Here is a 53813-nt window from a genome sequence, read left to right as displayed (position 1 = left end):
GCCGCTCGCCCGCTTCGTCAGCTACGCCAGCCGTGGCGTGCCGCCGCACATCATGGGCATCGGCCCGGTCGAGGCGATTCCCGCCGCGCTGAAGTACGCCGGCCTGAAGCAGGACGACATCGACTGGTTCGAGTTGAACGAAGCCTTTGCGGCGCAGTCGCTGGCGGTGATGAACACCCTGGGTCTGGACCCGGCCAAGGTCAACCCCATGGGCGGCGCCATCGCGCTGGGCCACCCGCTGGGCGCGACCGGCGCCATCCGCTCGGCCACCGTGGTGCACGCGCTCAAGCGGCACAACAAGAAGTACGGCATGGTGACGATGTGCGTGGGCATGGGGCAGGGCGCAGCGGGAGTCTTCGAACGGGTCTGACGACCCACCCCCGCGCCGCTGCGCGTCACCCCCTGAAAGGGGGCGGCACAGGCGGCCCGGCAAAGCCGGTTCCGCGGTGCCCCTGGAAGGAGACATTTCGCCATGACAGTACATGTGTTCGATCAGGCCATTGCGCTGACCTCCACGGGTGACGGGCTCTACACCGGCGCCACCTCGCCGGCCTACGCCAACATGGTCGGCCCGTTCGGTGGCATCACGGCCGCCACGGCACTCAACGCCGTGATGTTGCACCCGGCGCTGCTGGGCGAGCCGCTGTCACTGACGGTGAACTTCTGTGCGGCGCTGGCCGATGGGCCGTTCACCGTGTCGGCACAGCCGGTGCGCACCAACCGCTCGACCCAGCACTGGGTGGTGTCGATCACGCAGGCCGGTTCGTCCGGTGAGGACGAGACCGTGGTCACCGCTTCGGTGGTCACCGCCGCGCGGCGCACGACCTGGAGCGTGGACGACGAGCCCATGCCCGCCGTGCGCAGGCCAGACGAGGTCAAGCCTTACACCGTGCCTTCGCCGGTGGAGTGGATCAAGCGCTACGAGATGCGGCCCATCGAGGGTGCGATCCCGCGCACCTGGGACGGCAGCGGCAGCGACAGCCGCTCGCGCCTGTGGATGCGCGAGGCCGTGCCGCGCCCGCTGGATCTGTGTGGCCTGGCCGCTCTGGCCGACGTGTTCTTTCCGCGCATCTGGCTGCGCCGCGCGACCCATGTGCCCGCCGGCACGGTGTCGATGACGGTGTACTTCCATGCCGGCTCGGCCCAGCTGGCCGAGGTCGGCCACGGCTGGGTGCTGGGCCAGGCGCGCGCCCAGGCCTTCCGCAACGGCTTCTTCGACCAGACGGCGCTGCTCTGGAGCGAGGCCGGGCACCTGCTGTGCTCCAGCCACCAGGTCGTGTACTACAAGGAATAGGGCTACGGCCTACCTAGGAACAGGTAGAGACCGGTGTACCCCTTGGGCGCACTCACCACGCTCAGGTACAGCGGACCCATGCCGGTGTCCGCGCCGATGAACAGGCTGGTGCCGTAACGCAGACCGTGGATGCTGATGTCGCGCCGGCTGGCCCAGGCATTGCCTGCCTCCAGCGACCCGCCCGCGAACAGCGCGCGCGCCACACCCACATTCCAGGGCAGGCGCTGGTAATACGTGACCCGCCCGAACAGCAGGTAGTTGCCCGCGACCTGGCCCACGCGGTAGCCCGAAAGCTGCTGGAAGCCGCCCAGCGAGAACTCGTCGATGGCCCCCACTGGCACCCGCGTGGCGCGGGCGAAGCGGGCGCCGATATTCAGCGTGTGCACGCCCCAGGAGTGCACCGTGCTGCCATTCATCTCCAGCCGGTTGAACGAGGCGTCGTCGCCCCCGGTGCTCAGGCGACGCCGTCCCACGCCCAGCTCGCTCTGGAAGCGGTAGCCCGAGGACGGGAAGTTGGCGAAGTCCAGCTGGTCCGAGATCAGCGCGGCGCGCACGCCGACGTCGCGCCACTTCTGCGTGGCAATGACTTCGCTCTCGTCGATCTCGCGGGAGACCAGCTCGGGCGTGGCCTTGTGCAGGCCCAGCTGCAGGCCCACGCGCAGATCACCGTAGCGCCCCAGCAGGCCGATCGGCCAGCCGTAGTCGGCACCCAGCTTCAGGCCCTGCCGTGTGCCGGTGCCCAGAGCCTGGCCGTCGGTGCCGTAGACCTCCAGCCGCTTGAGGCTGGCGTCCACATAGCCCGCGACGAAGCTGTCGTTGGCCCGTCCCAGCGGTTGGTACAGCTCCGAGAAGGCCGCCAGCGAAGCGCCGATCTGGAGCCGGTTGCGCCACTCGGCGCCGCTGTCGTTGAACCAGTGGCGGTTGTGGCCGATCAGCAGATTGAAGTCACCACGGCCGTCGAAATCGGTGCGCAGGTCCAGGCCCAGGCGCAGGTAGTTGGGGCCCCAGTCGTTCTCGCGCAGACCGATCACCAGGGTTTCGTCGGTGTTGTCGCGCACCCGCTCCAGCCGGTAGTCGACGCGGTCGTAGTCGCCGGTGGCCGAGAGTTTCTGCAGGTCGGTCTCGATCTGCTGCACGTTCACCCGCTGCCCGGGCGTGGTGTCCAGCGCCAGCGCCAGTGGTTCGACCCGGCTTTCGGGCACGCCCTCGAAGCGCACCGCCTTGATCTGGCCCATGCGCTCGGCGTAGGCCTGCGCGTTCATGCCGCGGCTGGCCTGCCACTGTGCGTAGCCGGCCGCGTCGGTTGAAAAGCGCTTGAGCGCCTCGGACACGCTGCGTGCGTGGTCCAGGCCGATCTTCACCAGCTCGGGGGCCTTCTCGAAATCGGCTGAGGTGAGCTTGCCCAGCGACGGCTGGATCAGCAGGTCGTTGGGCGTGAGCGTGGCGATGCTGGCCTGCACGTTCTGTTCGGTCAGGATGTTGACCATCTGCGTGGTGATGCCCAGCAGGCTGCCCAGGGTCTCGCGGCCGGCCAGCGGCGTGCCGATGTTGACCGCAATGATCACGTCCGCACCCATGCGGCGCGCCACGTCCACCGGCAGGTTGTTCACCAGCCCGCCGTCGCCCAGGATCTGCCCCTCCAGGTCCAGCGGCGCGAACACGCCCGGCACCGACATGCTGGCGCGCATGGCCGCGGCCAGGTCGCCGTGGTCCAGCACCACCGCTTTGCCGGTCTCCATGTCGGTGGCGACAGCGCGGAACGGCGTCGGCAGTCCGTCGAAGGTGGCGAGCAGCCGGGTCGAGAGCGTGTAGCGGCGCAGCAGCAGCTCCAGCGAGCGCGTCGACACGGCGCCCGTGGGCAGCCGGAACTCGCCGTCGCGGAAGCCGATCTCCAGCACCGGCGAGAGCTCGAAGTCTTCCTCCTTGCGGCGCTGCGAGAGCAACTGGCGCGGCACGCGGCGCTCGAACACGTCGCCCCAGTCGACCTTGAGCAGCTCGGCTTCCAGCTCGTCGGCGCCCATGCCGGCCGCGTAGAGGCCGCCGATGATCGCGCCCATCGAGGTGCCGACGATCATGTCCACCGGCACCTTCATTTCTTCGAGCACCTTGAGCACGCCCACGTGCGTCAGGCCACGCGCGCCGCCGCCCGAGAGCACCAGGGCGACCTTGGGCTTCTGGGCTGCGACCGGTGGCGATGCGGGCACCGGCGCCTGTGCATTCACGGTGGTGGTCGACAGCAGCAGCCACAGTGCGACCAGCAGGGCGCGCAGCCAGGGGGACGGGGACGGTTGGTGCATCGGAACGCTCACGGACGGCAGGATGCGACCGAGTGTAGGAGCGCGGCGCCGGCGTGTCGCGGATTGGGCAGGACACCCCACGCCGCACGGCGCTTTCGTGTTACCTTGCCCCGACTTTTTGACCCCTCTGAACGAGCACACCACCATGTCCGACATCCTCGTCCACACCGAAGCCGGCATCACCACGCTGACCTTCAACCGTCCCGACAAGAAGAACTCGATCACCGCCGCCATGTACGGCGCGCTGGCCGACGCGATCGCGGCCGCGGCCGCCGACCCGGCCGTGCGCGTGGTGGTGTTCCAGGGCAACGAGACCACCTTCAGTGCCGGCAACGACATCGGCGACTTTCTGAACAACCCGCCCGCCACCGAAGACTCGCCGGTGTTTCGCTTCCTGCGCGGCATCGCGCAGTTTCCCAAGCCGCTGCTGGCCGCGGTCTGCGGCCCGGCGGTGGGCATCGGCACCACGCTGCTGTTCCACTGCGACCTGGTCTACGCGGGCGACAACGCCGCGTTTTCCATGCCCTTCGTGAACCTGGGCCTGTGTCCCGAGGCCGCGTCAAGCCTGCTGGTGCCGCAGATGCTGGGCTACCACCGCGCGGCCGAGGCGCTGCTGCTGGGCGAACCTTTCATGGCCGAGGCCGCGCTGGAGGTGGGTCTGGTCAACCGCGTGCTGCCGCCGAGCGAAGTGACCGGCTACGCGCAGTCGGTCGCCCGCAAGCTCGCCGCCAAGCCGCTGGCCTCGCTGGTGGAGACCAAGCGCCTGATGAAGAAGGGCAACGCTGCCCTGGTGATGGCCACCATGGCGGAAGAGGGTGCGAGCTTCGGTCGCATGCTTGGCGAGCCGGCGGCCAAGGAAGCCTTCGGCGCCTTCATGGAACGCCGCAAGCCGGACTTCTCGAAGCTTTGATCAGCGCCCCTGGGGGGGGCGCGACCCGCGCAGCGGCGGGTCGTGGGGTTTCAGTTCAGGCGTGCCACCCAGTAGATCGCGCCTTCGGGGCCGTAGCGCTCCGAGTGCGGCACGCCGTATTCCAGCTCGAAAAGATCGCCTGGCACCAGGTGCCGGGTCTCGCCGGCCACGGTGAGCCACATCTCGCCCTGCACCACCTTGGCCTTCACCGCGAACGGATGCGTGTGTTCTTCCAGCACCGTGTCCGGTGCCCACACCCGCTCCAGCACCTCGTCGAAGCCCTCGGCCAGAGCGACGCTTTTGAAAGTTTCAAAGGTATTGGGCATGGCGGACTCCTGTGCATGCAAAAAGGCATTGCACCATGGGAGGGTAGGCCTTGCCCGGGTGTGGGCTTGTGCGCCCCCAGGGGCTCAGAGGAAGTCGTCGCGCAGCGTCAGCAGCAGCTTTTTGCCGGTCGAGTCGCTGGGCGCACGGCGCAGGCCCTGGGCCAGCAGGTCCTGGTAGCCCGGCTTCTCGCGCAGCGCCAGTTCGTCGGGCGCCACGAAGGCCATGCCCCAGTCGGAGAAGCCGCGCTCGCGGATCGGGCCGTCCCAGATCTTGCGCACTTGCTGGTGCCTCGGGTCGCCCGCAATGCGCTCGTAGAGCGCCTGCACCGCCGCCTGCTCGCCCTCGAGCAGCTGCATGAACTCGCGCCGGTGGTAGATCATCATGCCGGTGATGCCCTGCGATGTGTTGTGGGCGCGGGCCTTGTCGAGCAGCTGCGCGAGTTCCTCGGGCGGCAGGTCGTGCGAGGCCAGGCTGGTGTAGATGATTTCGTAGAGCGCCATGGCAGATCCGGGAGGTTGGGTCCATCCTAGCCCTGTGGCTTTCGGGCGAACGCCAGAACTGGCGGGCCAATACAGCGCTTTTCCGCGAGCAGGCCCCTGTGTAGCATGCACGGCCTGTCCCTTTGCGAAAGCCCCTGATGTCCTACATGCTCCTGATCCACGAACCCGTTGGCCAGCGCGCCACCCGCACCGAGGCCGAGGGCCGCGCCGCCTACGCCGCCATGGTCGCATTTGGCGAGCGGCTGGCGGCGCAGGGCCAGTTGAAGGCCGTGGAGTCGCTGGCGGGGCTGGACGGGGCGGTGCGTGTGAGCCACGCGGGCGGCCGGTCGCAGACCCTGGACGGACCCTTCGCCGAGGCCAAGGAAATGATCGGCGGTTTCTTCCTGTTGCAGAACGTGACCCGCGAGCAGGCCATCGCGCTGGCCCACGAATGCCCGGCCGCGCAATGGTGCACGGTGGAGGTGCGGTCGCTGGCGCCCTGTTTCGACGAGAGCCGGGCCTGATCCGGGTTTTCCCGTAGATCGGGCCTGTCGAAATCGAGCAGGCTGCTTCGTCGTGGTGTTGTCGCCACCAAGGAGTCCTGCCATGTCCACCCTGCATTTCGACATCCACGTCGCCGCGCCGCGCGAACGCGTCTGGCGCACCATGCTCTACACGCCCACCTACGAGCGCTGGACCGCCGTCTTCTGCGAAGGCTCGCGCTACGAGGGCAGCTGGGAAGCCGGCACCACCATCCGCTTCTGTGCACCCAACGGCGACGGCATGGTCGCCGAGATCGCCGAGCACCGGCCGGCCGAGTTCGTCTCCATTCACCACCTCGGCATGATCAACGACGGGGTGGAAGACACCACCAGCGAGGCGGCGCGCGCCTTGACGCACTGCTTCGAGAACTACAGCTTCTCCGACGAGGGCGGCGGCACCCGCCTGCGCGTCGATGTCGACGTGTTCGGCACCTACGAGGACTGGATGAACCAGACCTGGCCCAAGGCGCTGCAGGCGCTCAAGGACATCTGTGAACACCCCCGCTGAGGAGACATCCATGACCACCACCGCCACCGTGCCCATGTGCGCCGTCGTGCACTTCGAGATGCCTTACAGGGACCACGAGCGCGCCGCGCGCTTCTACGCCGCCGCCTTCGGCTGGACCCACCAGTTCCTCGGCCCCGAGATGGGCGACTACATGCTGGTCAACACCGCGCCGGCCGGTGCCCGCCCGCCCATGCCGCCCGAGGCCGCGCTGGGCTCGATCAATGGCGGCCTGTTCCCCTTCAACGCCGACTGGCCGATGCAGCACCCTTCGGTGGTGATCGGCGTGCCCGACATCCGCGCCGCGATGCAGCGCGTGCGCGACGCGGGCGGCGAAGTGATCGGCGAACCGATGGCGATCCCGGGCGTGGGCGAGTACGTGGTGTTCCGCGACACCGAAGGCAACCACAACAGCATGATGCAACCCGACATGCAACCCCCCGCCTGCAAGACCTGACCACCGGAGAACCACCATGCGATTCATGATCATTGTCAAAAGCTGCCCCGAATTCGAAGCCGAGGTCACACCCGAGGCCCCCGAAGAACTCATGGCCGAGATGGCCGCCTACCACGAGGAACTGGCGCGTGCGGGCGTGCTGCTCGACGGCAGCGGCCTGCACCCCAGCCGCACCGGCTGGCGCATCCATTACGACGAAGCCGGCGGACGCAAGGTCGTCGACGGCCCGTTCGCCGAGGCCAAGGAGCTGATCGCCGGCTACACCCTGATCCAGGTGCGCTCGCGCGAAGAGGCCATGGAATGGAGCCGCCGCTTTCCGAACCCCGCCGGCAAGGGCAAACCCGCCGTGATCGAGCTGCGCCAGCTGATCGAGCTCGACGAGTTTCCACCCAGCGCCGCGCTCGACCAGATGAAAGCCATCGACGGCATCGCACAACAACCCTGAAGGAGAACCCATGTTTCGCCAGATCTTTGTCAACCTGCCCATCCAGGACATGGCCCGTTCGCAGGCCTTCTTCAAGGCCCTGGGCCTCACGTTCAACCCGCGCTTCACCAACGAGCAGGGCGCCTGCCTGGAGATCGGGGAGAACTTCTACGCCATGCTGCTGGTCAAGCCCTTCTTCCAGGGCTTCACCAAGAAGCCCATCAGCGACGCCCACGAGAGCACCGAGGTGCTGATCGCGCTGTCGGTCGACAGCCGCGCCGAGGCCGAGGAAGTGGTGCGCAAGGCCGTGGCCGCGGGCGCCACCACACCCAACGAAGCCAAGGACTACGGCTTCATGTACCAGCACGGATTCGCCGACCTCGATGGCCACCAGTGGGAGGTGTTCTGGATGGACGAAGCGGCCGCGCCCGCGCAGATGTGACGACCAGGGTGTAGAAACGGCGCGTGCACTCCGCTGTCCACGACACCATCGCCACCGTCTGGCGCCTCGAATCCGCCCGCATCGTTGCCGCCGTGGCGCGGCGCGTGCGCGACGTGGGCGTGGCCGAAGAACTGGCGCAGGACGCCCTGGTGGCGGCGCTGGAGCGCTGGCCGCTGGACGGGCTGCCCGACAGGCCTGCGGCCTGGCTGATGACCACGGCGCTCCACCGCGCGCTCGACCACCTGCGCCACCGCCAGATGGCCGACGCCCGGCATGGCGACATCGCCAGCGACCTCGAAGCGATGGAGGCCCACGTGGTGCCCGACTTCAGCGACAGCCTCGACCGCCAGCGCGAAGAAGCCGTGCTGGGCGACGACCTGCTGCGGCTGATCTTCACCGCCTGTCATCCGGTGCTGCCCCCCGAGTCGCGCGTGGCGCTCACGCTCAAGCTGCTGGGTGGCCTGACCACCGGCGAGATCGCCCGCGCCTACCTGGTGCCCGAGGCCACGCTCGCCCAGCGCCTGGTGCGTGCCAAGCGCACGCTGGCCGATGCCCAGGTGCCCTTCGAGCTGCCGCCGCCAGAGCAGCTGGGCGAGCGCCTGGCCTCGGTGCTTGAAGTGGTCTACCTGGTTTTCAACGAGGGGTACACGGCCACCAGCGGCCGCGACTGGATGCGCCCCACGTTGTGCGACGAGGCGCTGCGCCTGGGCCGCATGCTGGCCGAACTCGCGCCGCAGGAGGCCGAGGTGCACGGCCTGCTGGCGCTGATGGAGATCCAGGCCTCGCGCACCGCGGCGCGCACCGACCGCGACGGCCACCCCATCCTGCTGGCTGAGCAGGACCGGTTGCGCTGGGACCGGCTGCTGATCCGCCGCGGCCTGGCCGCGCTCGACCGTGCGCAGGCGCTGGGCCAGTCCTCCGGTCGCTACCGCCTGCAGGCCCAGATCGCCGCCTGCCACGCGCGCGCGGCGCGCGCCGACGACACCGACTGGCCGCAGATCGCCGCGCTCTACGCCGAGCTGATGCGCGTTGCGCCCTCGCCCGTGGTGGAGCTCAACCGCGCGGTCGCGGTGGGCATGGCCGAGGGGCCGGCCGCGGGTCTCGCCATCGTCGAGACCCTGCTGCAGGACAAGGCGCTGGCGCGCTACCACTGGCTGCCTGCGGTGCAGGGCGATCTGCTGGACAAGCTGGGGAGGCGCGACGAGGCGAGGGCGGCGTTCCTGCAAGCGGCGGCATCCGCCGGCAACCAGCGCGAGCAGGCCTTGCTGCGCGCACGCGCCGAGGCTCAGCGGTAGCCGATCAGCCGCCCGGCGGTGATTACCGCCAGCCACAGCAGGACCGACAACGCGCCGTGCACACGCCAGCGCGGGCGGGGCGCCGTGCCGGGTGCGGCGCCCAGGCGTCGCCACTGCGGATCGACCCGCAGCCACAGCGCATTCAGCACGGCCGCGCCCAGCAGCACCAACTTGATGCCGAACAGCGGCTCCACCACATAGTCGAGCGGGCGCGTCGCGAACAGCAAGGCGCCGGTGGCAAGCGCCAGCAGCAGACCGGTGATCGCCGTGGGCACCAGGGCCGCGGTGAGGGGCGCCAGCGGCACCGCCCGGAACGCGCCGATCAGCCGCAGGTCCAGCGGCACGATGGCCCCGAACAGCAGCGCGATGCCCACCACGTGCCCGGTGTTCACCAGCGGGTAGAGCCAGACCGAGGCACGCAGCAACTCCGACAGCCCAGTGGCCTGCAGCGCGGCGGCCAGGGACTCCAGCGGCATCAGTTGCGGTCGGGGTAGAGGTCGTAGGTCTTGCCGTCGATCACCAGGCGCTCGGCCTTGAAGACCTTCTTTTTCGGGTCGCTGTGCTTGTGGCCTGAGACGGTGAGCTTCACGCCCTTGGCCAGCATCGCGTCCTTGAGTCCGGCGCGCTCGTTGCGCCAGGGCTGGCCGACCTCGACGATCCAGTTCGCCCCATCCACTGTCAGCGTCAGCTCGCCGTGCGGGTTGCCCAGCTTGGCCGCGACGATGGTGCCCGTGAGTTCGGAGTTCACGTCTTCCGCCCAGACCCAGCCGTGGTGGGCGGCGGCGGGCAGGGCCAGGGCGAGGAGCAGGGAGGAGGCCATCAGCGGCATGAAGACACGGCGCGGGACGGGTGCATTGTTCAGAGACATGAAAGACCTCGCTGAATGGAAGGGCTGACCGCCGCGAATGGATCAGTGTGCGACGGTCTTCGGGGCAATGCAATGCATGACCCTGTGCAGTTGCCGGGCACAACGTCGCAATTTCATCGGCTTCGTCCAGCGTTTCTCAACCCCTGCGGGTGTCCAGCAGAATGCGTCAGGCGATTGATCCCAAAAACACTGCGGAGGTTTCATGCGACTTTGTTTGACAAACTTGATGGAGGGTGTTCGGCGCACTGCGGGTGCCAGTCCGGTCGGGGTGCTGGGTCCACACCAAGTTCAGTGGGACTGGGTGACGTTCAGAGGCGTCGTGCTCTCCCTCTGTCTTTTTTCCGGAGCCGTCACTGTTGTTGCAGCTGCACCAAAAGACGGCAGCCCACTGCAGACCACTGTCCGGACGGAGCGGTACCCCAGGCCACCCTATTCGGGCGCCACTTACTACATCTACGAGAGGGCTGGCGCCGCCATCTGCACCAAACTCGAGGTGTGCAACAAGTTTGGCGACTGCCATGCCAGCTATCACCAGGGCAGCTACAAGACTGCCGAGGACCAGAGGGGTGAGCCTTACGGCGCGTCGCCCGCAGCGCCTATTGCTGTTGCCAAGCTGAACAAGCACATTTGCCTGGTTCGCTACAGGCTCAACGGGGTTTGACTGCTTGATCTGGTGGAACGCGACCGCCGCTCCGTTTCTGGTTTGACAGGTCGTGGCCGAACCCCCCGGCGTCACACGCCCTTCACATCCCCTCCCGATGATCCGCCGGTCGGGCGCCTGTTGAAGGCGCACCGCTGCACCACCGATCATTCGTTCATCCCACCGGAGGGAATCCCCATGTCGTTCTTGCCCCGTCTCCTGGGTCTGGCCCTGCTCGGCCTGACCGCCTCGATGGCCTCGGCCCAGTCGCCTTCCGCTGCCCATCGCCACGCGTCCCATGGCAGCGCCGAGCGTCCTTCGCATGTGCAGCTGGGCCCGCGGCCTTTCTTCCTGGTCGACGACATGGCCGACGGCCCGCTCAAGCGCGATCTGCAGCGCTGCGCGAAACGCGGTGACTTCACGCCGCGCGACTTCTCCATCGGGCACCGCGGCGCCGCCATGCAATTTCCCGAGCACACGGTGGAGTCGTACACGGCGGCCGCGCGCATGGGCGCCGGCATCGTCGAATGCGATGTCACCTTCACCAAGGACAAGGAGCTCGTCTGCCGCCATGCGCAGAACGACCTGCATACGACGACCAACATCCTGGTCACGCCGCTGGCCGCCAAGTGCACGCAGCCTTTCGTGCCCGCCGTGCTCGACGCCGATGGCAAGGTGGTGACACCGGCCAAGGCCGAGTGCCGCACCAGCGACATCACGCTGGCCGAGTTCAAGACCCTGCGCGGCAAGATGGACGCCTTCAACCCGGCGGCGCGCACGCCCGAGCAGTACCTGGGCGGCACCGCCAACTGGCGCACCGACCTGTATTCGGGTCCCACCAGCGGCACGCTGATGACCCACGCCGAATCGATCGAGCTGTTCAAGAGGCTCGGCGTGAAGATGACCCCTGAGCTCAAGAGCCCGAGCGTGGCGATGCCGTTCGACGGTTTCACCCAGCAGGCCTACGCGCAGAAGATGATCGACGAGTACAAGGCCGCGAAGGTGCCGCCGCGCGACGTGTTCCCGCAGTCCTTCAACATTGACGACGTGCTGTACTGGGTGAACAACGAGGCCGCGTTCGGCAAGCAGGCCGTGTATCTGGACGATGCCAACGCGGTGGCCGATCTGCCCGACCTCAAGACGCTGGCGGGCTACAAGTCCCAGGGCATCCACTTCTGGGCGCCGCCCACGTTCGCGCTGCTGGCGGCGGACAACGGAAAGATCGTGCCCTCGCAGGCTGCGAAGGACGCCAAGGCCGCCGGCCTGGGCCTGATCACCTGGACGCTGGAGCGCTCGGGCATCCTGGCCGACGGCAACAACGGCTGGTACTACCAGACCTTCGACAGCGCGGTGAAGACCGAGGGCGACATGCTGCAGGCCCTGCATGTGCTGGCCAAGGACGTGGGCGTGGTCGGCGTGTTCTCCGACTGGCCTGCCACCACCACGTTCTATGCCAACTGCATGAACGTGCGCTGACCCTCGCAGCTGTCGGCCAGGCGACTGGCGTTCGGGAAACCGGCCTTGTGGGGGTGTGTGCTTTCAGGGACGATGCTCGGCAACGGGCCAGGACCCGGCTGCCCACCCCAGGAGACACCGATGAACGCCAGAGCCACCTTCAAGCGCATGGAAGAAAGCACCCGCGAAGACTGGGCCTGCATCCTTCCAGAGGCCATGGCGATGGCGAAGTCGCTGCCCGACCGTGTGCTCGACCACCTGAGGCTGCTGGACGGTGACCACGGCGGTTTTCCGGTCGACCGGCTGACGCACAGCCTGCAGACCGCCACGCTCGCGCTGCGGGACGGGCGCGACGAGGAGTACGTGGTGTGCGCCCTGCTGCATGACATCGGCGACACGCTGGGCTCGTTCAACCATCCGGACATCGCCGCCGCCATCCTCAAGCCCTTTGTGAGCGAAGAGAACCTGTGGATGGTGCAGCACCACGGCATCTTCCAGGGCTACAACTTCTTCCACCACATCGGCCTGGACCGGAACATGCGCGACATGTTCAGGGACCACCCGCACTACCAGCGTGCGGCCGAGTTTGTCGAGCGCTACGACAACCCGGCCTTCGACCCGGCCAACGAAACCCTGCCGCTGAGCCACTTCGAGCCGATGCTGCGGCGGTTGATGGCGGTGCCGAAGAATTCGGTCTACAAGGCGGCGCTGCCGGTGGAGAAGGCGGGCGCCTGAGCGGCGGCGCCTCAGGGCACGAAGGTCAGGAACAGGAAGGCTGCGAACACCACCAGGTGGATCGCGCCCTGCATCAGGTTGGTGCGTCCCGAGCCCAGGGTGATGGCGCCGACGATGAAGGTCAGCGCCAGCAAGGCCATGTCCTTGGTCGCCACGCCCAGGGTCAGGGGCAGCTCCAGCCAGACGGCCGCCATCACCACGACCGGAATGGTCAGGCCGATGGAGGCCAGCGCCGAACCGATGGCCAGGTTCATGCTGGTCTGCAGGCGGTCGGCGCGGGCGGCGCGGATAGCGGCCCAGGTCTCGGGCGCGAGCACGATGATGGCAATCAGCGTGCCGACGACGGCCGTCGGCGCGTGCCACTCCTTGACCAGGGTCTCCAGCGCCGGTGAGAGCAGCTTGGCCAGACCGACCACGCTGACCAGTGCCACCAGCAGCAGGGCGAAGCTGATCAGCGCCTCGCGCGTGCCGGGCGGCGGTGCATGCACCGACTCGTCTTCGGCGCCGACCGCGGGCAGGAAGTAGTCGCGGTGGCGCACGGTCTGGATGAAGACAAAGACCAGCCACAGCACCAGCGATCCGGCCGCCACGAACAGCAGCTGCGACGCGGTGTAGCTGCCGCCGGGGGCGCTGGTGGTCAGCGAGGGCAGCACCAGCACCAGGGTCGACATCACCACCAGCGCGGCCAGGCCCGAGCCCGTGCCCTCGATGCGGAACAGCTGTTCGCGGTGCCGCAGGCCGCCCAGCAGCAGGCAGATGCCGACCACGCCGTTGCAGATGATCATGACCGCCGAGTAGATGGTGTCGCGCGGTACGGTGGCCGCGTTGGCGCCGCCGGCCAGCATCATCGAGAGCACCAGGGCCACCTCGATCACGGTGACGGCCAGCGCCAGCACCAGGGTGCCGAAGGGTTCACCCACTTTGTGGGCGATCACCTCGGCATGGTGCACGGCGCTGATCACGGCCAGCACGAGCGCCGGGATGCAGGCCAGCAGCAGCACGTTGCCCACGGGCAGGGCGAGGCCGGCGCCCAGCACGGCGGCGGCCAACAGGGGGAAGAGCACAAATCGGTCCATCGACCGATTGTGCGGGGCTCAGCGGTAGCGCGCGACCGTCAGGCCTTCCATGCTGATCTCGGGCGTACGGCCGGCGATCAGGTCGGCCATCACGCGGCCGGTGCCGGTGGCCATGGTCCAGCCCAGCGTGCCGTGGCCGGTGGACAGCAGCAGGTTGTCGTACTGGCAGCCGCCGACGATGGGTGTGCCGTCAGGTGTCATCGGGCGCAGGCCGGTCCAGAACTCGGCCTTGGCCACGTCGCCGCCCTTGGGGAACAGGTCGGTGACAACGAACTCCAGCGTCTTGCGCCGGCTCTGATTGAGCTCCAGATCAAAGCCCGAGAGCTGGGCCGTGCCGCCGACCCGGATGCGGTCGCCCAGGCGCGTGACGGCGACCTTGTGGGTCTCGTCCATGATGGTCGACTCGGGCGCCTTGTGGGCGTTGGTGATGGGCACGGTGATCGAGAAGCCCTTGACCGGATAGACCGGGATGTCGATGCCCAGTGGCGCAAGCATCGCGGTGGAGTAGCTGCCCAGCGCGAGCACGTAGCGGTCGGCGGTCTTGAGGCCCTCGCTGGTGCGCACGCCGGTGATCTTGTTGCCGTTGCGTTCCAGTGCGTCGATGCTGACGCCGAAGCGGAATTTCACGCCCAGGGCCTTGGCCTTCTCGGCCAGCGCATTGGTGAACTTGAAGCAGTCACCCGTCTCGTCGCCGGGCAGGCGCAGCGCGCCGACAAACTTCTCCTGCACATCGGCCAGCGCGGGCTCGTACTTCAGATAGCCGGCGCGGTCGAGCACCTGGTATGGCACGCCGTATTCCTTGAGGATTTCGATGTCCTTGCCGGTGCCGTCGAGCTGCTTCTGGGTGCGGAACAGCTGCAGCGTGCCCTGCTCACGGTGGTCATATTCGATGCCGATGTCGGCGCGCAATTCCTTCAGGCAGTCGCGGCTGTACTCGGCCAGCCGCACCATCCGGCCCTTGTTGACCTGGTAGCGCGCCTCGGTGCAGTTGCGCAGCATGGACGCGCCCCAGCGCCACATGGCCGGGTCGAGCATGGGCTTGATGACCAGCGGGCTGTGGTGCATCAGCAGCCACTTGATGGCCTTGACGGGCACGCCCGGGCCGGCCCAGGGAGCGGAGTAGCCGGGCGAGACCTCGCCGGCGTTGGCGTAGCTGGTCTCCAGCGCCGGGCCGGGCTGGCGCTCGATCACCTCGACCTCGTGGCCGTCGCGCGCCAGGTAGTACGCGATGGTGGTGCCGATGACACCGCTGCCCAGAACCAATACCCGCATGTTGTTCTCCGACGTGGCCCGCCGCGCGATGGCGCTGCTGGTGGCCCGATGCGCTGTGTTTTGCAAGCACCGTGCCATCGGAAGGAAGATGCAAGTGCTTGATCTGCAAGGAGAACCAGACCGAGCCGGCGTCATGTGTATCGATTTCGGTACGATCTTGCGATGTGATCGGACTGAAATCAATACAATGGATCGAAAGCGATACACATCATGCGCATCGACGTCCACTTCACCGACCGTGTCGGCATCGCCCAGGAAATCCTCGCCGCGCTCGCCAGCCGCGCGCTCAACGTGTCGGCGGTCGAAGTCGAGCCGCCGCACATCTATATAGAAGCGCCCACGCTGGGTGCCGACGATCTGGCCGCGCTGCGCGAACCGCTGCTGCGGGTGGCGGGCGTGCTCTCGGTGGCGGAGCTGGAGATGCTGCCGGGCGCGCGCCGGCGCCTGTACCTGGACGCACTCATGACATCGCTCACCGACCCGGTGCTCGCGGTCGACGGGCGCGGCATCGTGGTGCTGGCGAACGCGGCCGCGGTGGCGGTCTGTGGCATGCCCGAGGCCGAGCTGGCAGGGCGTTCACTCCGGGAGCTGACCGGCGATGCCGCCCTCGTGGATGCCTTGGTGGCACAGGGCGCCCGGCTGCCGGTGAGCGAGGTGCAGGTGGGGGGGCAGCGCTTCCTGATGGAAACCGTGGCGCTGCACGACGCGGGCGGCAACGTGGCCGGCGCGGTGCTGACGCTGCACGCGCCGCAGCGCCTGGGCGAGCGCATCAGCGCGCTGCAGAACCACGGCGCCGGTGGCTTTGAGGCCATCCTGGGTCAGTCGCCCGCGATCCGTGCGCTCAAGCAGCGCGCCATGCGCATGGCGCAGGTGGACGCGCCGTTGCTGATCCGCGGCGAGACCGGCACCGGCAAGGAGCTGGTGGCACAGGCCTGCCATGCGGGCAGCCCGCGGCGCGACCAGCCCTTTTTCGCGCTCAACTGCGCGGCCCTGCCAGAGAGCCTGGCCGAGAGCGAGCTGTTCGGCTACGCCAGCGGCGCCTTCACCGGTGCGCTGCGCGGCGGGCGGCCGGGCCTCCTGGAGCTGACCGACGGTGGCACGCTGTTCCTCGACGAGGTGGGCGAGATGTCCCCCTACCTGCAGGCCAAGCTGCTGCGTTTCCTGAACGACGGAAGTTTCCGGCGCGTGGGCGGCGAGCGCGACCTCAGGGTCAATGTGCGCATCATCAGCGCCACACACCGCGCGCTGGAAGACATGGTCGCCAGCGGCGCGTTCCGCCAGGACCTGCTGTTCCGGCTGGACGTGTTGCAGCTGAACCTGCCGCCGCTGCGCGAGCGCACCGAGGACATCCTGCCGCTGGCGCAGGTCTTCCTCGAACGCGCCTGCGCGCAGATCGGCCGGCCCAAGGCGCGGCTCAGCCGCGCCGCCGGCGAGGCGCTGCTGGCCAACCCCTGGCATGGCAATGTGCGGCAGCTGCAGAACGTGGTGTTCCGCGCGGTCACGCTGAGCGACGCGGCGGTGATCGATGTGCCGGCGCTGGAGCTGGCCGGGGCCGATGTGAGTGCGGTGTCGACGGCCGCCGCGCAGGAGGAGGTGACGACGCTGGAAGAAGCGGTGGCCGGTTTCGAGCGCGAGCTGCTGCAGCGCCTGCTGCCCGACCACCCGAGCACGCGCAAGCTGGCCGAACGCCTGGGCACCTCGCACTCGGCCATCGCCGCCCGGCTGCGGCGTTATGGTCTCAAGGCCCCCTGATCAGGCGAAAAAAAGCCCCGGCGGTCAGCCGGGGCAAGCGAGGAGTTCTCGTGGAACAACAATCGGTCAGGCGCCTTGCTGGATGCCCGCGAGGATCCAGCCGCCGTTGCCCTGGCGCGGCTTGGTCAGGTGCCAGATCTCGTCGACCGGGCTGGTCACGCCGTCTTCGCGCAACTCGCCGGTGAAGCGCACGCTCACCACATACAGAGCGTCTTCTTCGGCCACTTCCAGCACCTGGGCATTGAGGCTCAGCACATCGGTGTGCTGGGTGGCGCCGTTGCGGTCGCGAATGTCCATCTGCAGCTCGGCGAACATTTCCGGCGAGGTGAACTGGCGGATGTCGTCCAGGTTGCCGGTGTCGTTGGCCGCCTGCAGGCGGATGTAGTTGACCTTGGCGTTGCGCTCGAAGGCTGCAACGTCGAAGTCGGCAGGGATGCGCGGCTGCGCGCCTTGCAGGTTGGCGCCGATCATCGAGCCACCGGCCGCTGCGCCACCGGTCTGCACCGGGCTGGCGGGCATGCGGAAGGCGTTGTTCGCGCCACCGGCGCCTGCGCCGGCACCGGCGTAGGCCAGGCCGCTGGAGCCACCTTGTGCCGCAGCGCGCTTGCGCATGATGAAGCCGATCACGGCCAGCGCCACCATCACCAGCAAAGCGATCATGAGCATGTTGGCGAACTCTTCACCGAAGCCCAGGTGCGAGGCCAGCGCGGCCAGACCCAGACCCGCGGCCAGACCCGCGACCGGGCCCATCCAGCTGCGCTTGGGGGCGGCAGCGGCGCCAGCAGCGGCACCGGCTGCAGGTGCGGCGTTCGGCGTGGCATCGGGCGCCTTGGCGGGCGGCGTGGCCTGGCGCTGCATGCCCAGCGACTTGCCGCCGCCGATGCGCTTGGCTTCGGCGTCCATCGCCACCGTGGTGAGGCCGAGCGTCAGCACGACGGCCAGCAGGGAAAGTAGATTTTTCATGGAGGTCTCCTGAAAGGAATGAAAGCCTCGCGAGCATAGGCCTGTCTTCATTCAAATAAAAGTAGATATTATGTGACTGATCTTCCTGTTTTAATGAAGTGTGCGCTGCTGCACAGACCGGGGGTGAGGCGCTGCCTAAGCTGGATGCCCAGCAGCAGGCGGGTGCATCCCGCGCCCGCCGATGGCCTTGCTGGCGACACCAAAGGCACCTCCATGAACTACCAAGAGCAAGACACCTACGGCATGTACAAACACCGCACCGACAGTGGCCCGGGCCCCGGTCTGATGGGAGCGAACACCCTCGATGGCAACGACGTCTTCAACCTTCACGACGAAGACCTGGGCGACATCAAGGAAATCATGCTTGACATGAGCAACGGCCGCGTGGCGTACGCCGTGCTGTCGCACGGCGGCTTCCTCGGCATGGGCGACAAGCTGTTCGCCGTGCCCTGGAGCGCGCTGAAGCTGGACACTGTCAACAAACGCTTTGTGCTGGACGTTGACAAGGACCGGCTTGAAAGCGCACCCGGCTTCGACAAGGACCAGTGGCCCGACATGGCCGATGCGGCCTGGAGCAAGGAAATCCACGACTACTACGGCGTGACGCCGTATTCGGACGGCCGCCTCTGAAGCCGTCCTGCCCCTGAGAAGAAGGGCTGCATCCCGAGGGAGCAGCCCTTTTGCCTGCCCGCCCGGCGCGGTGCCGCAACCATGCCGGTCCGTCGCAGCTCAGGCGGCGCGGGCCAGGAACGCGAGCAGGTCGCCGGTGAGGCGGTTCTTGTCGGTCGCAAACAGGCCGTGAGGGGCGCCGCCGTATTCGATGACGGTGCTCTGTGAAATGCCCTGTGCGGCAACCCGGCTGGAGGCCGCGATCGGCACGGTCTGGTCCTCGGTGCCGTGAATGAGCAGGGTGGGCACGGTGAAGGCCGCAAGGTCGTCCCGGAAGTCGGTGGACGAGAACGAGCGCATGCACTCGATGGTGGCCTTCAGGCTGGCCTGCAGGGCGATGCCGCGCGCCCACTCCAGCAGTTCGGCGCTGACCGGCCGTTCTGCCGAGGCGTCGCCAAAGAAGGTCTTGAAGAAACCGGTGAAGAACTGCGCACGGTCGGTGTGCAGGGCCAGGGCGGTCTTGTCGAACGCGGCCTGTTCGGTGCCGGCCGGGTTGTCCGCGGTTTTCAGGCGGAAGGGCAGGATGGACGAGATCAGCACGCACCGGGCCACCGATTGGCCGCCATGGCGCGCCATGTAGCGCGCCACCTCGCCGCCGCCCATCGAGAAGCCGACCAGGGTCGCGTCCTGGGCATCGGTCTGCTGGATCACGGCGGCCAGATCGTCGGCCAGGGCGTCGTAGCCGTAGCCGTTCCAGGGCTGGGAGGAGCGGCCAAAGCCGCGCCGGTCGTAGGCGATCACGCGGTGTCCCGTGCTGGCAAGCGCCATGGCCTGATCGTCCCAGCTGTCGGCCGACAAGGGCCAGCCGTGGATCAGGATCACCGGTGGGCCCTCGCCCCAGTCCTTGACGTAGAGACGGGTCTTGTCGTCGGTCGTGACAGTGTTCATGGCGTGGCCTTTCAGGGGCGGTCAAAGCGGCAGTGTGGCCAGGCGCGCTGCGCTCTGTCTGTCTGGTGGCGAACGGTCCTGGCGGGTGTGGGCTGCCGCACCGACTCACCGGCCCCCTGGGTGGGAGATTGCGACACCGAAGGCGCCATCCCGCTGCCTGCCCACACCGAGGACATCGCCATGACCAAGCCACTTTCCCGCGCGCCGTTGCCTGCGCCCCCCGCCAAGACGCTGGCCGCCGCCCAGACCGACTTCACCGCCGAAGGCTCGCCACCGCCGGGCAAGGTGGCGACCGAGCGGCCGGCCTCCAACGGGGGGCCTGTCGAGGCGGTGGATGCACCGCGCCAGGGCGTGAAGCAGCAGGCCATGGCGCAGGCACTGGCGCCGCCGCTGGACCGCCTCACCACCAACCAGGGGCTCTTGCTGAGCGACAACCACAACTCGCTCAAGGCCGGCGCGCGCGGTCCCACGCTGCTGGAAGACTTCATCCTGCGCGAGAAGATCACCCACTTCGACCACGAGCGCATCCCCGAGCGCGCGGTGCACGCGCACGGTGCGGGCGCCCACGGCTTCTTTCAGGTGTACGAGAGCGAAGCCGCAATCACCCGGGCCGGCTTCCTGTGCGACCCGTCGGTGCAGACGCCCGTGTTCGTGCGCTTCTCCACCGTGGCCGGCTCGCGCGGCTCGGCCGACACGGTGCGCGACGCGCGCGGCTTCGCGGTGAAGTTCTACACGCCCGAAGGCAACTTCGACCTGGTGGGCAACAACATCCCGGTGTTCTTCATCCAGGACGCGATCAAGTTCCCCGACCTGGTCCACGCCGTCAAGCCCGAGCCCGACAGCGAAATGCCGCAGGCGGCCAGCGCGCACGACACCTTCTGGGACTTCGTCACGCTCATGCCCGAGACCACGCACATGCTGATGTGGGTGATGTCGGACCGCGGCATTCCGCGCAGCCTGCGCATGATGGAAGGCTTCGGCGTGCACACCTTCCGCTTCGTGAACGCGCACGGCGAATCCAGCTTCGTCAAGTTCCACTGGAAACCCAGGCTCGGCGTGCATGCGCTGACCTGGGACGAGGCGCAGACGCTGGCCGGGCAGGACGCCGACTTCCACCGCCGCGACCTCTGGGAAGCCATCGCCAGCGGCCAGTTCCCCGAGTGGGAACTGGGCGTGCAGGTGGTGCCCGAGGCCGATGAACACCGCTTCGCTTTCGACCTGCTTGACCCCACCAAGCTGATCCCCGAAGAGCTGGTGCCGGTGCGCCGCATCGGCCGCCTGGTGCTCAACCGCAACCCGGACAACTTCTTTGCCGAGACCGAGCAGGTGGCCTTTCACCCGGGCCACCTGGTGCCGGGCATCGACTTCTCCAACGACCCGCTGCTGCAGGGCCGGCTGTTCTCATACACCGACACCCAGCTCTCGCGCTTGGGCGGTGCCAACTTCCACGAGCTGCCGATCAACAAGGGCGTGTGCCCGATGCACAACTTCCAGCGCGACGGCATGCACCGCCAGTCCATCGCCAGCGGGCGCGTGGCCTACGAGCCCAACACGCTCGCCAACGGCGAGGAATTCCGTGTCGATGGCCGCAGCTTCGACCCGGTGGGGCCGTCCGGCTTCACCAGCCTTCCCGAAGCGCTGGAGCCACCCAAGGTGAGGGCGCGCAGTGCCTCGTTTGACGAGCACTATGCGCAGGCCCGGCTGTTCTGGATCAGCCAGTCGGCCCCCGAGAAAGACCATCTGGTCGCAGCGTTCCAGTTCGAGCTCTCCAAGCTGCAGACCCCCGCGATCCGCCAGCGCATGGTGGACACGCTGGCGCATGTGGATGCGGACCTGGCGCAACGCGTCGCCGCCCCGCTGGGCACGAAGCCGCCCGACAAGGCCGCGGCCACCGCCTGGCCGGGCTTCCGCGAAGGACCAGTGATCGCCGGGCTCGCGCCGTCACCGTCGCTCAGCATGGCCGTGGGCAAGAGCGCCGGCATCGCCACACGCAAGGTCGCGATCCTGGTGGCCGACGGCGTGAACAGCGCCGCGGTGCGGGCCGTGCAGCAGGCGCTGGCGGCGGAGGGCGCAATGTCCAAACTGGTCGGACCGACGTTGTGCCCCGTGCGCTGCGCTGGCGGCGAGCCCCTGGCCGTGGACGCCACGCTGGACAACGCGCCCTCGGTGCTGTTCGATGCGCTCTACCTGGCGCCCACGGAGGCGGGGGCCGAGGGCCTGGCCGGCGACGCGCGGGCGCTGCGTGCGGTGGAGCAGGCCTGCCGCCACGGCAAGACCGTGGCCGCGTCGGGATCGGGCGCGCTGCTGATCGCCGCGGTCGGCGTGGACCCGAAGCGGCCGGGCGTGCTGGTGAACCCCTCGGACGACGCCCCGGCCGCCTTCACGGCAGCCATGGTCACGGCCATGAGTCAACACCGCCACTGGGGCCTCGAGGCGCCCACGAGCCGTGCGAAGCGCCATGAATGACACGATCGCCACCCGATCCGCGCTGACCGTTGCGTGTGCCTCCGCGCTGCTGTTGCTGGGCGCCTGCGTCGAGCCGGCGCGCTTCAGCGTGGCCGAAGGCTCGGGCAACAACCCGGCGCTGCCCGCGCCCAGCCGCGCGCTGATCCCGACCGTGAACATTGCGCCGGCGCGGGGTTGGTCCGATGGCGCCATGCCCACCCCGGCGCCGGGCCTGCGGGTGCAGGCCTTTGCCCGCGACCTGGACCATCCGCGCTGGCTGCTGGTGCTGCCCAATGGCGATGTGCTGGTGGCTGAAAGCAACGCGCCACCCAAGGCGGACCCGCCCACGGGCATCAAGGCGTGGGTGATGGGGCTGCTGATGAAGCGCGCGGGCGCGGCCGTGCCCAGCGCCAACCGCATCACCCTGTTGCGCGACACCGATGCCGACGGCGTGGCCGATGTGCGTTCGATGTTGCTCAGTGGTTTGAACTCGCCCTTCGGCATGGGGCTGGTGGGAGAGCGCCTGTTCGTGGCCAACGCCGACGCGGTGCTGGTCTTTCCCTACCGCCAGGGCGACACCACCCTCGGCGCCGCCGGCACCAAGCTGCTGGACCTGCCCGGCGGGCCGATCAACCACCACTGGACCAAGAGCCTGCTCGCCAGTCCGGACGGCCAGCGGCTCTACGTGGGCGTCGGTTCCAACAGCAACATCGGCGAAAACGGCATGGCGGCCGAGGAGGGCCGCGCCGCGGTCTGGGAGGTGGACATCCGCACCGGCGCGCACCGCGTCTTTGCCTCGGGCCTGCGCAACCCGGTCGGCCTGGCCTGGGACGCCAGCGGCCGCACGCTGTGGGCGGTGGTGAACGAGCGGGACGAGCTCGGCAGCGACCTTGTGCCCGATTACCTCACTTCGGTGCGCGACGGCGCCTTCTATGGCTGGCCCTACAGCTACTACGGCCAGCGGGTGGACACCCGCGTCAAACCGCCCGCGCCGGAGCTGGTGGCCAAAGCGGTTGTTCCCGACTTTGCGCTTGGCGCCCACGTCGCGCCCCTGGGTCTGGCGTCCGCCGTGGGCAGCCGCCTGCCCGTGCCGTTCACCAACGGTATGTTCATCGGCCAGCACGGCTCGTGGAACCGCCGCCCGCACAGTGGCTACAAGGTGGTCTTCGTGCCCTTCAGCGGCGGCCAGCCCTCGGGTCCAGCGCGCGACGTGCTGGGCGGCTTTCTCAGCGCCAATGGCGAGGCCTTTGGCCGGCCGGTGGGCGTGGCGCTGGACAAGCAGGGCGCGCTGCTGGTGGCCGATGATGTGGGCAACGTGGTCTGGCGGGTGAGCGCCCTGCCTTGACGCCAAGGTGCTTACAAATACACCACCGATGCCACGACCACGATCACGGCGATGCAGACCAGGTTGAGCACCATGCCGCAGCGCATCATCGTGGCCTGTGGAATTTGGCCGGTTGCGTAGACGATGGCATTGGGTGGCGTGGCCACCGGCAGCATGAAGGCGCATGAGGCCGACACCGCGATGGCCGCGGCGAGCAGCGGCGCCGGCAGGCCCAGTGCCTGCGCCACACCCAGGAAGATCGGCACCATCAGCGCGGCGCTGGCAGTGTTGCTGACCAGCTCGGTGAGAAAGACCACGAAGCTCACCACCCCGAGCAGCAGCCACAGGGCAGAGGCGCCGTGCATGGCCACCACCAGTCCGTCGGCCAGGTAGCGGCTGGCGCCGCTGGCCTGCATGACCTGGCTGAGCGCCAGGCCACCCCCGAACAGAAGCAGCACGCCCCAGTGCGTCTGGTGCTCGATCGCCTCCCAATCCATCACCCGCGTGGCCACCAGTGCCACCAGGGCGGCCATGGCGATCCAGCTGTCCATGTCGGATCCGATGCCCAGCGCACGGCCCAGCGGCTCGGCGGCCATCCAGCCGGCGGCGGTCAGCGCGAATATGACGAGCGTCGCCCGCCGCCCCGGGGTCCATTCGAAGGGCGCGCGGGCGAGGTCCAGCCGGCCGTGCAGGCGCGGGCGCAGCATCAGGTACAGCACACCGGCCATCAGCGGCAGCAACAGCAGGACCAGGGGCACGCCGAAGCGCATCCACTCGATAAAGCCGATGCCCGCCTGCGCGGCGGCGATGGCGTTGGGCGGGCTGCCCACCAGGGTGCCGATGCCACCGATGCTCGCGCTGTAGGCCACGCCCAGCAGCACGAACGCGCGCTCGCGTGGGCCCGCTTCGTCCGTGCCGTCCTGCGTGTGCAGCAGGCCCAGCGCCATCGGCAGCACCATGGCCGCGGTGGCGGTGTTGCTGATCCACATGGACAGCAGGGCGGTCAGGCCGAACAGCAGGGCCACCGCCCGCGCCCGGCGCCCGCCGGCCAGGCGCAGCACGGCGAGCGCGAGCGCGTGGTCCAGCCCCTGTCTCTGCAGCGCTGCGGCCAGCGCAAAGCCACCCAGGAACAGGAAGATGATCGGGTGGGCAAACGATGCCAGGGCCTCCCGCAGGCTCATCAGGCCCGCTGCCGTTGCCAGCACTGGCACCAGCAGCGCGGTCACGCTCAGGTGCAGCGCCTGCGTCATCCACAGCCCGCCGATCAGGGTGAACAGGGCCAACCCCGCGCGCAGGGTATCCGGCGCCTCGACCGCCTGGTGAACCACTGCGGCCAGCGCCCCGCAGGCCAGCACACGCAGCAGGGTGCCGGCTGCGCTCAGGCCCATGGCATCTCCTGCACGGCCACGGCGCGTGACGGGCGGCGCGCCTGCCCGGTGGTGGCAAAGGGGAGGGTGTTCATGGGGGCTCCTTGCAGTGGACCGCGCGGGGCGGGTGGCCGACGCGACCGGTCGAGGATAACGAACAGCGTGCGCGGCTGATATTTATGCAAAGCATTTGCTTGCTAAAAATATGAAGCGCTGATAAGGTCGTCGCCCATGAGCGATGCCCTGCCTCCCATCCCGCCAGCCGACGAGCCGCGACGCGCCCGCGGCCGCCCCCGCAAGACCGCCGACGAACGCGACGACGGCAACCGCCGCCAGGACCTGCTGCGCGCCGCCGCCCGCCTGTTCCGGCAGCAGGGGTTTGCCGCCACCAGCACGCGCGACATCGCCACCGCCGCCGGCATGCGTTCGGGCTCGCCCTTCTACCACTTCGAGAACAAGGAAGCGCTGCTCGCGGCCGTGATGCTTGAAGGCATGCAGCGCGCCAGCAGCCAGCAGGCCGATGCGATGCAGGCCGCGGCCCGCCACGGCCAGGCCTTGAGTGCGCGCGACTGCCTGCGGGTGCTGGTGCGCAACCACCTGGAGGTGCTGCTGGGCGCGGAAAGCGACTTCATTCCCGTGATGCTGTACGAATGGCGCTCGCTGTCAGAGCCGCAGCGCCAGGCGGTCAACGAGCTGCGGCGGGAGTACGAAGCCGTCTGGGTGCCGGTGCTGCAGGCGCTGCACGACCGCGGCGAACTCAGCGGTGACACCAGCCTGGCGCGCCTGATGCTCTTCGGCGCGCTGAACTGGGCCGTGCAGTGGTTCGAGCCGGGGCGCCGGTCTTCGCTCGACGACCTGACCGAAGCCGCGCTGCAACTCTTTCTGAAGGAGGCCGTATGAGTTCAGGCTACCGGTCGGTGTTTCGAGACGGCCTGTTCGCCGGTCGCGTGGTGATGGTGACCGGCGGCGGATCGGGCATCGGTCGCTGCACCGCGCACGAGCTGGCGCGTCTGGGAGCCATGGTGGTGCTGGTGGGGCGCAACCCCGAGAAGCTGCAGGCCACGGCCATCGAGATCGCTGAAGACGGCGGGCGCGCCAGCTTCCACGTCTGCGACATCCGCAACGAAGACGGCGTCAAGGCCATGGTGGCGGACGCGGTGCAGGCCCACGGCCGCATCGACGGCCTGGTCAACAACGCGGGCGGCCAGTACATCACGCCGCTGGAGAAGATCAGCGCCAAGGGCTGGCAGGCGGTGATCGACACCAACCTCACTGGCGGTTTTCTGGTCGCGCGCGAGTGCTATGTGCAGAGCATGGCGGCGCACGGCGGGGCCATCGTCAACATCGTGGCCGACATGTGGGGCTCCATGCCCGGCATGGGCCACAGCGGCGCGGCGCGCATGGGCATGGTCAGCTTCACCGAAACCGCCGCGATGGAGTGGGCGAAAAGCGGGGTGCGCGTGAACGCGGTCGCGCCGGGCTACATCGCCTCCAGCGGCATGGACCACTACCCGCCCGAGGCCGGGCCCATGCTGCGCGAGATGCGCCAGACCGTGCCGCTGGGCCGCTTCGGTAACGAGGCCGAGACCTCGGCCGCCATCGTCTTCCTACTCTCGCCCGCCGCCAGCTTCATCAGCGGCACGGTGCTGCGGGTGGACGGCGCGCGGCCGCAGGTGCGCATGGGCTGGGGCCAGGTGGCTGCGCCCGACGACGTGCAGCAACGCGACGCGCTGAAACCCTTCGACGGTTTCCACCGCGCGGTCGTGCCCAAGGTGTTCCAGTCATGAGCTTTGAAACCCTGTTCAACCCGCACAGCGGGCAGGCCGCACAGCGACGAGACGCCATGCTGGCGCGCATCGCCCAGCTGCGCGCGCTGGAGGACCGCGCCGCGCAAGCCTCGGCGAAATCGGCGCCGGTGTTCCACAAGCGCGGCCAGCTGCTGCCGCGCGAGCGCGTGGGCCTGCTGCTGGACGCGGGCGCACCTTTCCTGCCGCTGTGTTCGCTGGCCGGTTTTCTGCAGGACACGAAGGACCCGGACAAGTCCGTGCCCGGCGGCGGCATGCTGGCCGGCATCGGCTTCATAGGGGGTGTGCGCTGCATGGTGGTGGCCAGCGATTCGGGCATCGAAGCCGGCGCCATCCAGCCGCGCGGGCTGGAGAAGATCCTGCGCGTGCAGGAGATCGCGCTGGAGAACAAGCTGCCCTTCGTGCACCTGGTCGAGAGCGCGGGCGCCAACCTGATGAAGTACCAGGTCGAAGGCTTCGTGCTCGGCGGTGGTCTGTTCCGCAACCTCGCTCGCCTCTCGGCTGCGGGCCTGCCGGTCATCACCGTGCAGCACGGCTCGGGCACGGCGGGTGGTGCCTACATGCCCGGTCTGTCGGACGTGGTGATCATGGTGCGGGGCCGTTCGCGCGCCTTTCTCGCAGGGCCGCCGCTGCTCAGGGCCGCGACCGGCGAGATCGCCACCGAAGAGGAACTGGGTGGCGCCGAGATGCACACCGGCATCTCGGGCCTGGGCGAACACCTGGCCGAAGACGACCGCGAGGCCCTGGGCCTGGCGCGCGACATCGTGGCGCGCACCGGCTGGCAGGCGCCTCAGCGACCAGCCGCACCCGCGCCGCGTTTTGACGCCGACGAGTTACTCGCCCTCATGCCCGCGCACCACCGGGAGCCCGTGGACATGCGCGAAGTGATGCTGCGCATCACCGATGCCTCCGACATCCTCGAATTCAAGTCGCTCTACGGCGCTGCCACGGTCTGCGCGCAGGCGCACATCGGCGGCCACGCGGTCGGCCTCATCAGCAACAACGGCCCCATCGACGTGGCCGGCGCCAACAAGGCCACGCACTTCATCCAGTGGATGTGCCAGCTCGGCCACCCCATCGTCTACCTGCAGAACACCACCGGCTACATGGTGGGCAAGGACAGCGAGCAGGCCGGGATGATCAAGCACGGCAGCAAGATGATCCAGGCCGTGACCAATGCCACCGTGCCGCAGATCACCATCCAGTGCGGCGCCAGCTTCGGCGCTGGCAACTACGGCATGTGCGGCCGCGGCTACGCGCCGCGGTTCCTGTTCAGCTGGCCCAACGCGCGCACGGCGGTCATGGGCGGCGAGCAGGCCGCCAAGACCATGCAGATCGTGGCCGAGGCCGGCCTGGCACGCAAAGGCATCGCCACCGACACGCCCGAGGTGCAGGCGCAGATGCAGGCGCAGACCGACGCCATCGTGCAGAAGTTCGAGTCGCAGGCCGACGCGTTCTACACGAGCGGTCTGGTGCTGGACGACGGCGTGATCGATCCGCGCGACACCCGCGCCGTGCTGAGCTTCTGCCTGGACACCGTGGCCGAGGCGGCGCAGCGCCAGCCTCGCCCCATGCAGTTCGGCGTCGCGCGCATGTGACCCACACCAGACCACAAGACAGGAGACACCCCATGCAGTTCACCCACGAACACCGTGAAATCCAGAAGACCCTCAAGCGCTTCATCGACGAGCAGATCAACCCGCACGTGGACGAGTGGGAGGCGGCCGAGATCTTCCCCGCGCACGAGGTCTTCAAGCAGATGGGACAGCTGGGCCTGCTGGGCCTGACCAAGCCCGAGGCCTACGGCGGCATGGGGCTGGACTATTCGTACAGCGTGGCCATGGCCGAGGCGCTGGGCCACATCCACTGCGGCGGTGTGCCCATGGCGATCGGTGTGCAGACCGACATGTGCACGCCCGCGCTGGCGCGTTTCGGTAGCGACGAACTGCGTGCGCAGTTCCTGGCGCCCGCCATCGCGGGCGACGCGGTGGGCTGCATCGGCGTGAGCGAGCCCGGCGCGGGCAGCGACGTCTCGGCCATCAAGACCGTGGCGCGCAAGGACGGCGACGACTACGTCATCAGCGGCCAGAAGATGTGGATCACCAACAGCCTGCAGGCCGACTGGATGTGCATGCTGGTCAACACCAGCGACGGCCCGGCGCACAAGAACAAGAGCCTGGTGATGGTGCCGCTGCGCGAGAACGGCAAAACCATCAAGGGCTTCGAGGTCGGCCAGAAGATTAAGAAGATCGGCATGAACAGCAGCGACACCGGCCTGCTGTTCTTCGACGAGGTGCGCGTGCCGCAGCGCTACCGCATCGGCGCCGAAGGTTCAGGCTTCATCTACCAGATGCAGCAGTTCCAGGAAGAGCGCCTGTGGGCAGCGGCCAGCTGTCTGCAGAGCCTGACCAACTGCATCCAGTGGACGGTGGACTACGCGCAGGAGCGCAAGCTGTTCGGCAGCACGCTCGCGGACCAGCAGTGGGTGCAGTTCAAGCTGGCTGAACTCAAGACGGAGGTCGAGAGCCTGCGTGCGCTGACCTACCAGGCCTGCGAGCACTATGTGGCGGGCGAAGACGTGACCGAGTGGGCGACCATGGCCAAGCTCAAGGCCGGTCGCCTGAACCGTCTGGTGCCCGACACCTGCCTGCAGTTCTGGGGTGGCATGGGCTTCACCTGGGACAACAAGGTCTCGCGCATGTACCGCGACGGCCGGCTGGCGTCGATCGGCGGCGGGGCCGACGAGGTGATGCTTGGCATCCTGACCAAGATGATGGGCATCGCCAAGCGCCCGGCGCACTGAGGGGCAGGGCATGAGCAGCTTTCTGGTGGTGCGGCAGGGCGACAGCGAGCGCTGGACGCTCAACGACCCGGCCACGCGCAACGCGCTGTCGGACGCGATGGTGGTCGCCCTGTTCGAGTCCTGCCTGCGGGCCAAAGCCGACGACCATCTGCGCACGGTGGTACTCACCGGCGCGGCCGGCGCCTTCTGCGCGGGCGGCAGCCTGGGCCATTTCGCGAGCGCCATTGGCCAGCCGCTGACCGATGGTGCGCACGACCCGCTGATCACCGCCAACCGCGCCTTCGGCGACGTGCTGTACGCGCTGACCGAATTGCCCCAGCTGCTGGTGGTGGCGGTGGACGGGCCGGCCATGGGCGGTGGCTTCGGCCTGGCCTGTTGCGGCGATGTGGTGCTGGCCACGCAACGCTCGGTGTTCGCCACGCCCGAGGTCACGCTGGGCCTGCCGCCGGCGCAGATCGCGCCCTTCGTGTGGCGGCGCCTGGGCGACCGCGCCGCTCGCGACTGCCTGCTCTCGGGCCGGCACTTCAGCGCCAGCGAAGCGCGCGATCTCGGGCTGGTGAACGACGTGGTGGCCGTCGGCGAGATGGAAATCGCGCTGGCCGACACGCTGGCGCGGCACCGCGCGTCGGCCCCCGGCGCCACTGCGGCCACCAAGCAGCTGCTGCGCCGTCTGCACGGCCCGCTGCCCGACCTGCGCGACGAAGCCGCCATCGCCTTTGCGTCGGCCTTGCGCGGACCGGAGGCCGCGGCTGGTCTCAGGGCCTTCGCGCGCAAGCAGCCCGCACCGTGGGTGGAGGGCGGTGTATGAAGCGGCTGCTCATCGCCAACCGCGGCGAGATCGCGCGCCGCATCATCCGCACCGCGCGGCGCTTGGGGCTGTCGACGGTGGCCGTCCACTCTGACGCCGACCGCGGTGCCCTGCATGTGCGCGAGGCCGACTCCGCCGTGGCCCTGGGCGGCACCGCCTCGGCCGACAGCTACCTGCGCATTCACAAGCTGATCGACGCCGCGCACGCCAGCGGCGCCGACGCGGTGCACCCGGGCTACGGCTTCCTGAGTGAGAACGCCGACTTCGCGCAGGCCGTGATCGACGCCGGCCTCACCTGGGTCGGCCCGCCGCCAGCGGCCATCCACGCGCTGGGCAGCAAGTCCGCGGCCAAGGCGGTGGCGCTGCGGCAGGGTGTGCCGGTGCTGCCCGGCTACTTCGGCGCCGACCAGTCCGAGGCCACCTTTGCTGCCGAGGCGTTGCGCATCGGCTACCCCGTCATGGTCAAGGCCGTGGCCGGCGGGGGCGGGCGCGGCATGCGCCTCGTGCACAGCGCCGAGCAACTGCCCGCCGCGCTGCAGAGCGCACGTTCCGAGGCACTGGCGGGTTTCGGCAACGGCGACCTGCTGATCGAGCGCGCCTTGCTCAACCCGCGCCACGTCGAGGTGCAGGTGTTCGCCGACGCGCACGGGCACTGCATCCACCTGGGCGAACGCGACTGCTCGGTGCAGCGGCGCCACCAGAAGATCATCGAAGAATCGCCCAGCCCTGCCGTCTCGCCCGAACTGCGGGCGGAACTGGGGCGCTGCGCGGTCGCACTGGCGCAGGGTGCGGGCTACGTGGGCGCGGGCACGGTGGAGTTTCTGCTCGACGGCGACCAGTTCTTCTTGATGGAGATGAACACACGCTTGCAGGTCGAGCATCCGGTGACTGAGATGTTGACTGGCTTGGACCTGGTCGAGTGGCAACTCAGAGTCGCCCGCGGCGAACCCCTGCCGCTGACGCAAGACCAGGTGCAGCTCCGCGGCCACGCCATCGAGGTCCGCCTCTGCGCCGAAGACGAACACTTCACCCCCCACGCCGGCACGGTGCAGCGCTTTGCCGAACCGCCGCTCCCCGAAGGCCTGCGTTTCGATCACGCGCTCGAAAGCGGAACCGAGGTCACTCCGCACTACGACGCCATGCTCGGCAAGCTGATCGCCCACGCGCCGACCCGCCGCGAGGCCATCGCCAGGCTCGCGCACGCGCTGGACGACACGGTGTTGCTCGGCCTGCCCAGCAACCGCGCCTTTCTCGCGGCCTGCCTGCGCCACCCGGTGTTCGCCGATGGTGGGGCGACCATTCCCTTCCTGGCCGACCATGGCCAGAGCATCCGCGAGGCGCTGGACCCGCCGCACGAAGCGAAGCTGGCCGCCGCACTGGCTGCCGTCTGGCTGGGCCGGGGTGCCACGGCGCTGCCCAGCCCCTTCGCGCGCCCGCTGCGGTTGAAGGTGGGCCAGATCATGCTGGACCTCAGCGTCCGGGAACTGGGCCATGGCGCGCTGCAGGTGCAGGCCGGTGAACGCCTGCATGCGGCGCACATCGGCACGAACACCATCGCAGTGGACGGCCTGGCTCGGGCCGCCGAGGTGGTGCGGCAGGCCGACGGCCAGTGCCATGTGCGCTGGGGCGCCCACGATCTGTGGCTGCAGGACCTGAGCCTCACGGCGGCCCTGAGCGCGGGCCAAGGCCCTGCCGCGCGCGAGCTGCGGGCCCCGTTCAACGGCAAGCTGGTGTCCCTGGCGGTGCAGCCCGGCCAGCGCGTCGCGCGCGGGCAGGTGCTGCTGACCATCGAGAGCATGAAGATCGAACACCAGATCAGCGCACCGCGCGATGCGACCGTGTCCGGCGTGACCGTGGTGGCGGGGCAGCAGCTGGTGCCAGGACAAGTGCTGGCCATCTTCGCGGAGGAAGCCGCATGAGCACCGCCACCGCCACCGATTTCGACGCCGCTGATCTGCAGGCGCTCACCGACACCGTGCGCCGCTTCGCCCTGGAACGCGTGCGCCCCCACCTCGACACCTGGGAGGCCGCTGGCGAGATCCCGCGCGGGCTCTACCGCGAGGCCGCCGATCTCGGCCTGCTCGGCCTGGGCTACCCCGAGCACCTGGGCGGCACGCCCGCGCCCTGGCGCGCGCGCAACGCGCTGTCGCAGACCCTGGCACGCCACGGCACCAGCGGCGGCCTCATGGCCAGCCTGTTCTCGCTCAACATCGGCCTGCCGCCGGTGCTGGCGCACGGCTCGCCCGAACTGCAGGCCGAGGTGGTGCCGCCCGTGCTGCGCGGCGAGCGCATCGCGGCCCTGGGCATCACCGAACCCGGCGGCGGCTCGGACGTGGCCGCGCTGCGCACCACCGCGCGGCGCGAGGGTGACGAGTACGTGATCGACGGCGAGAAGGTCTTCATCACCTCCGGCCTGCGTTGCGACTGGCTCACGCTCGCCGTCCGCACCGACGCCAGCAACAAGGGCGCCAGCGGCATCAGCATGGTCGTGGTGCCCATGGACAGGCCCGGCATCACGCGCAGCGCGCTGCAGAAGATGGGCTGGCACTGCTCGGACACCGCCCATCTGCGCTTCGACGGCGTTCGTGTGCCGGTGCGCTACCGCCTGGGCGAAGAGGGCTCGGGGTTTCGCATGATCATGGGCAACTTCAATGGCGAGCGCCTTGCCATGAGCGCGATGGCACTCGGTTTTGCGCAGGCCTGCTACGACGAGGCGCTCGACTGGGCGCGCCAGCGACAGACCTTCGGCACGCCGCTGATCGAACGCCAGGTGATCCGCCACAAGCTCATGGACATGCGCATGCGCATCGAAAGCACCCAGGCCTGGGTGGACGCCGTCACCGCGCGGGCCGACGCTGGCGACCAGGGCGCCGACTGGGTCAGCCACGTGTGCCTGCTCAAGAACCACGCCACGCAGGCCATGCAGTTCTGCGCCGATGTGGCTGTGCAGATCCTTGGCGGCATGGGCTTCATGCGCGGCACCGCCAGCGAACGCATCTACCGCGAGGTCAAGGTGATGATGATCGGCGGCGGCGCCGAAGAGATCATGAAAGAGCTCGCCGCACGACAATCCGGACTATGAGCAAAACCCCACCACCGCTGCCCGCCGAGTTCGAGCCCGAGTTCATTGCCGGCCTCAAGGCCATCTTCGAAGAGAAGATCGTGTTCAACCAGGTGCTGGGCCTGAAGATCACCAGCCTGCTGCCCGAGCGCGTGACCGCGCGCATCGACATGCGGCACGAGCTGATCGGCCACTACAGCCACAACCGCGTGCACGGCGGCGTCATCAGCGCCGGGCTCGACGCCATGGGCGGCCTGGCCTGCATGGCCGCCATCGGCGCGCGCCACATGGACGAAACCCCCGAGCAGCGCCTGCACCGCTTCGGCAAGCTCGGCACCATCGACCTGCGCATCGACTACCTGCGCCCCGGCATCGGCGAACACTTCGAACTCAGCGCCGAGGTGCTGCGCCTGGGCTCGCGCGTCGCGTCCACGCGCATGGAGTTCCGCGGTGCGGACGGCAAGCTGCTGTCCTGCGGCTCGGGCGCGTACATCGTCTCCTGAAGCGATGGCACTAAGGGGCCGCCGCACCGGCCGCCCGACCGGCCTGTTCCGGCGCTGGGCGCTGCGGCTCTGGGCCTCGCCCACCACGCTCATCGGTCTGGCGCTCGGCCTGCTGCTGGTGCCTTGCGGCGCGCGCATGCGCATCGTGGATGGCGTGATCGAGATCGCCGCCCTGCGCCACGCGCCGCGCCGCCGCTGGCCCTTTGCGGCCATCACCTTCGGCCACGTCATCGTCGGCACGCATGCGCAGGAACTGCAGCGCCTGCGCGCACACGAGCGGGTGCATGTGCGCCAGTGCGAACGCTGGGGGCCGCTGTTCCTGCCGGCCTACCTGCTGGCCGGGGCGTGGCAGCGGATGCGCGGGCGGGATGCCTATTGGGACAACCCGTTTGAGGTGGAGGCGCGGCGGCTGGGTGGGCAAGAGGTGTGACCGGATGCTTGCGGGCGACGTGGTTTACTTGCAGATTCTTCGCAAGATCCGTTTTTTGCTATGGCCATTGAAATCACCAAGGAAGCCTGCATCGAGTCACTCCGCGTCAAGCTGTTGGCATTTGCTGAGCTCTATTCCCAGGATGATCCATCAGGAACGTTTTCTGCAGCAATCAGAGCCCACGCCGAGTTGGCGTCGACGAGCACCAGCCTGACTTTTCTGCGGCGTTTTTCCGCAGAAGCCGACGTTGTTCTTCGAGAAACGCTGGAGGCGGAGGCATTGGTAAAGTTCGCCGAGGAACTGAGCAAACGAGGTGTCAACGATTTGCACATTCCCAAGCTTCCCACGGTCCGCCGCCTTCGCTCTATTCTGAAGAGTGGAGTTGTCAAGAATGAAGAGCAGCTTTCTCTCGTTCGCTCTGCGCTTGACCACAACTCCTATGGGCAGTTGGAGCCAGAGGAACTTGTCCGCCTGGGACAACTGTTTGACGAGTATTCGTGCAAGTGATTGAAGCACTCGTCATCGCAATTCGAACCCCAGTCAGCTTCCAGGTTCGGCCGTCTCACTCATAACGACGGCGCACAATCCCCGAATGCCCTCCGACGCCTTGATCCGCATCGTGGCCCTCTGCGTGGTGCTCGCCAGCGCCGAGACCTTGCACGGCATCGTGCGCACGGTGTGGGTGGTGCCGCGCATCGGCAAGGATCTCGCCATCCGCCTGAGTGCGCTGACCGGCTCGCTGCTCGCGCTGGGCATCTGCTGGCTGCTGGTGCCACCCATCGGGTTGACCGGGGCGGCGCAGCATCTGGCCCTGGGGGTGGTGCTGGTGGCGTTCATGGCCGCTTTCGACATCGGCATCGGCATGCTGTTGATGCGTAAGCCCTGGCGCAAGGTGGCGCCGGACTTTGATCCGCGCACCGGCAACTACCTGTCATTCGGGCTGGCGTTTCTGCTGGTCGTGCCCTGGCTGGTCTGGTCGTTCTCACGCGGATAATTCCCGCGCCCGCATGTGGCGGGTGAGTACATCAGGGGGAAACATGTTCAAGAAAAGCATCCGCGCGCGTGCGCGGTTTTCGCTGCTGTCTGCGGCCATGGTGTTGGCTGCGGCTAGCGCTCAGGCCGCCGACGATTCAGCCAGCGCCTGGTATGTCGGCACGTTTTCGGGTTCGGTCGTCGACTCGGGTTCAACCACCCGGATCACGCTCGACTGTCGCAGCCCGCTCGCGTGCGCAGTGGAAATGACGACCATGTCCGAAAGCGCCGCTCCGGCCAGTCATCGTCCCGACACGGGGGCGCCCAGGCCGATGTCGGCGCAGCTTCCCAACGGCGAACTGCAAGGTGTGAGGGCGGCGGTCAAGGACGAGCCTGGTTTGCTGGCCCATCCCCGGTTCGGGCAGATGCTCACCCGGCTGCAGCCGCTGATCAAGGGCGCTGACAAGCTGACCGCCTGTGTCGATCTGACAGTCGACGCCACCGAATCGATGGGCGTGTGCTCTCTTTCCTCGGACGCCGCGGCCAAACAGTCGCTGGTCATGGTGCTGGCGACCATGAATGGCTCCTGCGGCAACCTGCCTTTCTGCGCTTACTACCTCATCCCCTTGACCCGGCAGGGCAGCGGCGGCTGAGCCTGCTTTCTCTGAGGGCCATGCCCGCGGGTCAGCGCTCGTTCGCCCCCTTGCCCGCCAGGATGTGCGGTCGTGCCTTCTCGATGCGGGCCACGCGCGTGGCCGAGGTCTTGGCCGAGCTGAGAAGGATCGCGTAGCTGCGCTGGCGGCCCGGGGTGAGCCGGTGGAAGGCCTCGGCCAGTTCGGGGTCCGCGTCCATCGCGTCGACCAGCTCGTCGGGCAGTTCCAGCGCCAGCGCGACCTTCGGCGGGCGGATGCCCGCATCGGCATAGGCCATGGCTTCGAGCAGGTAAGCGCGGATGGCGGCGGCGCGCTGCTCGACCTGCTCGGTGGCGGTGAACCGGATCGAGTCGGGGTGCTGCGTGTTGGGCCCCTGCCGTTCCAGCAGACCTTCGGGGTCCTTCATCAGCGCGGCGTTGAAGAAGTTGAGCCGGAAGTCGCCCTGCAGCGCGCCGATGAGCGCGATGTTGCGTCCGGCGTGCATGTAGCAGGGGTGTCCCCATTTCACCGTCTCGACCAGACCCGCCGAGCGGCAGATGGCGCGCAGACCGGTCAGGCCGGCGTGCCAATGGTTGGCCGAGCAGGCGGGGGTGTCGAAGCGCTCGCAGCGGCCGCAACCCTTGGAAAAGAAGTCTTCGATGTCCGTGATCATTGGTCCGTCCTTACCCACCTCCAGGCACCTGCCACCAGCCCTGCAAACCCGGTGTACGCGGCCACAAACACCCACCAGGGCAGGTCCCAGTACAGCAGCCGAGAGAGCCAGTGCTCGATGAAGCTTTCGCCATAAATGTCCTGCCCGGCCAGCCGCCGCAGGTCCTGTTCCCACACCGTCAGCGGGCACAGCCGCCCCAGCCAGGCCTGGGCGGCAATGAAGAGCATCAGGCCCAGATGTGTGAGCCGCAGGCCGCGGTGGCGCACCCAGCGCCAGCCGCGCGCGCCACCCACGAGCACCAGCGGCAGCAGGCCCACCACGAAGAGCACGATGCCCACATGCAGCGCCAGCAGGGCGTCGGCGAGCAGGGCGGCGGTGGTCGGTGTCATGCCACCCGTCCGCGCCGGTGGTGCGAAGGGCTCACGCCGTCACTTGCGCGCGCTCACCAGCAGCACGAGGCCGCCCGCCACGATGGCGGCCACGCCGGCCCACACGGGGATGTTGACCCGGTTTTCTTCCTTGACCTTGAGTTCCAGTGGTCCCAGTTTGGCGGCGGTGCTTTCCGTCGTGTACGAGAAGCCGCCGTACACCAGGGCGGCGATCCCGGCGACGATGACGATCAATGCAGCGATGCGTGCGATTCCCATGGTGCTGGCTCCTGAAGAAGGGGGCGTGTGGACTGGTGGCGCCATTGGACCCGGTCCACCAATTCGCGTTCGTAGGATAGGTCCTATGCCCGCCGTAGGCCAGAGTCGCGGACGCCAGAAAACCGCCATCGCACCGGGCGTGGCGGCTTGTGCAGGTGCTGTCAGCGCTGCCCGTCGTGCACCGCGATCTGATCCGCCGTGAGACCACCCAGGCGCGAATGGATGCGCCCGCCGTCTGCCATCGCCAGGCCGAACACGATTTCGTCGGGCCGCGGCCCGTCCTGGATGCCCACCTCCATGGTGTTGAAGTGGCTGCGCACGTAGGCCGCGTGGATGTGGTGCAGCGGCATCATCAGCCGGTAGCCGGCGCTGGCCACGGCCTTGGCGGCGGGCACGATGGCCTTGGGTTCGCCCAGCACCGCGCGCATGGCCCAGCCACCCGCTTCGTGCCACACCGCCCCGTGTTCGAGTTCGCCGTTCACGCCCACGATGGCGGCCTTGCCGTAGGCCTGCACATGGTCGCGTCCGAGCACCTGCACCAGTTCCTCGGCCAGTTCGCGTCCGAGCGTGCGCAGCTCGGCCATGAAGGGCAGCAGGTCGGGTTCGTAGCGCCCCGCGTAGGGGTTGCGCACCACGGCCAGCGCGGCGGCCATGCGCAGCGGCACCGCGGGTGGCGGCCCTCCTTCGTGGAAGACGGTTTCGACGAGCAGCTGGCGTTTGCGAACCTGTATCAGTGACATGGCGGTATGGGCTGGTGAGGGGTTGAGAGATGGGCGTGCCCGGCTCAGGTGGCGCGGGCACGAGGTTGCGGTTTCGCGCGGAGCAGGCGTTCCTGCTCGGCCGAGGCGTTGTAGGTGGCCATCTCATCGATGAGCCAGGCCTTGAAGATTTCCAGCACCGGGTTGTCGGCCTTGCGTTCGGGGATTGACAGGTAGTACGCGCGGTCGCTGGGGCAGAAGTGCTGCACCGGGATCACCAGGCGGCCCGAGGTCAGGTCGTCGCCGATGTCGTACTCGGGCACCAGGGCCACGCCCAGTCCGACCGCCGCAGCCTGCAGCGACATGAAAAACAGCTCATAGCGCGGACCGGCCAGCTCGTTGCCCGGCACGTAGCCGATGGACTCGAACCACTGGCGCCAGGCGTAGGGCCGCGTGCTCTGCTGCAGCAGCGGCAGCTCCGCCAGCTGCTGCGGTGTGAGCTTCTTGCGCGGGGCGATCAGGGCCGGGCTGCACACCGGCACCAGGGTCTCGTCCATCAGGTGGGTGGTGACCGCGCCGGGCCAGTGGCCGTCGCCCGCGTAAATGGCCGCGTCCATGGTGGTGTCGTCGAACAGGAAGGGGCGTGTGCGGCTGGAGAGGTTGAGCGTGATGTCGGGGTGGAGCTCGGCGAAGCCGGCCAGCCGAGGCAGCAGCCAGCGGGTGCCGAAGGTGGGCACCACAGCGAGTTCCAGCCGGCCGCCGCGCCCGCCGCGGGTCATGAGGTTGAGTGTGTCGAGCTCGATCTGTTCAAGGTGCCGCGACACCTGGCGGTGGTAGGTGACACCGGCCTCGGTCAGCAGCACACCGCGGCGCGAGCGCCGGAACAGGCTCACGCCCAGGAACTGCTCCAGACCGGCGATCTGGCGGCAGATGGCGCTTTGCGTGAGGGACAGCTCTTCGGCCGCCTCGGTGAAGCTCGCGTGGCGTGCCGCGGCCTCGAAGGCGCTCAGCGCAGCGGTACTCGGAATCTTGCGTCGAGAGGTCATGACTGGCTTTCGAAGTGCGTTTTATGCACTACTGATTGCAAACAAATCGTTTGATACGTCTGATTCTGGCCCGTACATTTCGGAAAAGTCAAACACGAAGTTCGTTTATTGCACTTCATAACAAGGCGCCCGCCGAGACGGGGGAGCCGACGGAGACCCGCACCATGCACCGACCCCTTGCCTTGCCGAGCCTTGCGCTCGCCACCCTGACCCTGGTGGCGGGCTGTGCCACCACCGCGCAACCGCCGCGGCTGGGCGTGGCCTCGCCCGCTCCGCTGCAGCAGTGCAGCGAACTCATCGGCGCGTTCAGCTTCGCTGGCGCACGTTTCACCGCTGCCACGTTGGAGCCGGTGGGCCGCCTGGTGAACGCTGGCCAGACGGTGGGCGAGCACTGCCGGGTGACCGGTCGGATGAACGAGCGTGTGAGCCCGGTCGACGGCCAGACCTACGCCATCGGCTTCGAGATGCGCCTGCCCCGGGACTGGAACGGGCGCTTCCTCTACCAGGGCAACGGCGGCACGGACGGCAATGTCGTCACCGCAGACGGCGGCAACTCGCTGGGCAGCGGCGGCCTGTTGCGCAACGCCTTGCAGCGGGGCTTCGCGGTGATCAGCTCTGACGGTGGGCACAGCAGCGCCCAGAACCCGCTGTTCGGCCTGGACCCGCAGGCGCGCCGCGACTACGGCTACAACGCCATCGGCACGCTCACGCCCATGGCCAAGGCGCTGATCCAGCGCGCCTACGGCAAGGCGCCCGACCGCTCCTACATCGGCGGCACGTCCAACGGCGGCCGCCAGGCGCTGGTGGCGGCCACGCGGTACGCGGACCAGTTCGACGGCGTGCTGGCGCAGTCGCCCGGCATCCACCTGCCGCGGGCCTCGGTGGCCAACCTCTCCAACGTGAAGCGCTGGGACACCGTGGTCATCACCCGCGAGGTCAACGGCCAGCCCGACTACGAGTCGGCCCTGCCCCCGGCGGAGCGCGAGCTCGTGGCGCGCGCCGTGCTGGCGCGCTGCGACGCACTCGACGGCCTGAGCGACGGACTGGTGAACGACGTGGAGGCCTGCCGGACCGCGTTTGACCCGGCGCGCGACCTGCCCACCTGCAGCGGCGCGCGCGATGGCAGCTGCCTGAGCGCGGCGCAGAAAGCGGTGCTCGCAGCGGTCCACGCACCGGCGCGCAACGGTGCGGGCGCGGTGGTCTACAGCGGCTTCCCCTTCGACCCGGGCATCCGCCACCCCGGCTGGGCCGAGTGGAAGTTCCGCAGCTCGGTGCGCACGGCTCGCAACCCGGTGTCGGTGGGCTTCATCTTTTCTTCACCGCCGGTGGCCGACCTGGCCATGGCCACCGACACCCGCAAGAGCGCCGCCTTCGCACTGGCCTTCGACATCGACCGCGACGGCAGCAAGATCTTCGCCACCAGCGGTGTCTACACCGACAAGGCGCTGGACTTCATGGGCACGCTGGAGGCGCCCGAGTTCGATCGCCTGCGCCAGCGCGGCGGCAAGGTGCTGGTGTTCCACGGCACGGCCGACCCAATCTTCTCCAGCGACCACACCCAGGCCTGGTACCGCGCGCTGGACGCGCACCAGCAGGGCCGCGCTGCGGAGTTCGCCCGCCTGTTCCTGGTGCCGGGCCAGGGCCATTCGCGCGGTGGTCCGGCCACCGAGCAGTACGACGGCCTGGACGCGCTGGTCGACTGGGTGGAGCACGGCCGTGCGCCCGAACGCATCGTGGCCGGCGCACGCGGCGCGGGCAACCCGGGCGGCGCCAACCCCGACGTCCCGGCTGGCTGGTCACCCAGCCGCACCCGCCCGCTGTGCCCCTGGCCGCTGCTGGCGCGCTACACCGGCGGCGACCCCGAATCCGCCGCCAGCTTCGCCTGCCAGCGCTGACCTTTCTTCTACGAGCCCTTGTCCATGTCCACCACCCCATTTCTCTGGGACGACCCCTTCCTGCTCGAACAGCAGCTCGACGCCGACGAGCGCGCCATTCGCGACGCCGCCGCGGCGTATGCGCAATCCGAGCTCGCACCGCGCGTGCTGACGGCGTTTCGCGAAGGCCGCACCGACCCGGCCCTGTTCCGCGAGATGGGCGCCCTCGGCCTGCTCGGATCCACGCTGCCGACCACCCACGGCGGCGCTGGTCTGAATTACGTCTGCTACGGCCTGATCGCCCGCGAGATCGAGCGCATCGACTCGGGCTACCGCACCATGCTCAGCGTGCAGTCCAGCCTGGTGATGCTGCCCATCCATGCGTTCGGCAGCGAGGAACAGCGCCAGCGTTACCTGCCGCGTCTGGCCACGGGCGAGCTGATCGGCTGCTTCGGTCTGACCGAGCCGGACAGCGGCTCCGACCCGGCCAGTCTGTCCACCCGCGCCACCCGTGTGCCCGGCGGCTTCAGCCTGAGCGGCGCCAAGATGTGGATCACCAACAGCCCGATCGCCGATGTGTTCGTGGTCTGGGCCCAGCTGGCCGACGAGGAGAGCGGGCGCGACCAGATTCGCGGTTTCATTCTGGAAAAGGGCTGGAAGGGCCTGACCGCGCCCGAGATTCCGGGCAAGGTCGGCATGCGGGCATCGGTCACCGGCCAGATCGTGATGGATGCGGTGTTCGTGCCGGCCGAGAACCTGCTGCCCGGCGTGAAGGGGCTCAAGGGCCCGTTCACCTGCCTGGACAGCGCGCGCTACGGCATCGCCTGGGGCGCGTTCGGTGCGGCCGAAGACTGCTGGCACCGCGCGCGCCGCTACGTGCTGGACCGAAAGCAGTTCGGCCGGCCGCTGGCTGCCAACCAGCTGGTGCAGAAGAAGCTGGCCGACATGCAGACCGAGATCGCGCTGGGCCTGCAGGGCTGCCTGCGGTTCGGACGCATGAAGGACGCGGGCACCGCCTCGGTGGAATTGACCAGCATGCTCAAGCGCAACAGCTGTGGCAAGGCGCTGGACATCGCCCGCGTGGCGCGTGACATGCTGGGCGGCAACGGCATCAGCGACGAGTTCGGCGTGGCCCGCCACCTGGTGAACCTGGAGGTGGTCAACACCTACGAGGGCACGCACGACATCCACGCGCTGATCCTCGGTCGCGCACAAACCGGCCTGCAGGCGTTTGCATCATGAACCACGAATCCACCCCACAAGGCGGCGCGCTCTCGCACCTCAAGGTGCTCGACCTATCGCGCGTGCTCGCAGGTCCCTGGGCCAGCCAGATGCTGGCCGACATGGGCGCCGAGGTGATCAAGATCGAACACCCTGAGCGTGGCGACGACACGCGCGGCTGGGGCCCGCCCTACCTGAAGGACCCGCAGGGCCAGCCGCTGGAGTCGGCGTACTTCCTCTGCGCCAACCGCAACAAGCAGTCGGTGGCGCTGGACATGGCCACGCCCGAAGGCCAGCGACAGATCCGCGAGCTGGCGCTGCGCGCCGACGTGCTGATCGAGAACTTCAAGGTCGGCGGGCTGGCGCGTTACGGCCTGGACTACGCCAGCCTGAGCGCGCTCAACCCGCGCCTGATCTACTGCTCCATCACCGGTTTCGGCCAGACCGGCCCCTACGCCCAGCGCCCCGGCTACGACTTCATGGTGCAGGGCATGGGCGGGCTGATGAGCCTGACCGGTGTGCCCGATGGCGAGGACGGCGCCGGCCCGATGAAGGTGGGTGTGGCGCTGACCGACGTGCTCACCGGCCTGCACGCGGTGTCCGGCATCCTGGCGGCGGTGGCCTGGCGCGAGCGCTCGGGCGAGGGCCAGCACATCGATCTCGCGCTGCTGGATGTGCAGGTGGCGTGCCTGGCCAACCAGGCGCAGAACTACCTCATCACGGGGCAGTCGCCGCGCCGGCTGGGCAACGCCCATCCGAGCATCGTGCCGTACCAGTCTTTCCCCACCGCCGACGGCGAGATGATCCTGGCCGTCGGCAACGACAGCCAGTTCGCCTCGTTCTGCCAGGTGGCCGGACGTGCCGAGTGGTCGACCGACCCGCGCTTTGCCACCAACGCCGCCCGCGTGGCGCACCGCGCCGAACTGGTGCCGCTGCTGCGCCAGGTGACGGTGCAGCGCAGCACCGCGCAGTGGATCGCCGCGCTGGAAACCGCCAACGTGCCCTGCGGCCCGATCAACACGCTGGAGCAGGTGTTTGCCGATCCGCATGTGCAGGCGCGGGGCCTGCGCGTCGAGCTGCCGCACCCCGTGGCCGGCACCACGCCGGGCGTGGCCAGCCCGCTGCGTTTCTCCAAAACCCCGGTGCAGTACCGACGGGCAGCACCGGCGCTGGGCGCGGACACGGCGGCCGTGCTGACCGATCTGCAGGCCGCCAGATCCCCCGATCATCCGGAGTGAGGGTGCCCAGCACCTGAATCCTTGTGTCTCATCGTTCCTTGTCCAGAAAGAACCCATATGAAACTTCTGTCGTTTGAATACCAGGGCCGCGCCTCCTGGGGCGCCGTCGTCGGCGAACACGTGGCCGATCTCGGCCGCGCCTACCCGCAATACCCCACGCTGCAGGCCTACATCGCGGCCGGCCGCACCCTCCAGGCGGGTGCCGATGCCGCCAGCGTGCCGGCCGACATTCCCTTGTCGGCGATCCGCTTCCTGCCGGTGATTCCGCAGCCGGAAAAGATCGTCTGCGCGATCCGCAACTACCACGACCACCACCGCGAGGTCGTGGCCGCCGGGTTGGACCGCGAGCTCTCGGCACACCCGCCCATCTTCCTGCGCGTCTGGCGTTCGCAGGTGGCGCACGGCCAGCCCATCCTGCGCCCGCACTGTTCCGATTCGCTGGACTGGGAGGGTGAACTGGCCGTCATCATCGGCAAGCCGGGCCGCAACATTCCCGAGGCCCAGGCCCACGAGCACATCGCCGGCTACTCGATCTACAACGACGCCAGCATCCGCGAGTGGCAGTTCCACGCCAAGGCCATCTGCGCCGGCAAGAACTTCGAGTCCACCGGCGCCTTCGGCCCCTGGATGGTGACGACCGACGAGATCGCGCCGGACCGCCCGCTCAAGCTGGTCACCCGGCTGAGCGGTGAACAGATGCAGTCCACCACCACCGACGACATGATCTTCTCGGTGGCGCAACAGATCGCCTACGCCTCGACCATCTTCACCCTGGTGCCAGGCGACGTCATCGTCACCGGCACACCGGGTGGCGTGGGCTGGAGCAAGAAGCCGCCCCGTTTCATGGTGCCGGGCGATGTGGTGGAGGTCGAAATCGAAGGCATCGGCGTCCTGCGCAACCCCGTCGAACAGGCACCGCAGTAATTCATTCCATACCTACAGGAGACAAGACCATGAAAAAGAACCTGATGACGATGTTCGGCGCCGTGCTGGCCTTGACCCTGCCGCTGGCGGCGGGCGCACAGACCTATCCCGAGCGCCCGGTGCGCGTGCTGCACGGCTTTGCCGCGGGTGGCAACGCCGATGTGGTGGCGCGCCTGGTCACCACCGAGATGGCCAAGGGCCTCGGCCAGCCGATGGTGGTGGAACCTAAGGCCGGGGCCGGCGGCACCATCGCGGCAGCCACTGTGGCCTCGGCCAAACCCGATGGCTACAACCTGCTCCTGGCCACCGGCGGCCACGCCATTGCGGGCGTGCTCTACGACAAGCTGCCCTACGACACCGCCAAGTCCTTCCAGCCGGTCTCGGCGCTGACCTCGTTCCCGTTCCTGGTGGTGGTCAACGCCGCCAGCCCGCACAACAACCTGGGCGATCTGATCAAGGCGGCCAAGGCCAAGGCCAACCCCATGACCTTCGGCTCCGCCGGCGTCGGCACCGGCCAGCACATGACCGGCGAGCTGCTGGCCAACCGCGCCGGCGCGGCCTTCACGCACGTGCCTTACCGCGGCGAGAGCGCGTCGGTGACCGCGCTGCTGGGCAACGAGGTCGACTTCATCGTGATCGCGCCGACCACCGCGCTGCCGCAGGTCAAGGCCGGCAAGCTGCGCGCCCTCGGCACCTCGGGCAGCGCGCGCTGGAGCGGCCTGCCCGACGTGCCCACGGTCGCCGAGCAAGGGGTGCCGAACTTCGAGGTGCGTTCCTGGACCGCGCTGCTGGCGCCGGCCGGCACGCCGCAGCCGGTGATCGACCGCCTGAACGCGCAAGTCGCCACCGCGCTGCAGGACGCCACCCTGCGCAGCAAGCTGGCCGAGGCCACCGGTGGCGACGTGCATGCCAGCACGCCCAAGGAGCTGCAGGCCACCATCGAGGGTGACCTCAAGCGCTGGGGACAACTGGTCAAAGACGCCAAGATCCAGAAAGACTGAGAAGGACCCGACACCATGAATGTCACCCGACCCACCCCTGCCCACTTCGGCTTCTTCGTCTACGACCTCGACAAGATGGTCGACTTCTACACCCAGGTGTTCAAGCTCACCATCACCGACGAAGGCCTGGGCAAGAACTTCGGCAACCGCCTGGTCTTCATGAGCGCATCGGAAGACCAGCACCACCAGATCGTGCTGTCCGAAGGGCGTTCGGCTGAATCGAAGGTCAGCACCATCATGCAGGTGTCGTTCCTGGTGCCCGATCTGGCCGAGCTGCGCTGGAACCGGGACAAAGCGGAGGCCCTTGGCGCGACCGAGATGCGGCCCATGAACCACGGCAACGCCTGGTCGCTGTACTACTTCGATCCCGAGGGCAATCGCGTCGAGGTGTACCTGGACACGCCGTACTACGTGAACCAGCCCTATGGCACGCCGCTGGACCTCGACAAGAGCGAGGACGAGCTGCTGGCAGAGACCTTTGCGATGGTGCGCGACGACCCCAGCTACATGCCGCTGGCCGAGTGGCAGTCCCGCTTTCGCCAGCGCGGCGCAGGGCGCGCGTGATGGCGCAGGGACACAACTTCATCGGTGGCGAGTGGGTGGCGGGCGCGCGCAGCGTGCGCAACATCAACCCGTCGGACACGCGGGATGTGATCGGCGAATACGCGCAGGCCGACATGGCGCAGGCAAGGGCCGCGGTGGATGCGGCCGCGGCGGCGTTTCCCGCCTGGTCGCTCTCGGGGCCGCAGCAGCGCTTCGATGTGCTCGACAAGGCCGGCAGTGAAATCCTGGCGCGCAGCGCCGAGCTGGGCGACCTGCTGGCGCGGGAAGAGGGCAAGACCCTTCCCGAGGCGGTGGGCGAGGTGGTTCGCGCGGGCCAGATCTTCAAGTTCTTTGCCGGTGAGGCGCTGCGCCAGCGCGGCGAGCTGCTGGCGTCGGTGCGGCCCGGCATCGGTGTGGAGATCACGCGCGAGCCGCTGGGCGTGGTGAGCCTGATCACCCCCTGGAACTTCCCCATCGCGATCCCCGCCTGGAAGATCGCGCCCGCGCTGGCCTTCGGCAACTGCGTGGTGTTCAAGCCCGCCGAACTGGTGCCCGGCTCGGCCTGGGCGCTGGCGGACATCCTCTCGCGCGGCGGCCTGCCCGCGGGCGTGTTCAACCTGGTGATGGGCTCGGGCGCGGAGATCGGTTCGGCGCTGGTGGACGACCCGCGCGTGGCCGGCCTGAGCTTCACCGGCTCGGTGGCCACCGGCCGGCGCCTGGCGGCGGCCTGCGCGGCGCGCGGGGCCAAGTACCAGCTGGAGATGGGCGGCAAGAACCCGCTGGTCGTGCTCGACGATGCCGACCTGGCGGTGGCTGTCCAGTGCGCGGTGCTGGGCTCGTTCTATTCCACCGGCCAGCGCTGCACGGCGTCGAGCCGGCTGATCGTTACCGAGGGCATCCACGACCGCTTTGTCGACGCGCTGGTCGAGCGACTGAAGCAGCTCAAGGTCGACGACGCGCGCCGACCGGGCACCGACATCGGCCCGGTGGTGGACGAGCGCCAGCTCGCAGTCGATCTGGACTACATCCGCATCGCGCAGGAAGAGGGCGCGACGCTGGCGTTTGGCGGCGAACACCGCGCCAGCAACGATCTCGGGCAGCCAGGCCACTACCTCACCCCGGCGCTGCTCACCGGCACCGACAACACCATGCGCATCAGCCGCGAGGAGGTGTTCGGGCCGGTGGCCAATGTGGTCCGCGCGCGCGACTACGAGGAGGCCCTGGCGCTGGCCAACGACACGCCGTTCGGCCTGTCCAGCGGCCTTTGCACCACCAGCCTGAAGCACGCCACCCACTTCAAACGGCATGCGCAGGCGGGCATGGTGATGGTCAACGCACCCACCGCGGGGGTCGACTACCACGTGCCGTTCGGCGGGCGCAAGGGTTCCAGCATGGGTCCGCGCGAGCAGGGCAGCCACGCCGCCGAGTTCTACACCACGGTCAAGACCGCCTATACCGCGGCCTGATCGCTTTCAACTCTTTCGAGGCCTCCATGACCCACCCGACCCTGTCCCCCACCGAGCTGGCGTTCTCGGCAGCCCGCACCTTCCCGAAGTTCCGCGACGAACCTGTCTCCGACGACACCCTGAAGGCGCTGTGCGAACTCGCCCAGTGGGGCCCCACAGCCTCCAACTGCCAGCCGGCGCGCTATGTGTTCGTGCGCAGCGCCGAAGGCAAGGAGAAGCTGCGCCCCTGCCTGGCACCGGGCAATGTGGACAAGACCATGAGCGCCCCGGTGACCGTGATCGTGGCCCACGACAGCCGCTTTTACGAGCACCTGGCGACCCAGTTTCCGCACATGCCCACCGCCGCCGCGGCGTACGACGGCAAGCCCGCGCTGGCGCAGACCGTGGGGCTGCGCAACAGCAGCCTGCAGGGCGCCTACCTCATCGTGGCGGCCCGCCTGCTTGGGCTGGACTGCGGCCCCATGAGCGGCTTCGATGCCGAGGCGCTGGACCGCAGCTTCTTCCCGGACGGGCGCTTCCGCTCGAACTTCCTGATCAACCTCGGTCATGGCGACACCGCTTCCCTGCGTCCGCGGGGGCCCCGGCTGCCGTTCGAGACCGTGGCCAGCTTTGCCTAGGAGACCTCCATGCCTTTCATCGACGTCAAGATCATCGAGGGCGTGTTGCCCGACGACAAGAAGCACGCACTGATCGCTGCCATCACCGAGGCGGTGGTTCAGGTCGGCGGCGAAGGTTTTCGCCCCATGACGCGCTGCGTGATCCAGGAGATCCGCAGTGGCTGGTGGGGCTCGGGCGGCAAACCGCTGACCACCGAGGACGCACGCCCCAAGTAGGCCGAGGCCATAAAAAAAGCCGCCATCGCACGGGGCGTGGCGGCTTCCGCGCATGGCCTGTGTTACCAGGCGGCGCGCAGCTCTGAGCGGGTTTCAGTTCTTCGGGTAGTCCGAGATCACCTTCCACTTGCCGTCGACGATCTGCGACAGGCGCGAGGCGTTGCTGCCCAGGCGCTTCTGCGGGCCGAAGCTGGCGGGCGCGCTGCCGAAGATGTCGGTCGGGATCGTCATCGTGTCCATCACCTTGATGAAGCTGTCGGTGCTCAGATTGGCGCCGGCCTTGCCCGCGGCCTTGGCGAAGGTGTCGATGATGTTGTAGCCGTAGACCGAGAACACGGTGGGGTCTTCGTTGAACTTGGTCTTGTACTTGTTGGCCCAGAAGCGGACCGGCTGCGAGGCGTCGTCCAGATAGGGGTTCTGCACCGTCATGGTGGCGTACAGGCCGTTCATGGCTGGGCCACCGAGCTTGTGGATCAGGTCGGTGTAGAGCGCGCTGCTGCCCATGAAGGTGGGGTTGAAGCCCAGCTTGCGGGCCGTGGCGATGGTGCCGACGGTCTCGCGGATGATGGTGCCGAGCACGACGAAGTCGCACTGCGCGGCGGCCAGTTTCTGCATCTGCGAGCCGAACTCGGTGGCACCGCGCTTGAAGCTGGCTTCTTCGGCCATTTCCATGCCGATGGACTTCAGGCCTTCCTTGGCACCGCGCACCACTTCCAGCCCGAACTCGTCGTCCTGGTAGACGGTGCAGACCTTCTTGGCGCCTTTCTCCTTCACCACCACCGGCAGCGAGTTCTTCATCTGGTCGAAGTAGGTGGCGGCGAAGGAGTACTTGAGCTTGTGGAAGGGCTCGTACATCTCGCGCGCGGCGGTGATGGGGAAGAAGTTGATCACGTTCTTCTGAAACTGCACCGGCATGGCGGCCATGTTCTGTGCAGTGCCGATGTGGCCGACCATCATGAAGATCTTGTCCTGGTTGACCAGCTTCTGCGCTGCCAGGACGGCGGTCTTGGGGTCGTACTTGCTGTCTTCCACCAGCAGCTTGAGCTTGCGGCCGTTGATGCCACCCTGCTCGTTGATCTCGTCCACGCGCAGCATCATGCCCAGGCGGGCCTGCTTGCCGAAGCCGGCCAACGGACCAGAGAGGTCCTGGATGGAGCCGAGGACGATCTCGTCCTTGCTCACACCCTGCGACTGGGCGAAGGCGGCGCCGGCCGTCAGTGCCAGAGCGGCGGCGGTCAGAGTGAGTCGGGCTTTCATGGGGGCTTGTCTCCTGGGTGGAAAAAAACGGGGTGGCCGGGTCAGCGGTACATGGCTTCGATCTGCTCGGCGTATTTCTGCTGCACCAGCTTGCGTTTGAGCTTCATGGTGGGCGTGAGTTCTTCGTCTTCGGCGGTCAGCTGCGTATCGAGCAGCCAGAACTTCTTGATCTGCTCGACGCGGGCGAACTTCTTGTTGGTGGCGTCGATGACATCCTGGATCAGCTGCTGCACTTCGGGCGCGCGGGTCAGGCTGGCGTAGTTGGAGAAGGGCACGTCGTGGTCCTGTGCAAACTTCTCCACGTTCTCCTGGTCGATCATGATGATCACGGTGAGGTAGGCCCGCTTGTCGCCGATCACCACCGCGTCGGTGATGTAGGGCGAGAACTTGAGTTCGTTCTCCAGCTCGCTGGGGGTGATGTTCTTGCCCCCTGCGGTGATGATGATGTCCTTCATGCGGTCGGTGATGCGGAAAAACCCTTCCTCGTCGACCACGCCCACATCGCCCGTGTGCAGCCAGCCGTCCTTGTCGATGGTCTCTGCGGTTTTCTCGGGCAGGTTCAGGTAGCCCATGAACACGTTGGGCCCGCGCACCAGGATCTCGCCCGTCTGCGGATCGAGCTTCACCTCGTTGTATTGCGCGGCCGGTCCGATGCTGCCGGGCTTGATGCGCTCGGCCGGGATACCGGTGGACGCACCGCAGGTCTCGGTCATGCCCCAGACCTCCAGCATGGGCACGCCCAGCGCGAGGTACCAGCGCACCAGCTCGGGCGAGATCGGCGCGGCGCCGGTCACGAGGAAGCGCGCCCGGTGGATGCCGATCAGCTTGCGCACGTTGTCCAGCACCAGCAGGCGCGCGGCGCGGAACTGCCATTGCAAACCGCCGGGCACGGCCTCGCCCTTGAGCACGTGGTCGGCCACCCGCTGGCCGACGCCGATGGCCCAGGCGTAGGCCGCCTGCTGCAGCTTGCTGGCTTCCTTGAGCGTGATCATCACGCCCGAATAGAACTTCTCCCACACGCGCGGCACGGCGGTGAACACGGTGGGCGCGATCTCGCGCACGTTCTCGGGCACGGTCTCCGGGTTCTCGACAAAGTTGAGCTTGGCCCCGGTGTACATCGAGAAGTACTCGCCGCCCATGCGCTCGGCGATGTGGCACAGCGGCAGGAAGCACATGCACTCGTCGTGCTGGTCGCGCGCGATGAGCGTGTTGTAGCCGCGCACGGTGTAGACCAGCCCCTGGTGCGCGTGCATCGCGCCCTTGGGCTTGCCGGTGGTGCCCGAGGTGTAGACCAGGATGGCGAGGTCCTGTGGCTTCACGGCGGCCACGCGCTGCGCCAGCGCCTGCGGGTGCTGCGCCAGGTGTTCGCGGCCGAGTTCTCGCAATGCGTCCAGACTGACGACCATGGGGTCGTGGAAGTCGCGCAGCCCGTCCATGTCGAACACCACGATCTTCTTCAGGCGCGGCAACAGGTGCCGCACCTCCAGCGCCTTGTCCAGCTGCTCGTCGTCTTCCACGAACAGCACGGTGGTGCCCGAGTCCTCGCTGAGGTAGTGCACCTGCTCGGCCGCGTCGGTGGGGTAGATGCCGTTGGACACGCCGTTGGCGCTCAGCACGGCCAGGTCGCACAGCACCCACTCCACATTGGTGTTGGAGAGGATGGACGCGGTCTCGCGCTCGCCGAAGCCGATGGCCAGCAGGCCGTGGCCGATCTCGCGCACCGCCTGGCCGACCTGCGTCCAGGTCCAGCTGCGCCAGATGCCGAATTCCTTCTGCCGCAGCCAGATGTCGGGGCCACGCTTCTCGACGGCGTTCCAGAAGATGGCGGGCATGGTGTCGCCGGGCATGACCACGTCGGTCTGCGGGCGGATGGCGGAGAGATCCCACAGGTAGCTCATGCGCTCATCTCCAGTTCTTCTTCTTTTTCCAGCGGCGGTCGGCGCGCACGCCGGCCTCCTTCATGCCGAGGTAGAACTCCTTGATGTCGTCCTTCTCGCGCAGCCGGGCGCAGGTGTCTTCCATCACGATGCGGCCGTTCTCCAGCACGTAGCCGTAGTCCGATGCGTTGAGCGCCATGTTGGCGTTCTGCTCCACCAGCAGGATGGTGGTGCCGCGCTCTCGGTTGATGCGCACCACGATCTCGAAGATCTCCTTGGTCAGTTTGGGCGAGAGGCCCAGGCTGGGCTCGTCCAGCAGGATCAGGTCGGGGTTGGCCATCAGCGCGCGGCTGATCGCCAGCATCTGCTGCTGACCACCCGAGAGCAGGCCGGCGTCCTGCGCCGCGCGCTCGCGCAGGATCGGGAAGTAGTTGAAGACCAGCTCCATGTCGCGCGCCACGCCGTCGCGGTCCTTGCGGGTGTAGGCGCCCATCAACAGGTTGTCGCGCACCGAGAGCAGCGGGAACACCTCGCGCCCCTCGGGCACGTGCATGAGGCCGCGCTGCACGATCAGCGCCGGGTCCTGGGCGGTGATGTTCTCGCCCTTGAACTCGATGCTGCCCTTGCGTGGGTCGATGATGCCGCTGATGGTCTTGAGGATGGTGGTCTTGCCGGCGCCGTTGCTGCCCAGCACGGTGGCGATCTCGCCGCGCCGCACCTGCAGGCTCACGCCGCGGATGGCCTTGATGGGGCCGTACGCGCTCTCGACGTTGAGCAGCTTGAGCACCGCGTTGTCGGTGACCGGGGCTGTCATGCCGCCACCCTCCCATGGTTCTCGCGGCGCAGGCTGGATACATCGTCCACCGTGCCGAGATAGGCCTCGATCACGCCGGGGTGGCTCTGCACCTCGGCGGGCGTGCCGGTGGCGAGCTCGGCGCCCATGCTCATGGCCAGTACGCGGTCGGAGACCTTGGACACCAGGGTCATGTCGTGCTCCACCATCAGCACCGTGATGCCCAGCTCGTTCTTGATGTCGCTGATCCAGAACGCCATGTCTTCGGTTTCCTCCACGTTCAGGCCCGAGGACGGTTCGTCCAGCAGCAGCAGGCGCGGTTCGGTGCACAGCGCGCGCGCCAGCTCCACCACCTTGCGCACGCCGTAGGGCAGGCCCGCCACCATCGATTCGCGGTGGTGCTGCAGGTCCAGGAAGTCGATCACCTGCTCCACCTTCTCGCGCGCGGCGATCTCGGCGGCGCGGGTCCTGCCGGTGAACAGCAGCTCGCTCCACAGTCCGGTCCGGCGGTGCGTGTGGCGCCCGATCAGCAGGTTCTGCAGCACGGTCGCGTGTTCGAACAGCTCGATGTTCTGGAAGGTGCGCGCGATGCCCAGGCCCGCCACCTTGTGCGGTGGCAGGTCGGTCAGCTTCAGCAAGCCATGGTGGCTGGCGAAATGGATCTCGCCGCTGGTGGGCGTGTAGATGCGGCTGATGAGGTTGAACACCGTGGTCTTGCCCGCGCCGTTGGGGCCGATCAGGGTGAACACCTCGCCCTTCTTCACGTCGAAGCTCACCTTGTTGACCGCCAGCACGCCGCCGAAGCGCACGCTGAGTTCCCGGGCCGATAGGAGGATGTCGTCGTTCATGGTGTTCATTTCAGGCGGTCGGACTTCTGGAACGACTTCTGCCGCTTGAACATGCCCTTGCGGTAGAACGGGAACAGCTGGAACCAGGTGCGGATCTTCAGCCAGCGGCCGTACAGGCCCATGGGCTCGAACAGCACAAAGGCGATCAGCACCGCGCCGTAGACCGTGCCCTGCAGGCCGGTGGACTGGCCGATTGCCTCGGGCAGGAAGTCCTTGGCCAGCGCGATCAGCTGCGGCATCACGATCAGGAAGATCGCGCCCAGGAAGGCGCCGTGGATCGAGCCCAGCCCGCCGATCACCACCATCAGCAGCAGGTCGATGGACTGGATGATCGAGAACTGGTCGGGCGAGAGGAACTGGATCTTGTGCGCGTAGAGCGCACCGCCGATGCCGGCCAGGGCGGCCGAGAGTGCGAACGACATCGTCTTATAGCGCGCCAGGTGGATGCCCATGCTCTGCGCCGAGATCTCGGAATCACGGATGGCGACGAAGGCGCGGCCGGTGGGCGCGCGCAGCAGGTTGACGATGGCCAGCGTGGCGCCCACGCAGAGCACCAGGCAGAGGAAATAGAACCCCTCGGTGGAATCGATGGTCCAGCCGCCGATGCCGGGCGGGTTCACCGGCAGGCCGGCGTTGCCGCCGGTGACATGCTCCCAGCGCGCCATGCCTTCCTCGACGATGAAGCCGAAGGCCAGCGTGGCCATGCCCAGGTAAATGCCCTTGACGCGCAGCGCCGGCAGGCCGACCACCATGCCCACCGCGGCCGAGAGCAGGCCGGCGCAAGCGATGGAGATGGGGAAGGGCCAGCCCGCGTTGGTGAGCACGGCTTCGGTGTAGGCGCCGACGCCGAGAAAGGCCGCGTGGCCGAGCGAGAACAGGCCGGTGAAGCCCGCCAGCAGCATCAGGCCCAGGCCGACGATGGCGTAGATCAGCACGAAGGTCAGCTGCGCCAGCCAGTACTCAGGCAGGGCCCAGGGTGCCACCGCGAGGAACAGGCCCAGCAGGCTGTACCAGAACACATGGCCGCCGTGTTTGGCCAGCCGGATGTCCTGGTCGTAGTCGGTCTTGAAGATGAAACGCATGGTGCCGGCCTCAGACTTTCTTGCGAAGCTTTTCGCCAAACAGGCCGTTGGGTTTCAGGACCAGCATCAGCAGCACCACGAGGTAGGGCGCGATGTCCTTGAAGCCTTCGGGCAGGTAGAAGCCCGACAGCGCCTCGACCACGCCGATCACCAGCCCGCCGACGATGGCACCGGGCAGGCTGCCGAAGCCGCCCACCACGGCCGCGGGGAAGGCCTTGAGTCCGATGAAGCCCATGTTGGCGTGCACGAAGGTGATGGGCGCCAGCAGCAGGCCCGCGATGGCCGCGACGGCCGCCGCCAGCCCCCAGACCAGGCCGTTGAGCCGCTTGACCGGGATGCCCATGTAGTAGGC

General features: G+C 68.3%; 57 protein-coding genes (2 of these 57 running past the window's edge). 36 read left to right on the top strand and 21 right to left on the bottom strand.

Features of this window, described 5'->3' with window-relative positions:
- A protein-coding gene (locus ACFOPI_RS12705; protein WP_382174354.1) for an acetyl-CoA C-acyltransferase crosses the window boundary here: on the top strand, positions 1–370 show its 3' end. It extends 836 nt beyond the left edge of the window; only the last 370 of its 1206 coding nucleotides appear in the window; the start codon falls outside the window, past its left edge; the stop codon is at positions 368–370.
- 102 nt (positions 371–472) lie between these two features.
- A complete protein-coding gene (locus tag ACFOPI_RS12700; RefSeq protein WP_382174352.1) occupies positions 473–1294 on the top strand; it encodes an acyl-CoA thioesterase in 822 nt (273 codons plus the stop codon).
- Positions 1295–1296: 2 nt separating this feature from the next.
- Here the strand turns inward: ACFOPI_RS12700 and ACFOPI_RS12695 are convergent, their stop codons facing one another.
- Positions 1297–3591 (bottom strand): patatin-like phospholipase family protein, encoded by a 2295-nt coding sequence (locus tag ACFOPI_RS12695; protein ID WP_382174350.1) that lies wholly within the window; start codon positions 3589–3591, stop codon positions 1297–1299.
- Positions 3592–3736: 145 nt separating this feature from the next.
- Between ACFOPI_RS12695 and ACFOPI_RS12690 the strand changes: the two genes are divergently transcribed.
- Entirely contained in the window at positions 3737–4501 is a 765-nt protein-coding gene (locus ACFOPI_RS12690; protein WP_079364381.1) for an enoyl-CoA hydratase, read from the top strand.
- 50 nt (positions 4502–4551) lie between these two features.
- Here the strand turns inward: ACFOPI_RS12690 and ACFOPI_RS12685 are convergent, their stop codons facing one another.
- Complete coding sequence (locus ACFOPI_RS12685) at positions 4552–4827, bottom strand: AraC family ligand binding domain-containing protein (RefSeq protein WP_382174348.1); 276 nt, start codon at positions 4825–4827, stop codon at positions 4552–4554.
- Positions 4828–4911: 84 nt separating this feature from the next.
- The gene (locus ACFOPI_RS12680; RefSeq protein ID WP_382174346.1) at positions 4912–5328 is read right to left on the bottom strand and encodes a BLUF domain-containing protein; all 417 of its coding nucleotides are present in this window, start codon (positions 5326–5328) and stop codon (positions 4912–4914) included.
- Between the two features lie 137 nt (positions 5329–5465).
- On the opposite strand from ACFOPI_RS12680, the gene ACFOPI_RS12675 reads away from it, so the two are divergent.
- The 6 genes from ACFOPI_RS12675 to ACFOPI_RS12650 all read left to right on the top strand — a co-directional run bounded on the left by ACFOPI_RS12675 (position 5466) and on the right by ACFOPI_RS12650 (position 8972).
- Positions 5466–5831 carry a YciI family protein gene (locus tag ACFOPI_RS12675; protein ID WP_382174344.1) on the top strand — a complete coding sequence of 122 codons (366 nt, stop codon included), beginning with the start codon at positions 5466–5468 and terminating at the stop codon, positions 5829–5831.
- An 82-nt stretch (positions 5832–5913) separates the two neighbouring features.
- Complete coding sequence (locus tag ACFOPI_RS12670) at positions 5914–6357, top strand: SRPBCC family protein (RefSeq protein ID WP_382174342.1); 444 nt, start codon at positions 5914–5916, stop codon at positions 6355–6357.
- 10 nt (positions 6358–6367) lie between these two features.
- Positions 6368–6811, top strand: a complete 444-nt coding sequence (locus ACFOPI_RS12665; protein WP_382174340.1) for a VOC family protein — start codon at positions 6368–6370, stop codon at positions 6809–6811.
- Positions 6812–6827: 16 nt separating this feature from the next.
- Positions 6828–7256: a YciI family protein gene (locus tag ACFOPI_RS12660; protein WP_382174338.1), complete on the top strand. Its 429-nt coding sequence runs from the start codon at positions 6828–6830 to the stop codon at positions 7254–7256.
- 10 nt (positions 7257–7266) lie between these two features.
- The gene (locus tag ACFOPI_RS12655) at positions 7267–7677 is read left to right on the top strand and encodes a VOC family protein (protein ID WP_382174336.1); all 411 of its coding nucleotides are present in this window, start codon (positions 7267–7269) and stop codon (positions 7675–7677) included.
- Positions 7678–7700: 23 nt separating this feature from the next.
- Positions 7701–8972: an RNA polymerase sigma factor gene (locus ACFOPI_RS12650; RefSeq protein ID WP_382174335.1), complete on the top strand. Its 1272-nt coding sequence runs from the start codon at positions 7701–7703 to the stop codon at positions 8970–8972.
- Here the strand turns inward: ACFOPI_RS12650 and ACFOPI_RS12645 are convergent.
- Together ACFOPI_RS12645 and ACFOPI_RS12640 are read right to left on the bottom strand one after the other, a co-directional pair.
- Positions 8963–9448 carry a hypothetical protein gene (locus ACFOPI_RS12645; protein ID WP_382174333.1) on the bottom strand — a complete coding sequence of 162 codons (486 nt, stop codon included), beginning with the start codon at positions 9446–9448 and terminating at the stop codon, positions 8963–8965. The genes ACFOPI_RS12650 and ACFOPI_RS12645 overlap by 10 nt on opposite strands.
- Positions 9448–9840, bottom strand: coding sequence for a DUF6152 family protein (locus ACFOPI_RS12640; protein ID WP_382174331.1), 393 nt, complete (start codon positions 9838–9840; stop codon positions 9448–9450). Before ACFOPI_RS12640 ends, ACFOPI_RS12645 begins: the two co-directional genes overlap by 1 nt.
- An 838-nt stretch (positions 9841–10678) precedes the next feature.
- Between ACFOPI_RS12640 and ACFOPI_RS12635 the strand changes: the two genes are divergently transcribed.
- Together ACFOPI_RS12635 and ACFOPI_RS12630 are read left to right on the top strand one after the other, a co-directional pair.
- Positions 10679–11956 (top strand): glycerophosphodiester phosphodiesterase family protein, encoded by a 1278-nt coding sequence (locus ACFOPI_RS12635; RefSeq protein WP_382174329.1) that lies wholly within the window; start codon positions 10679–10681, stop codon positions 11954–11956.
- Between the two features lie 120 nt (positions 11957–12076).
- Positions 12077–12670 carry an HD domain-containing protein gene (locus ACFOPI_RS12630; protein WP_382174327.1) on the top strand — a complete coding sequence of 198 codons (594 nt, stop codon included), beginning with the start codon at positions 12077–12079 and terminating at the stop codon, positions 12668–12670.
- 11 nt (positions 12671–12681) lie between these two features.
- Here ACFOPI_RS12630 and ACFOPI_RS12625 read toward each other — a convergent pair whose 3' ends face one another.
- Together ACFOPI_RS12625 and ACFOPI_RS12620 are read right to left on the bottom strand one after the other, a co-directional pair.
- On the bottom strand, positions 12682–13746 hold the full coding sequence (locus tag ACFOPI_RS12625) for a calcium:proton antiporter (protein WP_382174326.1): 1065 nt from the start codon (positions 13744–13746) through the stop codon (positions 12682–12684).
- An 18-nt stretch (positions 13747–13764) separates the two neighbouring features.
- Complete coding sequence (locus ACFOPI_RS12620) at positions 13765–15018, bottom strand: D-amino acid dehydrogenase (protein WP_382174324.1); 1254 nt, start codon at positions 15016–15018, stop codon at positions 13765–13767.
- A gap of 210 nt (positions 15019–15228) precedes the next feature.
- Between ACFOPI_RS12620 and ACFOPI_RS12615 the strand changes: the two genes are divergently transcribed.
- Entirely contained in the window at positions 15229–16770 is a 1542-nt protein-coding gene (locus ACFOPI_RS12615; RefSeq protein ID WP_382174322.1) for a sigma 54-interacting transcriptional regulator, read from the top strand.
- Positions 16771–16836: 66 nt separating this feature from the next.
- Here the strand turns inward: ACFOPI_RS12615 and ACFOPI_RS12610 are convergent, their stop codons facing one another.
- Entirely contained in the window at positions 16837–17733 is an 897-nt protein-coding gene (locus ACFOPI_RS12610; RefSeq protein ID WP_382174320.1) for a Tim44 domain-containing protein, read from the bottom strand.
- 213 nt (positions 17734–17946) lie between these two features.
- Between ACFOPI_RS12610 and ACFOPI_RS12605 the strand changes: the two genes are divergently transcribed.
- A complete protein-coding gene (locus tag ACFOPI_RS12605) occupies positions 17947–18363 on the top strand; it encodes a PRC-barrel domain-containing protein (RefSeq protein WP_382174319.1) in 417 nt (138 codons plus the stop codon).
- Positions 18364–18462: 99 nt separating this feature from the next.
- Here ACFOPI_RS12605 and ACFOPI_RS12600 read toward each other — a convergent pair whose 3' ends face one another.
- Complete coding sequence (locus ACFOPI_RS12600; RefSeq protein WP_382174317.1) at positions 18463–19290, bottom strand: alpha/beta fold hydrolase; 828 nt, start codon at positions 19288–19290, stop codon at positions 18463–18465.
- Between the two features lie 180 nt (positions 19291–19470).
- On the opposite strand from ACFOPI_RS12600, the gene ACFOPI_RS12595 reads away from it, so the two are divergent.
- Positions 19471–21756, top strand: coding sequence for a catalase (locus tag ACFOPI_RS12595; RefSeq protein ID WP_449272023.1), 2286 nt, complete (start codon positions 19471–19473; stop codon positions 21754–21756).
- The gene (locus ACFOPI_RS12590) at positions 21749–23080 is read left to right on the top strand and encodes a PQQ-dependent sugar dehydrogenase (RefSeq protein WP_382174315.1); all 1332 of its coding nucleotides are present in this window, start codon (positions 21749–21751) and stop codon (positions 23078–23080) included. The genes ACFOPI_RS12595 and ACFOPI_RS12590 overlap by 8 nt, the downstream gene beginning before the upstream one ends.
- Positions 23081–23091: 11 nt before the next feature.
- Here the strand turns inward: ACFOPI_RS12590 and ACFOPI_RS12585 are convergent, their stop codons facing one another.
- Positions 23092–24447 (bottom strand): SLC13 family permease, encoded by a 1356-nt coding sequence (locus tag ACFOPI_RS12585; RefSeq protein ID WP_382174313.1) that lies wholly within the window; start codon positions 24445–24447, stop codon positions 23092–23094.
- Between the two features lie 210 nt (positions 24448–24657).
- On the opposite strand from ACFOPI_RS12585, the gene ACFOPI_RS12580 reads away from it, so the two are divergent.
- The 12 genes from ACFOPI_RS12580 to ACFOPI_RS12525 all read left to right on the top strand — a co-directional run bounded on the left by ACFOPI_RS12580 (position 24658) and on the right by ACFOPI_RS12525 (position 35461).
- On the top strand, positions 24658–25326 hold the full coding sequence (locus ACFOPI_RS12580) for a TetR/AcrR family transcriptional regulator (protein ID WP_382174311.1): 669 nt from the start codon (positions 24658–24660) through the stop codon (positions 25324–25326).
- Positions 25323–26213, top strand: coding sequence for an SDR family oxidoreductase (locus ACFOPI_RS12575; protein WP_382174309.1), 891 nt, complete (start codon positions 25323–25325; stop codon positions 26211–26213). The genes ACFOPI_RS12580 and ACFOPI_RS12575 overlap by 4 nt, the downstream gene beginning before the upstream one ends.
- Entirely contained in the window at positions 26210–27829 is a 1620-nt protein-coding gene (locus ACFOPI_RS12570; RefSeq protein ID WP_382174308.1) for an acyl-CoA carboxylase subunit beta, read from the top strand. The genes ACFOPI_RS12575 and ACFOPI_RS12570 overlap by 4 nt, the downstream gene beginning before the upstream one ends.
- Before the next feature lie 32 nt (positions 27830–27861).
- The gene (locus ACFOPI_RS12565; protein ID WP_382174306.1) at positions 27862–29034 is read left to right on the top strand and encodes an acyl-CoA dehydrogenase family protein; all 1173 of its coding nucleotides are present in this window, start codon (positions 27862–27864) and stop codon (positions 29032–29034) included.
- Between the two features lie 10 nt (positions 29035–29044).
- Positions 29045–29842, top strand: coding sequence for an enoyl-CoA hydratase/isomerase family protein (locus ACFOPI_RS12560; protein ID WP_382174304.1), 798 nt, complete (start codon positions 29045–29047; stop codon positions 29840–29842).
- Positions 29839–31761: an acetyl/propionyl/methylcrotonyl-CoA carboxylase subunit alpha gene (locus ACFOPI_RS12555; RefSeq protein WP_382174303.1), complete on the top strand. Its 1923-nt coding sequence runs from the start codon at positions 29839–29841 to the stop codon at positions 31759–31761. The genes ACFOPI_RS12560 and ACFOPI_RS12555 overlap by 4 nt, the downstream gene beginning before the upstream one ends.
- A complete protein-coding gene (locus tag ACFOPI_RS12550) occupies positions 31758–32924 on the top strand; it encodes an acyl-CoA dehydrogenase family protein (RefSeq protein WP_382174302.1) in 1167 nt (388 codons plus the stop codon). The genes ACFOPI_RS12555 and ACFOPI_RS12550 overlap by 4 nt, the downstream gene beginning before the upstream one ends.
- Positions 32921–33406, top strand: coding sequence for a thioesterase family protein (locus ACFOPI_RS12545; RefSeq protein ID WP_382174301.1), 486 nt, complete (start codon positions 32921–32923; stop codon positions 33404–33406). The genes ACFOPI_RS12550 and ACFOPI_RS12545 overlap by 4 nt, the downstream gene beginning before the upstream one ends.
- A gap of 4 nt (positions 33407–33410) precedes the next feature.
- Positions 33411–33836, top strand: a complete 426-nt coding sequence (locus ACFOPI_RS12540) for a signal peptide prediction (protein WP_382174299.1) — start codon at positions 33411–33413, stop codon at positions 33834–33836.
- Positions 33837–33896: 60 nt separating this feature from the next.
- Positions 33897–34343, top strand: coding sequence for a hypothetical protein (locus tag ACFOPI_RS12535; protein WP_382174297.1), 447 nt, complete (start codon positions 33897–33899; stop codon positions 34341–34343).
- Positions 34344–34428: 85 nt separating this feature from the next.
- Positions 34429–34830 (top strand): hypothetical protein, encoded by a 402-nt coding sequence (locus ACFOPI_RS12530; RefSeq protein ID WP_382174295.1) that lies wholly within the window; start codon positions 34429–34431, stop codon positions 34828–34830.
- A gap of 43 nt (positions 34831–34873) precedes the next feature.
- On the top strand, positions 34874–35461 hold the full coding sequence (locus ACFOPI_RS12525) for a hypothetical protein (RefSeq protein ID WP_382174293.1): 588 nt from the start codon (positions 34874–34876) through the stop codon (positions 35459–35461).
- Positions 35462–35492: 31 nt separating this feature from the next.
- Here the strand turns inward: ACFOPI_RS12525 and ACFOPI_RS12520 are convergent, their stop codons facing one another.
- The 5 genes from ACFOPI_RS12520 to gcvA form a co-directional block, all read right to left on the bottom strand.
- Positions 35493–36113 (bottom strand): YdeI/OmpD-associated family protein, encoded by a 621-nt coding sequence (locus ACFOPI_RS12520; protein WP_382174291.1) that lies wholly within the window; start codon positions 36111–36113, stop codon positions 35493–35495.
- Entirely contained in the window at positions 36110–36502 is a 393-nt protein-coding gene (locus ACFOPI_RS12515; RefSeq protein ID WP_382174289.1) for a DUF2784 domain-containing protein, read from the bottom strand. Before ACFOPI_RS12515 ends, ACFOPI_RS12520 begins: the two co-directional genes overlap by 4 nt.
- 39 nt (positions 36503–36541) lie before the next feature.
- Complete coding sequence (locus tag ACFOPI_RS12510; RefSeq protein WP_382174287.1) at positions 36542–36760, bottom strand: hypothetical protein; 219 nt, start codon at positions 36758–36760, stop codon at positions 36542–36544.
- A gap of 161 nt (positions 36761–36921) precedes the next feature.
- Positions 36922–37500, bottom strand: coding sequence for an amino acid synthesis family protein (locus ACFOPI_RS12505; RefSeq protein WP_382174286.1), 579 nt, complete (start codon positions 37498–37500; stop codon positions 36922–36924).
- A 44-nt stretch (positions 37501–37544) separates the two neighbouring features.
- Positions 37545–38504 carry a transcriptional regulator GcvA gene (gene gcvA / locus ACFOPI_RS12500; protein WP_382174284.1) on the bottom strand — a complete coding sequence of 320 codons (960 nt, stop codon included), beginning with the start codon at positions 38502–38504 and terminating at the stop codon, positions 37545–37547.
- A 164-nt stretch (positions 38505–38668) separates the two neighbouring features.
- Between gcvA and ACFOPI_RS12495 the strand changes: the two genes are divergently transcribed.
- The 9 genes from ACFOPI_RS12495 to ACFOPI_RS12455 are packed head-to-tail and all read left to right on the top strand — an operon-like array spanning position 38669 to position 47604.
- Positions 38669–40399 (top strand): tannase/feruloyl esterase family alpha/beta hydrolase, encoded by a 1731-nt coding sequence (locus ACFOPI_RS12495; protein WP_382174283.1) that lies wholly within the window; start codon positions 38669–38671, stop codon positions 40397–40399.
- A gap of 24 nt (positions 40400–40423) precedes the next feature.
- Complete coding sequence (locus ACFOPI_RS12490; protein WP_382174281.1) at positions 40424–41620, top strand: acyl-CoA dehydrogenase; 1197 nt, start codon at positions 40424–40426, stop codon at positions 41618–41620.
- Positions 41617–42837 carry a CaiB/BaiF CoA transferase family protein gene (locus tag ACFOPI_RS12485; protein ID WP_382174279.1) on the top strand — a complete coding sequence of 407 codons (1221 nt, stop codon included), beginning with the start codon at positions 41617–41619 and terminating at the stop codon, positions 42835–42837. The genes ACFOPI_RS12490 and ACFOPI_RS12485 overlap by 4 nt, the downstream gene beginning before the upstream one ends.
- A 57-nt stretch (positions 42838–42894) precedes the next feature.
- On the top strand, positions 42895–43761 hold the full coding sequence (locus ACFOPI_RS12480) for a fumarylacetoacetate hydrolase family protein (RefSeq protein WP_382174278.1): 867 nt from the start codon (positions 42895–42897) through the stop codon (positions 43759–43761).
- A gap of 29 nt (positions 43762–43790) precedes the next feature.
- Positions 43791–44762 (top strand): Bug family tripartite tricarboxylate transporter substrate binding protein, encoded by a 972-nt coding sequence (locus ACFOPI_RS12475; protein WP_382174276.1) that lies wholly within the window; start codon positions 43791–43793, stop codon positions 44760–44762.
- A 15-nt stretch (positions 44763–44777) separates the two neighbouring features.
- Positions 44778–45326 carry a VOC family protein gene (locus tag ACFOPI_RS12470; protein ID WP_382174274.1) on the top strand — a complete coding sequence of 183 codons (549 nt, stop codon included), beginning with the start codon at positions 44778–44780 and terminating at the stop codon, positions 45324–45326.
- Entirely contained in the window at positions 45326–46771 is a 1446-nt protein-coding gene (locus ACFOPI_RS12465; RefSeq protein WP_382174273.1) for an aldehyde dehydrogenase family protein, read from the top strand. The genes ACFOPI_RS12470 and ACFOPI_RS12465 overlap by 1 nt, the downstream gene beginning before the upstream one ends.
- 26 nt (positions 46772–46797) lie before the next feature.
- Positions 46798–47388, top strand: a complete 591-nt coding sequence (locus ACFOPI_RS12460) for a malonic semialdehyde reductase (protein ID WP_382174271.1) — start codon at positions 46798–46800, stop codon at positions 47386–47388.
- Positions 47389–47397: 9 nt separating this feature from the next.
- Positions 47398–47604 (top strand): tautomerase family protein, encoded by a 207-nt coding sequence (locus ACFOPI_RS12455; protein WP_066253099.1) that lies wholly within the window; start codon positions 47398–47400, stop codon positions 47602–47604.
- A 93-nt stretch (positions 47605–47697) separates the two neighbouring features.
- On the opposite strand, the gene ACFOPI_RS12450 is transcribed toward ACFOPI_RS12455, so the two are convergent.
- The 6 genes in view from ACFOPI_RS12450 to ACFOPI_RS12425 are tightly spaced (at most 41 nt apart) and all read right to left on the bottom strand, a layout consistent with a single transcriptional unit that may run on beyond the window.
- Entirely contained in the window at positions 47698–48861 is a 1164-nt protein-coding gene (locus ACFOPI_RS12450; RefSeq protein ID WP_382174269.1) for an ABC transporter substrate-binding protein, read from the bottom strand.
- Positions 48862–48902: 41 nt separating this feature from the next.
- Complete coding sequence (locus ACFOPI_RS12445; RefSeq protein ID WP_382174267.1) at positions 48903–50759, bottom strand: AMP-dependent synthetase/ligase; 1857 nt, start codon at positions 50757–50759, stop codon at positions 48903–48905.
- Positions 50760–50763: 4 nt separating this feature from the next.
- Positions 50764–51552: an ABC transporter ATP-binding protein gene (locus ACFOPI_RS12440; protein ID WP_066253088.1), complete on the bottom strand. Its 789-nt coding sequence runs from the start codon at positions 51550–51552 to the stop codon at positions 50764–50766.
- Complete coding sequence (locus tag ACFOPI_RS12435) at positions 51549–52379, bottom strand: ABC transporter ATP-binding protein (protein WP_382174945.1); 831 nt, start codon at positions 52377–52379, stop codon at positions 51549–51551. Before ACFOPI_RS12435 ends, ACFOPI_RS12440 begins: the two co-directional genes overlap by 4 nt.
- Before the next feature lie 5 nt (positions 52380–52384).
- Positions 52385–53461 (bottom strand): branched-chain amino acid ABC transporter permease, encoded by a 1077-nt coding sequence (locus tag ACFOPI_RS12430; RefSeq protein WP_382174264.1) that lies wholly within the window; start codon positions 53459–53461, stop codon positions 52385–52387.
- Positions 53462–53471: 10 nt separating this feature from the next.
- Positions 53472–53813, bottom strand: partial view of a branched-chain amino acid ABC transporter permease gene (locus ACFOPI_RS12425; protein ID WP_382174263.1) — the 3' end only. It continues 534 nt past the right edge of the window; the window shows 342 of its 876 coding nt (coding positions 535–876); its start codon lies beyond the right edge, outside the window; it ends in the stop codon at positions 53472–53474.

It is taken from the genome of Hydrogenophaga luteola, assembly GCF_042648585.1.
GTDB lineage: Bacteria > Pseudomonadota > Gammaproteobacteria > Burkholderiales > Burkholderiaceae_C > Hydrogenophaga > Hydrogenophaga luteola.
The sequence above is the reverse complement of the archived record's forward strand: the minus strand, read 5'-3'. Positions and strand labels throughout refer to the sequence as shown.

Excerpts from the sequence above, each read along its gene's own strand:
- ACFOPI_RS12670 (WP_382174342.1), top strand. The coding sequence starts at position 5,914 with ATGTCCACCCTGCATTTCGACATCCACGTCGCCGCGCCGCGCGAACGC.
- ACFOPI_RS12480 (WP_382174278.1), top strand. The coding sequence starts at position 42,895 with ATGAAACTTCTGTCGTTTGAATACCAGGGCCGCGCCTCCTGGGGCGCC.
- ACFOPI_RS12665 (WP_382174340.1), top strand. The coding sequence starts at position 6,368 with ATGACCACCACCGCCACCGTGCCCATGTGCGCCGTCGTGCACTTCGAG.
- ACFOPI_RS12445 (WP_382174267.1), bottom strand. The coding sequence starts at position 50,759 with ATGAGCTACCTGTGGGATCTCTCCGCCATCCGCCCGCAGACCGACGTG.
- ACFOPI_RS12530 (WP_382174295.1), top strand. The coding sequence starts at position 34,429 with ATGCCCTCCGACGCCTTGATCCGCATCGTGGCCCTCTGCGTGGTGCTC.
- ACFOPI_RS12615 (WP_382174322.1), top strand. The coding sequence starts at position 15,229 with ATGCGCATCGACGTCCACTTCACCGACCGTGTCGGCATCGCCCAGGAA.
- ACFOPI_RS12540 (WP_382174299.1), top strand. The coding sequence starts at position 33,411 with ATGGCACTAAGGGGCCGCCGCACCGGCCGCCCGACCGGCCTGTTCCGG.
- gcvA (WP_382174284.1), bottom strand. The coding sequence starts at position 38,504 with ATGACCTCTCGACGCAAGATTCCGAGTACCGCTGCGCTGAGCGCCTTC.
- ACFOPI_RS12635 (WP_382174329.1), top strand. The coding sequence starts at position 10,679 with ATGTCGTTCTTGCCCCGTCTCCTGGGTCTGGCCCTGCTCGGCCTGACC.
- ACFOPI_RS12455 (WP_066253099.1), top strand. The coding sequence starts at position 47,398 with ATGCCTTTCATCGACGTCAAGATCATCGAGGGCGTGTTGCCCGACGAC.
- ACFOPI_RS12610 (WP_382174320.1), bottom strand. The coding sequence starts at position 17,733 with ATGAAAAATCTACTTTCCCTGCTGGCCGTCGTGCTGACGCTCGGCCTC.
- ACFOPI_RS12565 (WP_382174306.1), top strand. The coding sequence starts at position 27,862 with ATGCAGTTCACCCACGAACACCGTGAAATCCAGAAGACCCTCAAGCGC.
- ACFOPI_RS12435 (WP_382174945.1), bottom strand. The coding sequence starts at position 52,379 with ATGAACGACGACATCCTCCTATCGGCCCGGGAACTCAGCGTGCGCTTC.
- ACFOPI_RS12495 (WP_382174283.1), top strand. The coding sequence starts at position 38,669 with ATGCACCGACCCCTTGCCTTGCCGAGCCTTGCGCTCGCCACCCTGACC.
- ACFOPI_RS12640 (WP_382174331.1), bottom strand. The coding sequence starts at position 9,840 with ATGTCTCTGAACAATGCACCCGTCCCGCGCCGTGTCTTCATGCCGCTG.
- ACFOPI_RS12655 (WP_382174336.1), top strand. The coding sequence starts at position 7,267 with ATGTTTCGCCAGATCTTTGTCAACCTGCCCATCCAGGACATGGCCCGT.
- ACFOPI_RS12680 (WP_382174346.1), bottom strand. The coding sequence starts at position 5,328 with ATGGCGCTCTACGAAATCATCTACACCAGCCTGGCCTCGCACGACCTG.
- ACFOPI_RS12460 (WP_382174271.1), top strand. The coding sequence starts at position 46,798 with ATGACCCACCCGACCCTGTCCCCCACCGAGCTGGCGTTCTCGGCAGCC.
- ACFOPI_RS12620 (WP_382174324.1), bottom strand. The coding sequence starts at position 15,018 with ATGCGGGTATTGGTTCTGGGCAGCGGTGTCATCGGCACCACCATCGCG.
- ACFOPI_RS12490 (WP_382174281.1), top strand. The coding sequence starts at position 40,424 with ATGTCCACCACCCCATTTCTCTGGGACGACCCCTTCCTGCTCGAACAG.
- ACFOPI_RS12685 (WP_382174348.1), bottom strand. The coding sequence starts at position 4,827 with ATGCCCAATACCTTTGAAACTTTCAAAAGCGTCGCTCTGGCCGAGGGC.
- ACFOPI_RS12695 (WP_382174350.1), bottom strand. The coding sequence starts at position 3,591 with ATGCACCAACCGTCCCCGTCCCCCTGGCTGCGCGCCCTGCTGGTCGCA.
- ACFOPI_RS12605 (WP_382174319.1), top strand. The coding sequence starts at position 17,947 with ATGAACTACCAAGAGCAAGACACCTACGGCATGTACAAACACCGCACC.
- ACFOPI_RS12570 (WP_382174308.1), top strand. The coding sequence starts at position 26,210 with ATGAGCTTTGAAACCCTGTTCAACCCGCACAGCGGGCAGGCCGCACAG.
- ACFOPI_RS12660 (WP_382174338.1), top strand. The coding sequence starts at position 6,828 with ATGCGATTCATGATCATTGTCAAAAGCTGCCCCGAATTCGAAGCCGAG.
- ACFOPI_RS12600 (WP_382174317.1), bottom strand. The coding sequence starts at position 19,290 with ATGAACACTGTCACGACCGACGACAAGACCCGTCTCTACGTCAAGGAC.
- ACFOPI_RS12550 (WP_382174302.1), top strand. The coding sequence starts at position 31,758 with ATGAGCACCGCCACCGCCACCGATTTCGACGCCGCTGATCTGCAGGCG.
- ACFOPI_RS12560 (WP_382174304.1), top strand. The coding sequence starts at position 29,045 with ATGAGCAGCTTTCTGGTGGTGCGGCAGGGCGACAGCGAGCGCTGGACG.
- ACFOPI_RS12675 (WP_382174344.1), top strand. The coding sequence starts at position 5,466 with ATGTCCTACATGCTCCTGATCCACGAACCCGTTGGCCAGCGCGCCACC.
- ACFOPI_RS12545 (WP_382174301.1), top strand. The coding sequence starts at position 32,921 with ATGAGCAAAACCCCACCACCGCTGCCCGCCGAGTTCGAGCCCGAGTTC.
- ACFOPI_RS12450 (WP_382174269.1), bottom strand. The coding sequence starts at position 48,861 with ATGAAAGCCCGACTCACTCTGACCGCCGCCGCTCTGGCACTGACGGCC.
- ACFOPI_RS12485 (WP_382174279.1), top strand. The coding sequence starts at position 41,617 with ATGAACCACGAATCCACCCCACAAGGCGGCGCGCTCTCGCACCTCAAG.
- ACFOPI_RS12475 (WP_382174276.1), top strand. The coding sequence starts at position 43,791 with ATGAAAAAGAACCTGATGACGATGTTCGGCGCCGTGCTGGCCTTGACC.
- ACFOPI_RS12555 (WP_382174303.1), top strand. The coding sequence starts at position 29,839 with ATGAAGCGGCTGCTCATCGCCAACCGCGGCGAGATCGCGCGCCGCATC.
- ACFOPI_RS12575 (WP_382174309.1), top strand. The coding sequence starts at position 25,323 with ATGAGTTCAGGCTACCGGTCGGTGTTTCGAGACGGCCTGTTCGCCGGT.
- ACFOPI_RS12580 (WP_382174311.1), top strand. The coding sequence starts at position 24,658 with ATGAGCGATGCCCTGCCTCCCATCCCGCCAGCCGACGAGCCGCGACGC.
- ACFOPI_RS12595 (WP_449272023.1), top strand. The coding sequence starts at position 19,471 with ATGACCAAGCCACTTTCCCGCGCGCCGTTGCCTGCGCCCCCCGCCAAG.
- ACFOPI_RS12515 (WP_382174289.1), bottom strand. The coding sequence starts at position 36,502 with ATGACACCGACCACCGCCGCCCTGCTCGCCGACGCCCTGCTGGCGCTG.
- ACFOPI_RS12690 (WP_079364381.1), top strand. The coding sequence starts at position 3,737 with ATGTCCGACATCCTCGTCCACACCGAAGCCGGCATCACCACGCTGACC.
- ACFOPI_RS12700 (WP_382174352.1), top strand. The coding sequence starts at position 473 with ATGACAGTACATGTGTTCGATCAGGCCATTGCGCTGACCTCCACGGGT.
- ACFOPI_RS12505 (WP_382174286.1), bottom strand. The coding sequence starts at position 37,500 with ATGTCACTGATACAGGTTCGCAAACGCCAGCTGCTCGTCGAAACCGTC.
- ACFOPI_RS12470 (WP_382174274.1), top strand. The coding sequence starts at position 44,778 with ATGAATGTCACCCGACCCACCCCTGCCCACTTCGGCTTCTTCGTCTAC.
- ACFOPI_RS12645 (WP_382174333.1), bottom strand. The coding sequence starts at position 9,448 with ATGCCGCTGGAGTCCCTGGCCGCCGCGCTGCAGGCCACTGGGCTGTCG.
- ACFOPI_RS12430 (WP_382174264.1), bottom strand. The coding sequence starts at position 53,461 with ATGCGTTTCATCTTCAAGACCGACTACGACCAGGACATCCGGCTGGCC.
- ACFOPI_RS12535 (WP_382174297.1), top strand. The coding sequence starts at position 33,897 with ATGGCCATTGAAATCACCAAGGAAGCCTGCATCGAGTCACTCCGCGTC.
- ACFOPI_RS12440 (WP_066253088.1), bottom strand. The coding sequence starts at position 51,552 with ATGACAGCCCCGGTCACCGACAACGCGGTGCTCAAGCTGCTCAACGTC.
- ACFOPI_RS12520 (WP_382174291.1), bottom strand. The coding sequence starts at position 36,113 with ATGATCACGGACATCGAAGACTTCTTTTCCAAGGGTTGCGGCCGCTGC.
- ACFOPI_RS12625 (WP_382174326.1), bottom strand. The coding sequence starts at position 13,746 with ATGGACCGATTTGTGCTCTTCCCCCTGTTGGCCGCCGCCGTGCTGGGC.
- ACFOPI_RS12590 (WP_382174315.1), top strand. The coding sequence starts at position 21,749 with ATGAATGACACGATCGCCACCCGATCCGCGCTGACCGTTGCGTGTGCC.
- ACFOPI_RS12510 (WP_382174287.1), bottom strand. The coding sequence starts at position 36,760 with ATGGGAATCGCACGCATCGCTGCATTGATCGTCATCGTCGCCGGGATC.
- ACFOPI_RS12465 (WP_382174273.1), top strand. The coding sequence starts at position 45,326 with ATGGCGCAGGGACACAACTTCATCGGTGGCGAGTGGGTGGCGGGCGCG.
- ACFOPI_RS12585 (WP_382174313.1), bottom strand. The coding sequence starts at position 24,447 with ATGGGCCTGAGCGCAGCCGGCACCCTGCTGCGTGTGCTGGCCTGCGGG.
- ACFOPI_RS12525 (WP_382174293.1), top strand. The coding sequence starts at position 34,874 with ATGTTCAAGAAAAGCATCCGCGCGCGTGCGCGGTTTTCGCTGCTGTCT.
- ACFOPI_RS12630 (WP_382174327.1), top strand. The coding sequence starts at position 12,077 with ATGAACGCCAGAGCCACCTTCAAGCGCATGGAAGAAAGCACCCGCGAA.